The sequence below is a fragment of the Streptomyces poonensis genome (genome assembly GCF_014650915.1).
In the GTDB taxonomy this organism is placed as follows: Bacteria; Actinomycetota; Actinomycetes; order Streptomycetales; family Streptomycetaceae; genus Streptomyces; species Streptomyces poonensis.
The window spans coordinates 520,916-576,834 of record NZ_BMVW01000002.1; the positions used below are offsets into that span (position 1 = coordinate 520,916).

The window sequence follows — 55,919 nt, forward strand, 5'->3', positions numbered from 1 at the left end:
AGGGGGTCGTTGTCCACGTAGACGACGCGCGACTCGGGGGCGGCCTTCTGGGCGACCTCGTGGGTGTTGTCGTACGTCGGCAGGCCGGTGCCGATGTCCAGGAACTGGCGGATGCCGCGGTCGCGGGCCACGAAGGTGACCGTACGGATCAGATAGGCGCGCGAGGCCTTCGCCATCGTCTCGATGTTCGGGGCGATCTCACGGTAGGCGTCGCCCGCGCGCCGGTCGACCTCGTAGTTGTCCTTCCCGCCCATCCAGTAGTTCCAGATGCGGGCCGAGTGCGGAACCGTGGTGTCGATCTTCGACAGGGCTTCCCGGTCGGGGGTGGACGGGCCGTCTGTCATGGGGACTCCCCTGCCTCGCATGGCCTGTTTCCCGTCAAGCTACCGCCGACTCCCGGTCCCGGGCCCGGAGTTGGGACGGCTGTGACGAACGCGCGGGAGGGGGCGGCGCGGTGCCTTCAGGAGACCGGCGCGCCCGAGGGAGCAGCGCCTTCAGTCGGTCAGGAAGTCGGCCCGGCCCGCCTTCACCCCCTCCAGGAACGCGATCATCTCCTCCCTCGAGTAGACGAGCGCGGGTCCGGCCGGGTCGGTGGAATGCCGGAGGGCGACACGGCCGTCCGGCAGCCGTTTGGCCTCGACGCAGGAGCCGCCGTTGGTGCCGCTCCAGGGCTTGTGCCAGCCCTCGGCGCCGAGGGCGGACGCGGCCGGGCCGGGATGGTGGCCGGGGTCGTTCGATGCCATGGGTCACAGCTCCTCACGCAGTGCGGCCAGGATGTCCCTGGTGCGGTCGACCGGCTCCGCCTGCACGGACATCCGGTCCAGTACTTCCAGGTAGGTCACGACGTCGGCGGGCCGCTCGAGGTACTGGGCGCCCGCGAGGCTCTCGGTGTAGACGACGTCGGGAAGTTCGGAGAAACCGAAGCGGAAGAAGTGGAAGGGACCGTACGCGCCCGGATGGGGCCCGGCGGCCAGGCGCATGATCTGGATGCGCACCCTGGGACTGCCGAGGGCCTCGGTCAGCCGGTCGATCTGGGCCCGCATCACGGCGGGGCCGCCGACCGGCCGGCGCAGCACGGTCTCCTCCAGGATCGCCCAGAGGGTGGGTGCCTCCGGCTCGGCCAGCAGCTCTTGGCGCCGCAGCCGCAGGGAGACCCGGCGTGCGAGGTCCTCCTCGCTCGCGTTGGGGAAGCCGACGCGCAGCAGGGCGGCGGCGTAGTCGGGGGTCTGCAGCAGCCCGGGAACGTACTGGGGCTCGTACAGACGGATGACGGCGGCCTCGCTCTCCAGGCTGACGTAGACGCGGAACCAGTCCGGCAGGACGTCGCGGTACGTGTGCCACCAGCCGGGCCGGTTGGCCTCGCGGGCGAGGGCGAGGAAGTCCTCGAGCTCCGTGGCGGGCACCCCATAGGTGCGCAGCAGCTCCCGCACGTACGGGATACGCAGCCCGACCTCGGCCTTCTCCATGCGGCGCACCGTCAGGGCGGTGACCTCGACGGCCCGCGCGGCCTGTTCGTACGACACGCCGGCCCGTTCCCGCAGCTGCCGGAGCCGCCTGCCGAGGACCATGCGCAGGACCGTGGGGGCCGTCGGGGCGCTGCTTCCTGAGCGGGACTCACTCACGTGCTGCCTCCCGGGCGGGAATCACAGCGTGCAGTGTGCCACGCGCTCTGTTGACGCCGACAGGTCCACGCGGTTCGTTCTGCAATTGTCGGAACGCCCGTCACCGGCCTGGTCCATCGGCCACCATGGGTACCGAAAGACCCGCCGCGCACCGCCGGTGGTGTTGCCCCGGCTCCCGTGTCCGGTGCGGGTGTCGGCGCCCGGCTCGGGCGACATGACGCGAGATCTGGACGGCCGCCGTGACGAACGGACAACCGAGAGACCTGGCGCGCGGCGCCGGGGATTCCGGCGGGGCGGCATGAGGGGGCCGTACCAGGGGGTCGTGCCGGACGAGACCCTCGCCGCCGAGCTGATCCGCAGGGTCGAGGAGGAGCGGCGGCTCGCCCGGGAGGCCCGCTCGGTGCCCGGCGCGATCGGCCGGTACCGCATCGGGCGGTGCCGCGACGACAACGCGCGCGCTCTCGAGGCGATGGTCGGCCGCCACGGCTGGCCCACCGCCGACCTGGTCGGCGAGCCGGCGTCGACGGCCGCGCTGATGATCCTGCTGCACGCGCCCGACCTCGGGTTCCAGCTCACCTGCCGGGACCTCATCGCGGAGGCCGCGGCGGACGGCGGGTGCCCGGCGGTCCACCACGCGTACATCGCCGACCACTGCGCGGTCGCGCTGGGCCAGCCGCAGTTCTACGGCACCCGCGTCGACCCCGCCACCCTCGCCCCGTACCCGCTCCGGCACCCCATGACGGTCGACGAGCGCCGCCGCGACGTCGGGCTGGGCCCGCTGGGCGAGCAGCTGCGGGCGCTGCGCGGGGGCCTGGGGGGCGTGGGAGGCGCAGAAAGCTCCAACGGGCTCTAGCGGGCTCCAGACGGCTTCAGGGGACGCTCCGCGACAGGCCGCCGGCCCTCCCTTCACGGTGCGTACAGGCCCGCTGCGCGACGAGTGACGCATGTTTCATGTGCCTGGTCCGGGTACTGGTGAGGTCCGAGCAACACAGGGGATCGGCCGGCGCGCGGGATCGCTTCCCGCGGCCGGGTCCGGGGCCGGTCTGCTCCGTCCCACCGGAAGGGGGCCGGACACATGGTGTGCGAAGGACCGCGTCCGCCTGCCCCATGGCTGTCGATGCTGCGGGGTGCCGCCCTGGAGACGGGCTGGGCCACGGTACGGCTGGCCGGGCTGCCGCTCGATCTCGCCGTGCGCGGTGCGCGGCAGGTCACCGGATGGCTCCGCGGTGAACACGAGGACGAGGACCCCCTGCCGGACTGTACCGACGTCTCGGGCCTGCCGGTGATGTTCGTGCACGGGCTGGCCGACCGCGCCTCGATCTTCTCCCGGCTGCGCGGCGGACTGCGGGACTGCGGCGCCGGGCCGCTCCTGACGGCCTCGTACAACGCCTACCACCCGGACATCCCCGCGGCCGCCCGTGAACTGGGCGAGCAGGTGGCCCAGGTACGGGCCCGGACCGGGGGGCGGCCCGTGTGCGTGGTGGGGCACAGCCTCGGCGGGCTCATCGCGCGCTACTACGTGCAGCGGCTCGGCGGTGACGTCCATGTGCCGCTGGTGATCACGCTGGCCACACCGCACGGCGGTACCGCGATGGCCCAGTGGACCCCCGTGTACCCCCTGCTGCGGCAGCTGTGCCCGGGCAGTCCGCTGCTGGCCGAGCTCGACGAGCCGTGCGTCGGCTGCCGTACGCGGTTCGTGTGCTTCTACAGCGATCTCGACGAGGCCGTCGTCCCGGCGAACAGGGCCCGCCTCGACCACCCGGACCTGCGGGCGCGCAATGTGCTCGTCCACGGGGTCGGGCATCTGATGCTGCCCCTGCACCAGCCGGTGATCGACGAGGTGCGCGCACTGCTGGCGGAGACGGCCGAGCTTCCGCTGGCGGGATGACGGCCGTCTGTCGCCTGGCGGGATGACGGCCGTCTGTCGCCGTGGCGGTGCCGGTGCCGGGTGGGGGCCGGGTCGGGTCGCTGGCGGATCACTGCCAGGTCAGTGCCGGGCCTGCCCCTGCCGCCGCAGTCGCCGCAGCACGACCACCAGGTCCACCGCGGTGACGACGGCCAGTACGGCGCACCCGACGGCGAGGCCGGTCAGGACCGCGGCGTCGGGCCGGTCGCCGGTCTCGTGGTGCGCCGCCCACACCCCGAACAGCACGGCCGCGACGGTGAACACGGGCAGGAAGAACACGGCCAGGATCCGGCGCAGCCGCAGGGCGGTCCGGGCGGTGCGCGGTTCGGTGCCGCTCCCGCCCAGGTAGCGCCCCGAGGGCTCGGGGACCGGCGTCCGGCGCGGCAGGCCGCCGGCGTGCCGGCGGCGTCCTGCGGGCTGGGAAGGATGCGCGCTCATGGCCCACCTCCTGGGGAATCGTCCGATCAGTGGTGCCGAGTACCTGATCCGCGCCTCCGCACTCCTGCGGGAGGCGCCCGGATCACGGAAGCCCCTGGTCGGGCGGGTCGGCGGGACGGGGGGTGCGGCGCCGCGCCGCGTGTGGCGGGACGTCTGCCGGGTACTGGGGCCGGGCCGGCCCCGGACCCGATCCGCCCGATCCGTCCGGGCGTACGAGCCGGACCGTGCGTATCGCTGTCGCGTATCCAGGGAGTCACCCGTGAACGATCAGCAGAACCCCGCCGAGCAGCACCCGCAGCCCGACTTTCCCTCCCAGGAGCAGCCCCATCCCGGCTGGACCGGCCCCATGGACCCGCCCCCGGACCACGGGGAGGAGTCGTACCGGGGCAGTGGCCGGCTGGAGGGCCGCAAGGCCGTGATCACCGGCGGTGACTCGGGCATCGGGCGGGCGGTCGCCATCGCCTTCGCCCGGGAGGGCGCCGATGTGCTGTTCACGCATCTCGACGCGGAGAAGGACGACGCCCAGGAGACCGTGCGCTGGGTCGAGGAGGCCGGACGGCGTGCCGTGCCCGTCTCGTGCGACATCCGTGAGGAGGGCAACTGCCGGTCCCTGGTCGACCGTGCCGTCGACGAGTTCGGCCGCATCGACGTCCTGGTGAACAACGCCGCGTACCAGATGTCGCAGCCGGAGGGCATCGAGTCGATCTCCACCGAGCAGTTCGACCGGGTGATGCGCACGAACCTCTACGGGATGTTCTGGCTGTGCAAGTTCGCGCTGCCGCACATGCGTGAGGGCGGCAGCATCATCAACTCGACCTCGGTGCAGGCGTACAAGCCCAGTCCGCACCTGCTGGACTACGCGACGTCGAAGGGCGGCATCGCGACGTTCACGCAGGGGCTCGCCCAGATGGTCATCGGCCGGGGCATCCGCGTCAACGCGGTGGCGCCGGGGCCGGTGTGGACGCCGCTGATCCCGTCGACGATGCCGGACACGACGGAGTTCGGCAAGCAGGCGCCCATCGGCCGGCCGGCCCAGCCCGCCGAGATGGCCCCCGCGTACGTCTTCCTCGCCTCGCAGGACGCGTCCTACATCATCGGGGAGATCGTCAACGCGACGGGCGGGACGCCCCTTCCGTGACGCCCCCGTCCCCGGCGCCTCGCGGAGTCCGGGGCGGCGGGGCGGCGGGAGACACGGGGGGGGGGACACCGAGGACACTGACCGGAATGTCGCGGAACAGGTGTTTCCGGTGAGGTGCCGCGGGCTACTCGGGTCCCTCCGACCACCGACGCGACGGGAGGGCACCACATGACTCTTGCAGCCCAGCAGCCGCAGTCTCTCGCCCAGCCCGGCCCGCACGCCCTGCGTATCGGCGTGCTCGGCTCCTACGGCGGCTTCAACACCGGTGACGAATCGATCCTGACGTGTGTGCTGGGCTGTCTGCGGGCCCACCGCCCGGACGCCCGGCTGGTCGTCTTCAGCCGCGACGCCGAGCACACCCGGTCCCACCACCGCGACGCCGACGAGGTGGTCGCCTGGGAGAACGTCGCACAGCGGCAGGTCCTGGACGCCCTGTCCGGCCTGGACCTGCTGGTGCTGGGCGGCGGCGGCATCCTGTACGACAGCGAGGCCCGCCGCTATCTGCGTCTGGTGCGGGCGGCACAGAACCGCGGGGTGCGGACCTTCGCGTACGCCGTCGGCGCGGGCCCGCTGCACGAGGCCGACGACCGCGAGGCGGTGCGCACGGTCCTGCAGACCATGGACGACGTCGTGGTCCGCGACGAGGAGTCGCGGCTCGTCCTGGAGGAGGTCGGGCTGGAGCGCGAGATCGCGGTCACCGCCGACCCCGCGCTGCTCCTGTCCCCCGAGCCGTTCACCACGGGGATGCTGCTCGCCGAGGGCATTCCCGGCGGCCACCGGCTGGTCGGGATGTCGGTGCGCGAGCCCGGCCGGGCGGCCGAGAAGCTCGACGAGGGCGACTACCACGCGCTCCTCGCCGACGTGGCGGACTTCCTGGTGCGGCGGCTGGACGCGTATGTGGTCTTCATGCCGATGGAGCGCCACGACGTGCGGCACGCGCACGCCGTGCTGTCCCACATGAGCGCACCGGACCGCGGTCGGATCCTGCACGGCGCGTACAGCCCCGGACAGGTCCTCGGCTTCATGCGCCACCTGGACCTGGCGGTCGGCATGCGCCTGCACTTCCTGATCTTCGCGGCGCTGACGGGTCTGCCGGTGCTGCCGCTGCCGTACGCCGGGAAGGTCTTCGACTTCGCGCGCCGTACGGGTGCGCCGGGCCTGGTGGGCGTGGCCCGGGAGCAGGCCGGGCTGCTCCTGGCGGAGGTGGACCGGCTGTGGGACGAGTACCCGCAGCGGCGCGGTGAGCTGGAGGCCCGGATGCGGGAGCTGCGCGAACTGGCCCGGGAGACCTGTGTGCGCTGCCGCGCCCTGCTCGACGACATCGACGGCGCGCAGGATGCCGCCGCGGCGTCGCACCTGTGCGGGCCGGGCGCCGTCCGGGGCGGGCCGAGAGAGGCCACCCTCAGCTCCTGAGACCCCCTCGGAGCCACAGATGCCTCAAGCCACTCAGAGCTCTCAGAGCCCTCAAGAGAGGGAACCGATGCCCGTCCTGGAGCAGCCCCCCGAGAACCTCACCGTCACCCTGCCGCCGCGGTCCGCCCGGCACGGAGGCCGGACCGACGTGCTGGTGGTCGGCGGCGGCCCGGCCGGGATCGGCGCCGCGCTGGCCGCCGCGGACGCGGGCGCGGACGTCGTCCTCGTGGAGCGGTACGGCTTCCTCGGCGGCAACGCGACCGTGGCGCTCGTCATGCCGCTGATGTCGTTCCACAACGAGCACAAGCACATCGCGGACGCCCGCCCCGACCGGACCGTACGGCTGCTGCCCCCCGACCACGGCGAGGGCGAGCCGGTGGTCGCCGGGGTGCTGTGGCGGCTGCTGGACCGGCTCGCCGAGCGCGGCGGCTGCATACCGCCCTCGCTGGACACCGGCTACACCGTGCCGTTCGACCCGGAGATCCTCAAGCTGGTGCTGCTGGACCTCATGGACGAGGCCGGGGTGCGGATGCTGTTCCACGCGTTCGCCTCCACCGCGCTGCCCCTCGGCGACGGGCACCGGGTCGTCTTCGAGTCCAAGTCGGGACCGGTGGTCATCGACGCCGGCGTGGTCGTGGACTGCACGGGCGACGGCGACGTCGCGGCCGCCTGCGGGGCCCCGTACGAGATCGGCCGCCCGGAGGACGGGCTGGTCCAGCCGATGACCCTGATGTTCCGCGTCGCGGACTTCCTCCAGCCCCGCTTCGCCGCGTACGTACGGGCGCACCCCGACCAGTGGCGCGGCGTGCACGGCCTGTGGGACCTGGTGCGGGAGGCCGCCACGGCCGGCGAACTGGACCTGCCGCGTGAGGACGTGCTGTTCTTCGCCACCCCGCACGCGCGCGAGCTCAGCGTCAACTGCACCCGGGTGACCGGGGCGCTCGGCACGGACGTCTGGGACCTGACCCGCGCCGAGGTCGTGGCCCGCCGCCAGCTGGAGCAGATCGACCGCTTCCTGCGCCGCCGGGTACCGGGTTTCGAGGAGTCGTACGCCGTGCAGAGCGGCACCCACATCGGGGTCCGCGAGACCCGGCGCGTCATGGGCGACTACCGGCTGACCCGGGACGACATCCTGGAGGCCCGGCCGCACCCGGACGTGATCGCGCACGGCGCCTACCCGATCGACATCCACAACCCGCGGGGCACCGGCACCGTCCTCGACCGCGTTCCCCCGGGCCGCTTCTACGACATCCCGCTGCGCTGCCTGCTCCCCCGGGACACGGAGCGGCTGCTGGTGGCCGGGCGCTGCATCTCCGGCTCGCACGTGGCGCACTCCTCGTACCGGGTGATGCCCATCGCGATGGCGACCGGCCAGGCGGCGGGCGTCACGGCGGCGCTGGCCACGCGCCTGCGCCGCACGCCGCGGGAACTGCCGTACGCCCTCGTCCAGCAGGAGCTGCTGCGCCAGGGGGCCCGGCTGAGCATCGGCGGGGACGACGACGAGGGCGTGCGGGAGTGACGTCGCGGGCGCTCGGCGGCGCGCTCAGTGGCCGCTGACGGAACGGGGCGTGTACGGCCGCTCCAGCTCCTCGGCCTCCTCGTCGGTGAGGTCGACGTCGAGGGCGGCGACGGCGTCGTCGAGGTGCTGCGGCTTGGTGGCGCCGACGATGGGCGCGGCGACGGTGTCCTGGCGCAGCACCCAGGCGAGGGCGATCCGCGCGCGTGGGACACCGCGTTCGGCGGCGACGCGTCCGACGGCGTCGACGATCTCGTGGTCGCCCTCCTGGTACAGGGTGCTGCCGAACCTGTCGGTGCGGCTGCGCTCGGTGTCCGTGTCCCAGGCACGGGCCAGCCGGCCGCGGGCGAGCGGGCTCCAGGGCAGCGTGGCGACCCGCTGGTCCGCGCAGAGCGGCAGCATCTCGCGCTCCTCCTCTCGGTAGAGGAGGTTGTAGTGGTTCTGCATGGAGACGAACCGGGTCCAGCCGTTCAGTCTCGCGGTGTACTGCATCTTGGAGAACTGCCACGCGTACATCGAGCTGGCCCCGATGTAGCGGGCCTTGCCCGCCTTGACCACGTCGTGCAGGGCCTCCATCGTCTCCTCGACGGGGGTGGCGGGGTCGAAGCGGTGGATCTGGTAGAGGTCGACGTAGTCGGTGCCCAGCCGGCGGAGGCTGTTGTCGATCTCCGTCATGATCGCCTTGCGGGACAGGCCGTGGCCGTTGGGGCCCTCGTGCATGGCGCCGTGCACCTTGGTCGCCAGGACGATCTCGTCGCGGCGCGCGTACTTCGCCAGGGCCCGGCCGACGATCTCCTCACTGGTGCCGTCGGAGTAGACGTTGGCGGTGTCGAAGAAGTTGATCCCGGCGTCCAGGGCACGGCGGATCAGCGGGAGCGACGCCTCCTCGTCCAGGGTCCAGCTGTGCGGACCGCGACCGGGCTGCCCGAAACTCATGCAGCCCACACAGATGCGGGACACGTCCAGGCCCGTCGGACCGAGTTTCACGTACTGCATGGTCACTCCTCGTCGTCATCGGTGGTGCGCCTGAGGAGCAGCGTACGCAGGGGGCGGGAGAGAAACGGGGAACCGGTCGCACGACCGGTCCCCCGTCGACGGCACCGCGGCTCAGACCCGGTACCGACGCAGCGCCGGCGTCACGGTCGCGAGCAGCAGCGTGGCGGCGACCACGAGCAGTCCGCCGCCCACGACGGCCGCGCGGGGGCCGAACGCCGAACCGGCCGTGCCGTGCAGCACGTCGGCCAGCCGCGGGCCGCCGGCGACCACCACCGTGAAGACACCCTGCATCCGGCCGCGCATCTCGTCCGTCGCGGCCGACAGCAGGATGGCTCCGCGGAAGACCATGGAGACCATGTCGGCGACTCCGGCGACGGCGAGGAACGCGGCCGCGATCCACAGGCTGTCGCTCAGGCCGAAGCCGGTGACCGCCACGCCCCACGCCACCACCGCCGCGATGACCATGAGGCCGTGCCGGCGCGCCCGCGAGAACGTGCCCGAGAACAGCCCGCCGAGCACGGCGCCCACGGGGATCGCCGCGAACAGCAGCCCGAGCGCGAGGCCCTCCCCGTACGGGGCGTAGGTCTCGGCGGCGAGCTGCGGGAAGAGGGCGCGGGGCATGCCGAGGACCATCGCGATGATGTCGGCGAGGAAGGACAGCAGCAGCACCTTGTGCAGCCCGATGTAGCGGAACCCCGCGGCGACCTCCCGCCACCCGGCCCGGCGCTTGACCGTACTGTCCAGGGGCGGGAGTGGCGGGAGCCGGTACACCGCCCAGAGGGTGGCGCACAGGGCCACGGCGTCGATCAGGTACAGCTCCGGCAGGCCCACGACGGGGATGAGGGCCCCGGCGAGCATGGGTCCCACCACCGCGCCGGTCTGCATCACGGTGGAGCCGAGGGCGTTGGCCGCGGTGAGCTCCCCGGCGGGCACCAGACGGGCGATGGAGGCGGTGCGGGCCGGTGAGTTGAGGCCGAAGAACGCCTGCTGGAGGGCGAGCAGCACCATCAGCACCGGCACCGAGTCCAGCCCGGCGACGGCCTGCACCCAGAACAGCAGCGAGGTGACGGCGATCCCGGTGTTGGTGATCAGCAGGAGCCTGCGGCGGTCCATGGTGTCGGCGATCGCGCCGCCCCAGAGCGCGAACACCATCAGCGGCAGCAGGCCCGCCAGGCTGGCGTAGCCGACCCAGGCCGAGGAGCCCGTGATGTCGTAGATCTGCTTGGGCACCGCGACGGCGGTCAGCTGGCTGCCGACCGCCGTGACGATGGTGGAGGTCCACAGCCGGCGGTAGGCGGGGCGGCGCAGCGGGCGGGTGTCCATCGCCCAGCGGCGCCATCCGCGCGCGCGGGGCGGCTCCTGCCGTGCTGTGCCGTCGTCGGCGTCCGGCCGCTCGGCGGTGCTGTTCTCGCTCGTGTCCACTGGCGTCCTGGTTGCTCGATACATCTTTTTCTTCGTGCATCACTATCGCCCAGGCGGCGGACAGTACGGTAATCGGACGCGAGCGGGTGCGCCCCCTACAGGGCCCCGGCGATCAGCGTGCCCCCGAGGACGAACATCGTCGCGGCGACCAGTCCGTCCAGCACCCGCCACGCTCCCGGCCGGGCCAGGTACCGGCCGAGCAGCCGGGCACCGAACCCGAGCGCGGCGAACCAGCACAGGCTGGCGAGGGCGGCGCCGAGACCGAAGGTCCAGCGCAGCGGGCCGCGGTCGGCCGCGATGGAACCGAGCAGGAACACCGTGTCGAGGTAGACGTGCGGGTTGAGCCAGGTCAGCGCCAGGCAGGTGAGGACGGCACGGCGGCGCGACGTCGTCGATCCGGGCTCCGCCCGCAGCGCTCCGGCCGGCCGCAGCACGCGCCGCGCGGCCAGCGCGCCGTACACCAGCAGGAAGGCTCCCCCGACCAGGCCCACCACGGTCAGCGCCGCCGGCCAGGCCACCACGACGGCGCCGACGCCGCCGACGCCGAGCGCGATCAGCACCGCGTCGGACAGGGCGCAGATGCCCACGACGGGCAGCACCGCGTCCCGGTGGATGCCCTGCCGGAGGACGAAGGCGTTCTGGGCGCCGATGGCGACGATGAGGGAGAGGCCGGTGCCGAACCCGGCGGTGACGGCGGATACTGCGCTGTTCACACGTTCGACGCTAGGCGGCCCCGCACGGACAGTACAGCTAAAGATTCTTAGGTGGCATTAGTAATCCTCATGCCACCATGATGGGGGCATGATGCCGGAACTCCCCCTCGACCTGGTCCGCACGCTGCTCGCCGTGGTCGACGAGGGCACGTTCGACGCGGCGGCCCGCGTTCTGCATGTGACGCCCTCCGCGGTGAGCCAGCGCGTCAAGGCACTCGAGCAGCGCACGGGCCGGGTCCTGCTGATCCGGGCGAAACCGGTGCGGCCGACCGAGTCCGGCGAGGTGGTCGTCCGCTTCGCCCGCCAGCTCGCCCGCCTGGAGCACGACACGCGGACCGCGCTCGGCACGAGCGGCTGCCCCGGCGCCACCCGGCTGCCGATCGCCGTGAACTCGGACTCCCTGGCCACCTGGTTCCTGCCCGCCCTCACCCGGGTGCCGGAGGAGGTGCGCCCCAGCTACGAGCTGCACCGCGAGGATCAGGACCACACGGCGCGGCTGCTGCGCGAGGGGATCGTGATGGCCGCGGTCACCTCGTCGCCCGACGCCGTCACCGGGTGCCTCGTCCGCGCGCTGGGCCGGATGCGGTACGTGCCCGTGGCGCAGCCCGCGTTCGCGGAGCGGTGGCTCGGCGCGGGCCGGGACGTACCGCTGCGGGAGGTGATCGCCGACGCGCCGGTGGTGGTCTTCGACCGCAACGACGACCTCCAGGACGCCTTCGTGCGCAGGCTCCGGCGGGGCGGGCGGGCCGGTGACCAGCGGCACTTCATGCCGACCTCGGAGGGGTTCGCGGAGGCCGTGGCCGGCGGAATGGGCTGGGGCATGGTGCCCGCGGTGCAGGCCGGACCGCTGCTGCGCGCCGGCCGCCTGGTGCACCTGGCGCCGGACCTCGACCTCGCGGTCCCGCTGTACTGGCAGCAGTGGAAGCTCGACTCCCCCGCCCTCGTCGCGGTCGCCGAGGCCGTCGCGGCCGCGGCGGCGGAGGCGCTGGATCCGTGAGCACCGACCGGCCGCCGCACCGCGGAGCTCCGGGTCAGCCGGATCCCTCCGCGCCGCCCCCGCCCCTGAACGGCCCCTCCAGCGCCGCCCACTGCAACAGCATGATCGTCTTCGCGTCGGCGATCTCACCGGTGCGGATCATCTCCAGCGCGCGCCGGAAGGGCAGTTCGACGAGCTCGATGTCCTCACCCTCCTCGTCGAGGCCGCCGCCCTCGTGCGTACGGGTCGACGGGCCGTACGGGGCGGCATAGAAGCTCACCCGTTCCGTGACCGAACCCGGGCTCATGTAGACGTCGAAGACGTGCTGGATCTCGCCGATCGTGTGGCCCGTCTCCTCGACGACCTCGCGCCGCACGGCGACCTCGGGGTGCTCGTCCTCCTCGTCGAGCAGTCCGCCGGCCGTCTCGATCAGCATGCCGTCGGGGTGGCCGTTGACGTACACGGGATAGCGGAACTGCCGGGTGAGCAGCACGGTCCCGCGTCCGGTGTCGTACAGCAGCACGGTGGCGCCGTTGCCGCGGTCGTGCGTCTCGCGCTCCTGGGTGCTCCAGGTGCCGTCGGCGTGCTGGAAGTCGAAGGTGGTGGTGCGCTCGACGTACCAGTGGCAGGACAGGAGTCTCACGTCCCGCACCTTGACGCGCGGGTTGCCGGTGAGGTCCCGGCCGGTCCGGTCGAGTCCGGTGCGGCCGCGGCGGTCGGGGAGGTCGATGCCCACGGTCGGCGCGTCGGCGTCACGGAAAGTGGTCATGACCGCTTCTACCATCCCCGTCCGCCGGTGTCAGGACGCGAACGCCCCTCGGTGACCTCGCGCGCGGTCCGTAAGGAGGTTGGCGGAACAGGTTCGTCCGGGACAACATGCCTGCATGAAGGGTGATCTTTTCTCGGGCGAGCATCTCGTGCAGCCGGCGTCCGCGCCGGGCATGAGCGTGCAGAACGCCAAGTCGATCAAGTACGCCGTCAACGGGGAGATGCTCGCACGGCAGGGGGCGATGATCGCCTACCGGGGGAATCTGCAGTTCGAACGCAAGGGCCAGGGCATGGGCGGCATGCTCAAGCGGGCGGTCACCGGCGAGGGGCTGCCACTGATGACGGTCCGCGGGCAGGGCGAGGCCTGGTTCGCGCACGAGGCGCAGAACTGTTTCATCGTCGATGTCGAGCCGGGTGACGTGTTCACGGTCAACGGGCGCAACGTGCTGTGCTTCGACGCCACGCTGGCGTACGAGATCAAGACCGTGAAGGGCGCGGGCATCACCGGCGGCGGCCTGTTCAACAGCGTCTTCACGGGACAGGGCAGGCTCGGGCTGGTCTGCGAGGGCAGCCCGCTCGTCATCCCCGTCTCGCCGCAGCAGCCCGTGTACGTCGACACCGATGCCGTGGTGGGCTGGACGGCACAGCTCCACACCTCGCTGCACCGGTCCCAGTCGTTCGGCTCGATGATCCGCGGCGGCTCCGGGGAGGCCGTGCAGCTGAAGCTGGAGGGCGAGGGATTCGTGGTCGTACGCCCCAGCGAGGCGACGCCGCAGAAGGCCCAGCAGCACTGAGGAACCGAGAAGCGCTGCCGCGGGTCACACACACGCCGCCCGCGTCACGCGCGCGACGCGCGGGCGAGTCGCGGCCCCAGCCAGCGCTTGGCCCTGCGCAGCGCCTCCAGCCGCTCCGCGGCCCGGTCGAGCCGGTAGTAGAGCCGGGGCGGCAGGTACGGGAGCAGCGGGGAGTGCCGCTGGCCGAGGAGGGCGAACATCTCGTCCGGCGGCAGACCGATGTAGCGCGGCAGGTTCTCGTACCACTGGGCGCTGAGGCGGGCCGCGCTCTGCAGCGGGAGGAGGTCGGACCTGCGCTGCCGTTCGTACCGGGCGAGGGCGGTGCGCAGGTCCGGGTGCTCCCGCAGGGCGGTGGCCAGACAGCCGGCGTCCTCCAGGGCGAGGGTGGTGCCCGCGCCGACGGAGTAGTGCGTCGTGTGGGCGGCGTCGCCGATGAGGACGAGGTTGCCGCGGGACCAGGTGCGGTTGGTCAGGGTGCGGAAGGTCAGCCACCGCGCGGTGCCGTCGGCCCGGTCGCGGCCGATCAGCGGGTGGCCGTCGAGGAGGCCGGCGAAGATCTTCCCCAGCAGGGCCAGCCCGTCGGCCGCCCGCGCACGGTCGAGGCCCAGCCCGGTCCAGGTCTCCGGGGAGCACTCGACGACACAGGTGCTGCGCTCCCCGCTGAACGCGTAGGCGTAGGCCCAGATCCAGCCGTGGCCGGTCTCCTGGAAGGAGAAGGTGAACGCGTCGAAGACCTTGGTGGTGCCGAGCCAGATGTACCGGTTGCGGCCGAGCCGGACGTCGGTGCCGAAGTGGCCGGCGTGCGCCTCCCGCAGGGCGCTGTGCACCCCGTCGCCCGCGACGACCAGATCGGCGTCCGGCATGTCGTCCGGCGCGACGTGCCGCTGGTGCTCCACGGTGACGCCCAGGGACCGGGCACGTCCGGCGAGCAGTTCGAGCAGCCGGTGCCTGCCGATGCCGAAGCCCTGGTCGCCGTGGTGGACCGTACGGCTGCCGCGGACGTGGGCGACTCCCTCGCGCCAGCCGACCGAGTGCGCGCGGACGGCGGCCGCCGACTCGGGGTCGTACCTGCGGAGCGCGTCGAGCAGTCCCGACCAGTAGGTCACGCCCCAGCCGTAGGTCGAGCCGGCCGGGTTCCGTTCGTGGACGGTGATGTCGCAGGAGGGGTCCTGACGTTTCATCAGGATCGAGAAGTACAGACTCGCGGGGCCGCCGCCGACGCATGCGATCTTCACGGGCACGGAGCGTAACAGGGGGTTCGCTCCGGGGCGTGCGGGTACCCGGCGCGGCGAACGCGACATGGGCGCGATGTGCGCGACGTGTCCGACCCCAAGGAGGAAGCAGTGTCGCAGGTCGAGGAATCCGTCGAGGTCGGCGTCCCGGTGCGGACGGCCTACAACCAGTGGACGCAGTTCGAGTCGTTCCCCGAGTTCATGAGCGGGGTGGAGCGGATCGAGCAGCGCACCGACACGCTCACGCACTGGGTGACCAATGTGGACGGGGTCCGCAGGGAGTTCGACGCGGAGATCACCGAGCAGATCCCCGACGAGCGGGTCGCGTGGACCACGGTCGGCGGGCAGGCCCGCCAGGCCGGCGTCGTGACCTTCCACCACCTCGACGAGGGGCACACGAAGGTGATGCTGCAGATGGACTTCGACCCTCAGGGCGTCACCGAGACCGTCGGCGACAAGCTCGGCTTCGTGAAGCGGCAGGCCAAGGGTGACCTGGAGCGCTTCAAGACGTTCATCGAGAAGCGGGGCCGGGAGACCGGGGAGTGGCGCGGCACCGTCCAGTGACGGTCCCACCCCGACGGCAGGACGAGGGCCGGTGAGCGCACCACGCGCTCACCGGCCCTTCGGTCTTCCGGAGGGCCGACTTCCGAAAGGCCGTCTCCCGAAAGGCCGACTCCCGAAGGGCCGCGCTACGCGTCCGCGCGTCCCGCCGTACGGCACTCCGGGTGACCCCAGCCCTGGTCGTTCTTGGCGATGGGCTCCCCCGCCGCGTACGAACGGCCGCAGACGCAGCGGCCCGGGAACTTCGCCTTGAGCGTGCGGGAGGAGGAGCGGGACGAGGAGGAGGACGGGCGCCGGGCGGTTCCGCCCGAGCGGGCGGCCGGGACGCGGCGGGCCGTGGCCGCGGGCGCGTCGGGCGCGGGCGGCGGTTCCGGGGAACCCAGGGCGCTGCCCGCGGGCTCCTGCACGGTGGCCGCCTGGCTCGCGGCACGGTCGGCGAAGTCGTTGAGACGGTCGCCGTCGACCTGGTGGGCGGGGACGTAACGGAACTCGACCGAGCGGCCGTCGAGCAGCTCGTCGATGCGGGCGACGAGCTCCTGGTTGGCGACGGGCTTACCGGACGCGGTCCGCCAGCCCTTGCGCTTCCAGCCGGGCAGCCAGGTGGTGACCGCCTTCATCGCGTACTGGGAGTCCATCCGGACCTCCAGCGGGACGTCCGGGTCGACGGCCGTGAGCAGCCGCTCCAGCGCGGTGAGCTCGGCGACGTTGTTCGTGGTCCGGCCCAGCGGGCCGGCCTCCCAGCGGGTGGGCGTCTCCGCACCGTCGGCGACGACCCAGGCCCAGCCGGCGGGTCCGGGGTTTCCCTTCGACGCCCCGTCACAGGCGGCCACAACACGTTCCAGCATGGCACCGATCATGCCATGCGCGGGCCGGTGGACCGCTCACAGGGACCACGGGCAGGCCCGCCCATGGTTGTCGGCTGTCGGCTGTCCCAAGCTCAGGGCGTACGGAGCTCAGAGCACGTCGAGCGTCGTCGGTGCCTCGCCCCGGGTGGTCGCGAGGTCGATCACGGAGAACAGCGCGCCGTACGGGTCGCTGCTCCTCCTGGCCGGGCATCGGCGGCACGACGGCGCGCACCGCCCTGCCGTCGGCGTAGGCCTGGTGGGTGTGTCCGCCGTGGTCGGTGGGCATCTCCCGGAACGTCCAGCCGAACACGTCACCGTAGAAGCCCTTCGCCCCTTCGACGTCGTTGCACATCGCGTCGGCCCAGCAGGGTGTTCCCTCGGGTAGTGCGGCCATGGCTGTGGCTCTCTTCAGCTCGGCGGATGGTTCTGCTGTCCTCTTTCATGCTGGGGCAGGCCCGTGCGGCACCACGCGGGGAACGGCAAACCGCCCCAAACTGGTGTCCGGCACGGGGGGAACGGCGAGGTCAGGGGGCAGCTGATGAGTCGTGCGATGCGTGCGTGGCAGGTGGTGCGGCCGGGGCCGGTCGAGGGCGGGCCGCTGCGGTTCACCGAGAGGCCGGTGCCGGTGCCGGGCGCGGACGAGCTGCTGGTGCACGTCCGCGCGTGCGGCGTGTGCCGGACGGATCTGCACATCACCGAGGGCGATCTGCCGGTGCGCCGGCCCGGGGTGACGCCGGGGCACGAGGTCGTGGGTGTGGTGGCGGCGACGGGCGAGGACGTCCGCGGCCACACCGTCGGCGACCGGGTGGGGGTGGCGTGGCTGCGGCGTACCGACGGCTCGTGCGCGTACTGCGCCCGCGGGGCCGAGAACCTCTGCCCGGCCTCGCGGTACACGGGCTGGGACGCGGACGGCGGGTACGCCGAGTACACGACCGTACCGGCCGCGTTCGCCCACCGGCTGCCGCCCGGGCTCGACGACGTGGCGGCGGCGCCGCTGCTGTGCGCGGGCATCATCGGGTACCGGGCGCTGCGGCGGGCGTCGTTGCCGCCGGGCGGCCGGCTCGGCCTGTACGGGTTCGGCGGGAGCGCCCATCTGTGCGCGCAGCTGGCGCTCGCGCAGGGGGCGGCCGTGCATGTGATGACCCGGGGCGCGGCCGCGCGGCGGCTCGCGCTGGAGCTGGGCTGCGCGTCCGCGAACGGGGCGTACGACGCGCCGCCGGAGCCGCTGGACTCGGCCGTCCTGTTCGCCCCGGTCGGGGATCTGGTGCCGGTGGCGCTGCGGGCACTGGACCGGGGCGGGGTGCTGGCGGTCGCGGGCATCCATCTGACCGACACACCGCCGCTGCACTACGAGAGCGAGCTGTTCTACGAGAAGGAGCTGCGCAGCGTCACCTCCAGCACCCGCGCCGACGCCCGGGAGTTCCTCGCGCTGGCGGCCCGGCACGGCGTACGGGCGACGACGCACACGTATCCGCTGTCCGAGGCACGGCGGGCCCTGGAGGACTTGAAGGCGGGCCGCTTCGACGGGGCGGCCGTGCTGGTCAACGATTCTCCGGCCCGGCACTGATCCGGTTCCGCCTCTGCTTCCTCGACGCCCAGAGGCTGGTCACGGTGGTCACCGCGAGGACGGCCACGATGAAACCCAGCGAGAACGCGATGCCGATCTCGGGCACGTGCACACCGGACTCGTGCAGCGCGTGCAGCACCAGCTTCACCCCGATGAAGCCGAGGATGATCGCCAGGCCGTAGGAGAGGTGGACCAGCCTCTTCAGCAGACCGCCGATGAGGAAGTACAGCTGGCGCAGCCCCATCAGGGCGAAGGCGTTGGCCGTGAACACGATGTACGGCTCCTGGGTCAGCCCGTAGATGGCGGGGATGGAGTCCAGGGCGAACAGCACGTCGGTCGAGCCGATGGCGAGCATCACGACCAGCATCGGCGTCATGACGCGCTTGCCGTTCTGCTCGGTCCACAGCTTGGTGCCGTGGTAGCGGTCGGCCACACCGAAGCGGCGCTCGATCGTCTTGAGCAGCTTGTTCTCCTCGTACTCCTCGTCGTGGCCGCCCTTGCGGGCGTCCTGGACGAGCTTCCACGCGGTCCAGATCAGGAAGGCGCCGAAAATGTAGAACACCCAGGAGAAGGTGGAGATGATCGCGGCGCCCAGCGCGATGAAGACGGCGCGCAGGACGAGCGCCACGAGGACGCCGACCATCAGCACCCGCTGCTGGTACTGGGCGGGCACCGCGAACTTCGCCATGATGAGCACGAAGACGAAGAGGTTGTCGACGCTCAGCGACTTCTCGGTGATGTACCCGGCGAAGAACTCGCCCGCGGGTCCGCTTCCGCCGACGGCCCAGAGGCCGCACCCGAACACGACGGCCAGGGCGACCCAGACGGCCGACCAGATGCCGGCCTCCTTGACCGACACCTCGTGGGGCTTGCGCCCGATGACGAAGTCGACGGCGACGAGCAGGCAGAGCACCACGATGCTCAGCACCCAGCCGGTCAGGGAGACGTGCACGGTTCGTTCCTCCGGGCTTGTGGGGCGGCGGCCGGCTCTGCTGCCTTCCGCTGCCCGGGATCACTTCCACCCGGACCGGGGGAACGACACCTGGTCGCCCGGCAGACGACCTGCCTGGGCGGACGGTCCGCTCACTCCCCCGCGAAGGCCTTCTCCAGGGCGGGGAGGTCGAGCTTGTTCATGGAGTACATGGCACGGGTCACGCGGGCCACCCGCTCGGCATCCGGGTCGTTGACCATCTCCATGAACCGGACCGGGACGACCTGCCAGGACAGCCCGTACCTGTCCTTCAGCCAGCCGCAGGGGCCGGGCTCGCCGCCGCCCTCGGTGAGCCTGCTCCAGTAGTGGTCGACCTCCTCCTGGCTCTCGCAGAGGATCTGGAACGAGACGGCCTCGTTGAACTTGAACTGCGGGCCGCCGTTCAGGGCGACGAACTTCTGCCCGTTGGCCTCGAACTCGACGGTCATCACGGAGCCGACGCGCACGGCCGGGACGCCCTCGGGGCTGTCCACGGTGTGGCGGGTCACCCGCCCGAGCCGGGAGTTCTTGAAGATCGAGACGTAGTGGGCGGCGGCCTCCTCGGCCTGGCCGTCGAACCACAGACAGGTGGTGAATCCGTACGCGGGCATGGTGCCTCCTCGGCGCGAGAGTCGCGGGAGTCGCGAGTGTGTCGTCGCCCGTACAGACCGATGTCCGGCCGTGAACTCATCGGTGGTCCGCACCCGGAGTCGCCCCGGCGCCCCTCTCCCGATGCTCCTCTGCCCGTGGCGAATCTGCTGCGGGCAGAGAAAGCCCATGTCACGCGGCTTGCGCGGCGAGAGTGAAGAGGACGGCACGACCTACGGGAAGGACACAGTCATGACCCCGCTCATCGCCACCGGCCCCGCACCGGGCCTGGCGCCCCGCGCCGAGGAGGGGGACACCCCGCCCTCGCGGTTCGACGACCACCTCGCCGCGCAGCTGCTCGCGCAGCGGATCGTCTTCCTCGGCACCCAGGTCGACGAGGTGTCCGCCAACCGGGTCTGCGCCCAGTTGCTGCTGCTGTCGGCGGAGGACCCGCGCACCGACATCAGCCTGTACATCAACAGCCCGGGCGGGTCCGTGCACGCGGGACTCGCGATCTACGACACGATGAAGCTGATCCCCAACGACGTGTCGACGCTGGCCATGGGCTTCGCCGCGAGCATGGGCCAGTTCCTGCTCAGCGTGGGCACGCACGGCAAGCGGTACGCCCTGCCGAACGCGCGGATCATGATGCACCAGCCGTCGGCGGGCATCGGCGGGACCACCGCGGACATCGAGATCCAGGCGGACAACCTGGAGTTCACCAAGCGGACCATCGAGCGGATCACCGCCGAGCACACCGGCCAGACCCCGGAGACGATCTCCCAGGACGGCGACCGCGACCGCTGGTTCACCGCCGAGCAGGCGAAGGAGTACGGCATGGTCGACCACGTCGTCGCCTCGCTCGACACGGTACGGCCGGCCACGACACGACGCAGGATGGGGCTGTAGGCATGGGCACGTACACGATTCCCAACGTCGTCGAGCGGACCCCGCAGGGCGAGCGGTCGTACGACGTGTTCAGCCGGCTGCTGTCCGAGCGGATCATCTTCCTCGGCACCGAGATCGACGACGGGGTGGCCAACGTCGTCATCGCCCAGCTCCTGCACCTGGAGTCGTCGGCGCCCGAGAACGAGATCGCCATCTACATCAACTCGCCCGGCGGATCGTTCACCTCACTGATGGCGATCTACGACACGATGACGTTCGTCCAGGCGCCGATCTCCACGTTCTGCGTCGGGCAGGCGGCCTCCACGGCGGCCGTGCTGCTCGCGGGCGGCGACCCCGGGCGGCGCTTCGTCCTCGAACACGCCCGTGTGCTGCTCGGGCAGCCCGCGAGCGGCGGCCGCCAGGGCACGGTCTCGGACCTGGCCCTCCAGGCGAAGGAGATGGTCCGCATCCGCTCCCAGGTGGAGGAGGTCCTGGCCCGGCACACGCACCACGACGTCGCGACCCTCCGCGCGGACATGGACCGTGACAAGGTCTTCACCGCCGAGGAGGCCGTGGCGTACGGGCTGGCCGACGAGGTGCTCAGCCGGCGGCTCGTGGGCGTCTGAGCCCGGGCCGCCGGCGGTCGGCAGTCGTTCAGGCCGCCAGGCAGAGGCCGTTGTACGGCGACGTGGAGGTGGCCGTCGGGCGCGTGGCCGTCGTACGCGTCGTCGTCCGTACGGTGCTGGTGACGGCGCGGGGCCGGGCGCGGCGCGCCAGTTCGCCGTGGACGCGGGAGAGCAGATCGCCGAGACCCAGACCGAGGGCCTGGGCGGCGGCCGCGAGGACCTCCGAGGACGCCTCCTTGCGGCCCCGCTCCAGCTCCGAGAGGTACGGCATCGAGATCCGCGCCGCCTCCGCCACGTCCTTCAGGGTCCGCTCCTGCGCCAGCCGCTCCCGCCGCAGGACGTCGCCGACGAGGTCGCGCCAGAGGGGTTCCCTGGCGGTCTGCGGCCGGTCCGCGGGGCGCAGGGGAATGACGCGGGCTTCGTTCGGCGCTGGCTTCCTCTGATCGCTCATCCCCTCAGCCTAGGAGTCTCCTGCACCACGGGAAGTGCTCCGCGTTCCGCCCTCGACGAAATCGCCGCCCGAGGGGCGGGATAGGGTCGGGCCGTCGAGGGGGAGACCGATGAGTGCAGACACGCACGACCGCCACACGTCCGGCACGCCGAGCACGTTCTCCGTCGGCGGTGAACACCACGTGTCCCGGCTCGGGTTCGGCGCCATGCGCCTGCCGACCGGCTCCGGCCCGGGCCCCGACAGGAAGGCCGCCGTCGCGGTGGCCCGGCGCGCCGTCGAACTGGGCGTGACCCTGATCGACACCGCCCACATGTACGGCTGGGGAGCCAACGAGGAACTCCTCGCCGAGGCCCTGCACCCGTACCCGGACGACCTGCTGATCACCACCAAGGTCGGGGTCGTCCGGACGGACGGTCCCGAGGGGTGGGCGTACGACGCACGGCCGGAGAGCCTGCGCGAGCAGGTCGAGCAGGGCCTGCGGCGGCTGCGGACCGAGCGCGTCGGCCTGCTCCAGCTGCACCGGATCGACCCGAAGGTGCCGCTGGCGGAACAGATCGGCGCGCTCCGCGACCTCCAGCAGGAAGGGAAGATCGGGCACATCGGGCTGTCCGAGGTCACCGCCGCGGAGCTCGCCGAGGCGCGCGAGACGGCCGGGATCGCGAGCGTGCAGAACCGCTACAACCTCCTCGACCGGGAGCACGAGCCCGTTCTGGAGGCCTGCGAGGCCGCCGGCATCGCCTTCCTCCCCTGGCGTCCCGTGGCCGCGGCGGCCCCCGGCCCGGCAGCCGCGCTCGACGTCGTCGCCGCCGAACTCGGCGCCACCGCGCCGCAGGTCCTGCTCGCCTGGCTGCTCGCCCGCTCCCCGGTCGTCCTGCCGATCCCGGGCACCGCTTCGCTCGCCCACCTGGAGGAGAACCTCGCCGCGGCGCGCCTCCGGCTGACCCGGACACAGCGGCAGCGGCTCGACCGTACGGCCTCGTCCGCCTAGACCGTACGGCCTTCTCCGCCCGGCGCGACCGGCCCGCCCGGCGCGCGAACGGTCCCGCCCCTGCTTAGCGTGGGCGGGGTGATCCCCGAGAGCCCGTACCCCCACTCCCCCGGCTCCCCCGGCTCGCCCGCCGTTCCGGCGCCCGGTCGGCGAGCGGCCCGGCACGGCTGGACCGAGGCCGTGGCGACCGTTCTCGCCGGGCTGGTGGCGATGGCCGTGGTCGCCGGGCTCGGACTGTGGGCGGCGGGTGCCGCGGACCTTCCGGACAACGCGTTCCCCCGGGTCGTGGCGGCCGCCGTCGTCTCGGCGGTCGGCGGCGCGGTCGAGCTCTCGGGCGACATGGGCTCGCTCGCCGACAGCCGGGGCGGCCTGGTCGTGATGCCGCTGTCGGTGACACTGGTGGGCGCCCTGGTGATCGGCGCCGGCTTTCTGCGGCCGCTGCGGCACCGGGCGGTGGCCGGGGCACCCGAACTCGCGGGCTGGGCCGCCCGGATCGCCGTGCTGTGGCTGCTCGTGCTGATCGGTGCGGCGTCCCTCGCCCGGCAGACCTTCCGGGTCCCGCTCGGCGACGGCCTCCTCGACGACCTGGGCGAGCTGTTCGGGCTCGCTCCCACGGCGGGCTTCACGACCGATGTGCCGCGGACGGTGCTGTTCGGGCTGCTGTGGCTCGCGGGGGTGTTCGTGCTGGCCCTGCTGGTGTCGCCGGGGGCCCCGCTGCCGGCCCGGCTGGTGCGCCTGCACGGGGCGGTGCGTCCGGCCGCGTACGCGATGCTGGCGCTGCTGCTCGCGTACGTCGTCGTGGGGCTGGTGATCGCGCTGGTGGTGGCCGCGACGCGGGAGGACGCCGCCGGGACGTTCGCCGTGATCCTGCTCGGGCTGCCGAACCTGGTGTGGTTCGCCCTCACGATCGGGCTCGGCGCCTCCTGGACGGGCCGGGTGGACGGCCCTTTCGCGCTGCCGCTGCCGCGGCTGCTGGACGAGGCGCTGCGGACGTCCGGCGAGTCCACGCTGAACGTGCGGACCCTCGCCGAGCACGACGGCAGGGTGTGGTGGCTGGTGGTGGTCGCCGCGGTCCTGCTGCTCGCCGCCGCGGGTCTGGCGGTGTCCCGCTCCCCGGCCCGGGTGCGGCCGTGGCAGCACGCCGTGCGCCTGGCGGTCGCGTTGGTGGCGACCGTCCTGATGATCTGTTCGGTCGGCCGGATCTCCGCCCACTACGGGCTGTCGGTGCCGGTGCTGGGTGATCTCGGCACCGGGCTGTCCGGGGAGGTGTCCCTGCGGCCGCTGCTGTGGTCCGCGCTCGGGTTCGCCGCCCTGTGGGGGCTGGTGGCCGGAGCCCTGAGCGGGGTGTCGGCGCGGGGGGTGCGGCGGCGGCCCTGAGCGCTCGCCGGTTCCGCCCGGCACGGAGCGGGGGGTCAGGCGGCCGGCGTGGCCAGCGCGTGGGCCGTGCGCTGCACGCGCTGCATACGGAGCGCGTCGACGGACTCCGCGAGCAGCTCGTACTCGGTGGTGTCGTCGCTGGTCGCGACGCGGACCAGATGGCCGGCGGCCAGTTCCTCGGCCACGTACTCCTGCTCGGCGTCGTCCCCGCTCCAGGCGCGCAGCACGCCGGGGACGTCCGGCACGCCGTCCGCCACCGGGACGATCGCGTTCGGGGGGTAGTGCGCGTTCTCGGGGCGCGGGTCCAGCCGCTCGGCGATCCATAACGCCCGGTCGCGCATCCACCAGAGGGCGAGGGCCAGGGTGGGGGCGCGGTACGTGCCGAGCGGCACGCCCACACGCCGGCCGCCGCATATCCCGTACGCCGTGACATGGCACAGGAACTCGTCGTGCACGTTCGCTCCCCCATCGCAGCCGACAGCCGATCCGGCTCCGTACGTTTGCGCCCAGTTGGCCGTACACGTAGGGCGATGAGTCGAACACGCGCGGTGGCGCGATGGTTCATGCCTCAAGCGCCCTGCATAAGGAGTATTGCCACTCCTGACACTCTGTCACCACACGATTCCGGCCAGTCTGCCGTCGTATACACCGCCCGGAATGGCCGATTCGCCACGCAACCGCTCCGTCCGCCCGGCACCCCGCCCGGGTGCGGGCATGACCTGCCAGGTAATCGACGCCGCAGGCGCGGCCCGGGATCGTGGCGGTACCGGAGTACCACGGCCCCACCGGGGGCCCGGATCCGGTTGCGGACCGACCGACCGACTTCGTACGACCTCGATGGAGGCCTGCCGACCATGTCCACGATCACCCAGCGTCATCAGACCGCTGTGAGCCGGTACTTCGCCGCCTGGAACGCGTCCGGGGAGGAGGAACTGACCGCCGCGGTCGCCGCCGCCTGGGCCGAGGACGGCGGTTACACCGATCCGCTCGCCGACGTCCGCGGGCACGAGCGGATCGCGGCTCTGATCGCGGCGACGCGCGAGCAGTTCCCGGGGTACGTCTTCCGCCCGTCCGGCGCCGTGGACGGGCACCACGACATCGCCCGCTTCGGCTGGGAACTGGTCGGCGAGGCGGACGGCTCGGCGCCGGTCGCCGGGTTCGACGTCATCGCCTTGGACGACGAGGGGCGGATCCGCAGCGTGTACGGGTTCCTGGACCGGGTGCCGGCGCCGGCGCCGGTGCCGTCCGCGGGGGCGTGACGCGCGCGACGGGTCTCGGGCCCCCGCGGGGGGTGTGCGTGCCGGACGCCGTACTCTCCGGCACGCACACGGGTCTCGCACACGGCTCCGTGCCGAGCCGTCAGCCCTCCGCCCTGATCACCGCGTCGATACGGGCCAGCTCCTCGGGCTCGAAGTCCAGGTTGCGGATGGCCGCGACGCTGTCCTCCAGCTGCTGCGGGCTGCTCGCGCCGACCAGGGCGGAGGTGACGCGGCCGCCGCGCAGCACCCAGGCCAGCGCGAGCTGGGCGAGGGACTGGCCGCGGGACTTCGCGATGTCGTCGAGCTCACGCAGCCGCCGTACGAGGTCCTCGGTGACCTTGTCGGCGCTCAGGAACGGGCTGTCGCTCGCGGCGCGCGAGTCCTCCGGGATGCCGTCCAGGTAGCGCGCCGTCAGCAGGCCCTGCTCCAGGGGCGAGAACACGATCGACCCGACGCCCAGCTCGTCCAGGGTGTCCAGGAGCCCCTCGTCCTCGGGACGGCGGTCGAGCATCGAGTAGCGCGGCTGGTGGATCAGCAGCGGGGTGCCCAGCTCGCCGAGGATGCGGGCGGCCTCGCGGGTCTGCTCGGGCGAGTAGTTGGAGACACCGACGTACAGCGCCTTGCCCTGCTGCACCGCCGAGTGCAGGGCGCCCATCGTCTCCTCCAGGGGAGTCTCCGGGTCGGGGCGGTGCGAGTAGAAGATGTCGACGTAGTCCAGGCCCATGCGGGCGAGGCTCCGGTCGAGCGACGACAGCAGGTACTTCCGCGAGCCCCATTCGCCGTACGGGCCCGGCCACATCAGATAGCCGGCCTTGGTGGAGATCACCATCTCGTCGCGGTACGGCGCGAAGTCCGCCTTGAGCGCCTCGCCGAAGGCGGACTCGGCGGCACCGGGCGGCGGGCCGTAGTTGTTCGCCAGGTCGAAGTGCGTGACGCCCAGGTCGAAGGCGCGGCGCAGGATGGCGCGCTGGGTGGCGACGGGCCGGTCGGGCCCGAAGTTGTGCCACAGGCCGAGCGACAGCGCGGGCAGCTTCAGACCGCTGCGTCCGGTGCGCCGGTAGGGCATGTCCGCGTAGCGGTCGGGGTGTGCGGTGTACAACACGTACTCCTGTAGGGACGGAGGAGCAGGCAACAAGTGCCCACTCTGGCGTGTCGCGGCCCAGTGGTCCAACCGGAGAATCCGATGGGATTCAGCGACCGGGTTTCTCAATGGGCTCAGTAGGCTTCTCCGTCATGGAACTGCGTCACCTTCAGCACTTCGTCGCCGTCGCCGAGGACCAGCACTTCACCCGGGCGGCCGAGCGGCTGATGGTCTCGCAGTCGGGCCTGTCCGCCTCCATCCGCGCCCTGGAACGCGAGCTCCGGGCCCCGCTGTTCGTACGCACCACGCGCCGGGTGACGCTCACCGAGGCGGGGCGTGCGCTGCTGGTGGAGGCCGAGCGGATCCTCGCCCAGGTGCGGGCCGCGCACGAGGCGGTGGCCGCGGTGCAGGGCGTGCTGCGCGGCACGCTGTTCCTCGGCACCGAGCAGTGCATCGCGGGCGTGTACGTCGCCGGGCTGCTGGCCGCGTTCCGGCGGCACCACCCGGACGTGGAGGTGCGGCTGCGCCAGGCGGGGGCGGGCGCGCTGGCGGAGGAGGTCGCGGCGGGGCGCCTCGACCTCGCCTTCGCGGTGCGGACGCGGGCGGACGACGACCAGCTGCGCTCCGTGCCGCTGGCCGGCGAACCGATGATCCTGCTCTGCCACCCGACGCACCGCCTCGCGGCCGCCGGGGCCCCCGTGACGCCCCGGGACCTGAGCGGCGAGACCTTCGTCGACTTCCATCCCGACTGGGGCCCGCGCCGCGTCACCGACGCCGCCTTCGCCGCCGCGGGCGTCCGCCGGACCGTGGCACTGGAGGTCAACGACGTGCACGGCCTGCTCGACCTGGTCGACGAGGGCCTGGGGGTCGCGGTGGTGCCCCGGCACTTCCGGCACAAGCGGGAGTCCCTCACCGCCCTGCCGCTGAAGGGCACCGGCGACACGGAGTACGAGACGGTCGCCCTGCTGCCGCCCCCGCAGGCCACCGGCCCGGCGGCGCGGGCACTGATGCGGCTGCTGGACGAGATGGACGCCGGACCGCGGACGTGACCACTAGCGCCCGTCCCGGAGTCCGGCGGGCGCGAGGTGGAAGTCGAAACCGCCGAACCGGTGGGTGGGCCAGTCACGGGCGTACGCGGGCGGCGCCGCTCCCGGCGCGGTGAGCGCCACGACCGGGACCCGCTCGGCGGTGCGCAGGATCTCGCCCCGGGTGGTGTTGGCGTTGTTGCCGCGGGTGTTCCCGGACGCGCAGCGGGCGTAGAACCCGACCGGGATGGCCTGGTGCCCGGTCACCAGGCAGGGCGGCCGCACGCCGAGCCGGTGCAGTTCGGCCGCGGTGCGCGTCCAGTTCTCGCGGCTCGCGGTGGTGCGCTCGACCGTCCGCTCCAGCACCGCGTACTGCGCCACGAGATGCCCGGCCAGCACCAGCGCCACCAGCGTCACGGCGACCGGGCGCCAGGTCCGGCCCGGCGCCGTGACCAGGTGGGCGAGCGCGTCGGCGGCCACGAGGAACAGCAGCGCGTAGGCGGGCAGGAGGAAGCGCGGAGCGGCGTACCCGATCAGGAACAGGTAGGGGACGGCCGCCGTGGCGGCGCAGGCCAGCGGGATCAGCGTGACCTCGGCGCGCCGTGCCCTGACGGCCACCACCAGGCCCAGCACGGCGAGCACCGGCAGGAGGTACCACCAGAAGGTGACCGTCAGGTCGGCCGGACCGCCCGTGCACGGCCGGCACAGGGTGCGTCCGCCCAGGCTGCGCAACTGGTCGTCGACGGCGATGTTCCAGCCCAGCCCGCCCTGGACGCGGGACCCGTCGGACAGCCGCTGCCGCAGACCGCCGTACGCCGTGTACGCCTCGATCACCCAGGGCGCCGCTCCCGCGGTTAGCCCGGCGAGGAGCGCCGCGAGCAGCCGCGGATGCCACCGGCGCCGTACGCACACGAGAACGGCGAGCAACGGCAGGGTCACCCACACGGCGTCCGTGGGGCGCATCACCGCCATCAGCGCGGCGCCGGCGCCGGCGCCCCACAGGGCCGCCCGGTGGCCGCGGTCGGCCACGGCGGCGTGATCGGCCCGTTCGCCGTCCTCGGCTCGTTCGCCCCCGTCGGCCCGGGCGGTGCGATCGGCCCTGGCGCCGCGATGAGCCTGGGCGCGCAGGAAGCAGCCGACGCAGACCAGCGCCCCGATCGCCACCCAGTAGTTGGGCATGGCCTGCGGGCCGTAGAACAGCGTCACCCACAGGGTGGCGAAGAGGGCACCCGCCCCGGCCAGCACACGGGCCGGGAACAGTCCCCGCCAGGCGCGCAGCGCCAGATACAGGGCGAGCCCGGACAGCACGGCCAGGTAGATGCGCAGCAACGGGGTCGACGACGACCAGGAGGCGATCGGCGCCACCAGCCAGGACACGCCCCGCGCGCGTGGGGCGCTGAAGAACGCGGCCGGAGCGTCGGGACTCACCTGGCTGACGTACACCGACTCGTCCCAGCCGAGGCCCGTCCCCGGTCGTACGAGAGCGAGTTGGGCCGCGGTGAAGGCACCGGCCACGCCCCACAGCCACCCCTCGCCGCGCTCCCGCCACGACGTGCCGGTGACGGTGACCGGGCCGGGGCGCCGCGCTTCGGCGACCGTGACGTTCGAGCTGCTGACCATCGTCCACCCTTCACCTCCGGGCCCGGGCCCGGAGGTTCCCTCGCCTCCTCGCTGCGCGGCCGCGCGGGGCACGGCGAGAAAACGGATCCGAAAAAACATGGACAAAATAGTCAAATAGACTGGCATGCGCCGTGCGGGGGCACACGGGAACGGAGCACTTGAGCCAACCGGCCCAACGGACCGGTGGACCGTCGGGATTCGCGGGACCTGCCGGAACCGGCCCGGCTCCCGGGCAGGCCGGCTCACCGGACCGGGGACACCGGGTACGGTCTCGCCCCGCCCGGCGGAGGAACCACGGGACCGTCGAGGTCTCCGGGACTCCCACGGCCGCTCACGTTGCGTTCCGGCAAAGACCGCCTCCTCGCCCGGGGGCGTTCAGTCTGCACGCCGGGTGGCGCTTCGGCCAATCCGGGGAGCGGTCTTTCGCCATGCCGCCGCTTGTCCGGAACGGGCACCGGGCCACGGCCGGACGCCGGGCCCCGCCGTACCGCGGGAGCAGGGCGCAGAGGACAGTCCGCGCAGGCCAGGCGTTCGCGTCCCGTCGGGCGACGCACAGCGGGCGGACGTACGTCCCGACGCTCCCGGACGCGTTCTGCGGGGGCCGTCCGATGGCCGGTTCCGGCGGCGAAGGGCGGGAAGTCACCGGTGGACGGCACAGCGCGGCGGCCGGGGCGGGTACCCCGGCCGCCGCATCCTCGCACGCGTCAGCAGATGTTCTGGCTGCTGTTGACGAGCGTGTTGTTGCGGAAGGTGGTATTGGTGCCGCAGGGGTTCTCGCGGATCGCGGAGTTGGTCACCGTGAGGTTCTGAATGGTGATGTCGGAGTTGTTGGGGAACTCCGAGCGGGCCGCGAGCCGGATCTCGCCGCCGCCGGTGACGCTGCCGCTCTGGGCCGCGATGTTCACGTTGTAGCAGTTCTCGACGAGGATCGCGTTGTTGCCGGTGTTGCTGAGGTTGACCCGGTCGATGACCGCGCCACCGCTCTCGGAGACACAGAAGACCCCACGCCCGCCGCCGCGCGCGACGACCTCGCCCACGCGGATGTTGGTGGGGTAGGAGCTGCCGACCCTGCCGTTGCGGTTGGCCATGCGGAAGGCCGCGTACCCGGTTCCGGTGCCCGCGCCGTCCGCGTCGACCTTCGTCACGGTGGCGTTGATCGTCTGGTTGAGGAGGAGCCCCGACTCGCCCACGTTGCGGGCGGTGACCGTGCCGACGGTGAGGCCGTCGACGCCGTACGTCTCGACCGCGTGGCTGCTCGCGCCGGAGACGTACACGTTGTCGATCCTGACGTTCTTCGTCCACTGGCTGGTGTCGCCGCGGTTGTCGATGCGTACGCCCAGGCCGGCCGAGAGGCGCATGTCGATCTGGCCGAGGACGACGTTCTGGACGTTGCGCAGGAAGATGCCGTACAGCGGGGCACCGGTGACGTTGAGGTGCTGGACCTCGATGTCCCGGGTGCCGCGGGAGTAGACCGGCGCCTGGTCGCCGGACCCGCTGCCGGTGACGTTGATCGTGCCGCACACGTCGAGGACGGTGTAGCTCGGCAGGGAGACCCGCGATCCCGCGCCGATCGAGCCCGAGCCGCGGACGACGACCCGTTCCTTCGACGTCCGGTTCGCGGTCAGGCTGCCGATGGCCGCCTGCATCGCGGCCCGCATGTCGCTGCCGGTGTACACGACGCCACTGCCGCGCCGGGCGGTCCAGGTGCTGCCGCTGAGCACGGCCTCCGCCTGGTACGAGCCCTCACCGCAGGCGGCCGCGGCGGCCTGCCGCGGGGCGGTGACGGCGCGTCCGGCCGACGGCGCACCGGCCGGCGACGCGCTCGGGGCCGCGCTCGGGGCCGCGCTCGCGGGGGCCGTCAGCACGGCCGCCCCGGTGAGCAGGGCGGTGGCACAGGCGGCGGTGACACCGGCACGCCGCCTGCGGCTTCCGCGGGCGAGCACGGTGGCGTCGGCGGTGTCGGTGAGGTGAGGTGCGGCTCTGCGTCCCATCTCGTCTTCTCCTCTGTGGGGGTGGTGCGCCTGCCGATCCGGCCCATGACCGATTGAATCGATTCATTGATGACGCATACATGACAACAGCTGGACAGCAAGCGTTTTCTACGGCGGCGCCGAGTGTGGCAACGCCGCTCCGTGCGGTCAAGGGGTCAGGGGTGCGAGACGTCCGGGATTCTCGGAGGCGCGGCAGCCGCGCATGCGGGAAGGTGGAGGTCATGGACACCAAAGACGTTCTGGCCGAGGCGTTCGGGCGCATCCGGGAAGAGGTCCACTCCGTGGTCGAGGGACTGCCGCCCGACGTCCTCGACAATCCGCCGCAGGGCGGCGCCAACCCCATCTCCTGGCTGGTCTGGCACCTCACCCGCGTCCAGGACGACCACATCGCGGACGTGGCCGGCCGGGAGCAGGTGTGGACGTCGGAGGGCTGGGCGGACCGCTTCGGCCTCGGCCTGCCCGCCGAGGACACGGGGTACGGGCACAAGCCGGACCAGGTCGCCCGGGTACGGGTCGGCTCGGGCGACCTGCTGCTCGGCTACTACGACGCGGTGCACGAGAAGACGCTGGCCTTCCTCGCCGGCCTCACCGACGGGGACCTCGACCGGATCGTGGACGAGAACTGGGACCCGCCCGTCACGCTCGGCGTACGGCTGGCCAGCGTCCTGTCCGACGACCTCCAGCATGTCGGCCAGGCCGCGTACGCACGGGGGCTGCTGCAGCGCGCGGAGTCGTAGCCCTCCCCGCGCGGCACGGACGGCGGACGGAGGACATGGACGGAGGCCATGCTCGGAGACCATGGACGGAGGACGAGGGCGCCGGGTCAGATCACGCGGAAGAGGTCGGCGGCGGCGTGGACGTCGGTGAGGTCCTGGACGGAGCGGAGGTTGTCGCACAGGGCCTCCAGGACCGAGCCGGCCTCGCCCACGCGCGGGGCGCCGACGACCACGCCGAAGACCCGGAAGCCCAGCCGGTGTTTGGCGTCGTTCCAGCCGCGCATCCATTCCTCGGTGACGCCGCAGTCGTCGTCGGTGATCATCACGATGTCGCCGCGCATGCGGGCGGTGTCGTCGAACTCCTCCTCCAGCAGTTCGCCGGCCGCCGACAGCGGTGTCTGGTAGCTGGTGCCGCCGCCGAGGAAGGTCTCCGCGAAGTCGAGGACCCGGTCGATGTCAGTGGGCGGACCGGCCGGGAAGCGGAAGACCCGGATCTTGCCGGCGGCGGAGAACAGGATGCCGACGAAGTCACGCTTCGCGTGGCGGGCCTGGTCCAGCAGTGCCAGGGCGCACGCCTTGGCCCACGCCTCCCGGGTGACGCCGCCGGGCCCCGCCTCGTACATGGAGTGCGAGGTGTCCACGCACGCGATGACGGCGCCCTGGCCGGTGGTCTGCTCCCCCTGGCTGTCGTAGAGCATCAGCTCCCCGGCGACGTAGCGCACGGCGAACACGGCACGCAGCTCGGGCAGGCCGAGGCCCGCCAGTTCGGAGGGGATGACGCGGGAGAGGTCGTCGCCGAGCGTGACGCCGACGAGTTCCCCGGTGGCGTTCTCCACCTTGCGGGCGCGCTCACCGCCTGCCATCTGCCGGAAACGGCCGATCAGTTCGGCCCACTCGGCGAAACGGCCGGTGCGCAGCCGCTCGGCGAGCCGGGCGCGCCGGTCGAACGGCATCCGCTCCAGCTCACCGGGAGCGACACCCCAGGCCCGCATCAGCGCGGCCTCCTTCCGCACGGCCCCGGCGGCCTTCGCCGCCGCGTTCCGCGCGTCGGCCCGGATACCGGGGACCGCCGCCGCGAGGGCCTGCGCGGCGCCCTGGGCGGCCTCCCGAGCGGCGGCCTCGGCGGCCTCGGCGGCCGAGACCGCCCGCTGTACGGCATCGACGGCCGGATCCGGCACGGTGCCGTCCCCGTCGGCCTCGTCGGCGGCCTGCTGGAGCGCCTCGCCCACGGCGGTCGCCGCGCTTTCGGCGTCCCGCCCGGCCCGCTTCGCCCGCTGGGCCTCCTCCTGGACCTGACGCACGCGCTCCAGCATCCCGCGCAGCGCGGCGGCCTGGGCCAGTACGGCCATGGCGGCGGCGTAGGGGTCGCCGGCCGTCTCCCGGCGCAGCTCGGCGAACTCCGGTGACTCCACCAGGGAGGTGATCACCTGGTGGTTGACCAGCCGCGAGGGGTCCATCTCCGCGCGCTCGCGCACCCGCGGGCCGGCCTTGTAGGCGGCCAGGAAGACATCGGTCAGGAGGTCGGTGGTGTGGTGGTCGTAGCGCTCGTCGAACTCCTCGGCCAGCTCGCGCAGTCCGGCCGACTGCTCGTAGGTGTCACGCCATGCGATCCGGTCGGACCGGTCCGCGACCACGGCCGCGGTGTGCCGCTCGGCAGCGGCGGCGGACGAGCCGCCCAGCCACACCCCGGCCCGGCTCGCCAGCTCGTCGAGCGTGATCGGTGTCCTGTCCATGGTTCCGTCCCGGGTTCCGTCCGCCGGTGTTCCAGAGCTGGGCCTGCACCGTGTTCCAGAGCTGGGCCCGCACCGTGTTCTACAGCTGGGCCTGCACCGTGCTCGCGTCCACGCCGAGGGCCTCGGTGAGGACACGGGCGCGGACGGCGCGCTGCCGGCCGGTGACCCGGTCGATGGCGGCGGTGGAGCGGCCGGCGCTCGCCGCCTCCTCGCGCAGCTTCTCCAGCCGCTTCCCCGCCATGGCGAGCTTGTTGTGGGCCTTCTTGATGACCCACTCGCTCAGCGCCTCGCGGGACTGCCCGGCCATGGCGTCGAGCTGCGCCTCCAGTTCCCCGATGACGTCGGCCAGGTCGAGCGCCTCCTTGGCGTCGGGGTTGACCAGGTGCAGCACCTCGCGCTCGACGGTCGGGCGTTCGGCGGGGGAGTTCCACAGCACATGGGTCAGCACCGACAGGTCGGTCTCGGCGACCGCCGGACGGCCGTCGAGGTACGCGGAGGCCTGGAGCAGGCGCACCGCCTGCCGCCAGCGGCGGTCGGAGGCGACGAGTTCCTTGCGGCGCAGGGCGGCCCGCAGCGTGCACACGGCGTCCACGATCGTGTCGGGGACGTCCACGGCCGGGACGGCCTCGGTCACGGCGTGCTGCAGCGCGGCCAGCCCGACCGTGGTCCGTGCCGGTGGCGCCGGGCGGCCGACGGCGGAGCGGACCAGCGCGGCGAAGTTCGAGGGGTCCTCCAGGTACCCGACCTCGATCCGCACCAGCAGCCGGTCGTAGATCGCGGCCGAGTCCTCTCCGCCGGGCAGTTCGTTGCTGGCCGTGATGGCCCCGATCAGAGGGCAGCGGATCGGCTCGCCGCCGTTCTCGGGGTGGTAGATCCGCTCGTTGAGGAAGCCCAGCGTCTCGTTCAGCGCCGCCGTGGAGCACTTGAAGATCTCGTCGATGAACGCGACGTGCGCGGTCGTGGCGCGGCCGTCGTAGACCTGGCGGTACTCGCCCCGCGCCAGCGCCGCCACATCGATGGGGCCGAACATCCTCGTCGGCGCGGTGAACTTGGACAGGAGGATCTCCCAGTAGGACGCGCCCTCGATCCTGCCCGTGAGCTCCCGGGCCATCTCGGACTTCGCCGTCCCGGGCGGACCGAGCACCATCGAGTGCTGCCCGGCCAGCAGCGTCACCACCAGCATCCGCACCACGTCGGCCCGCTCATAGAAACGGTCGGACAGCTCGTCGCCGATCGCGCGCAGCCTGGTGGCGGTGTCCTGCGCATCGTAAGCGTTCTGCGTGCCCTGCGCGTCCTGCGCGCCCATGAGATGAACTCCTTGCCTGCGGCGCCCTGTTGGGCTGACGGGACGGCACTTACGGGACCCAACATACGTCCTCACGTGCCGCCCCCCAGCCCCAGGGGACTCACTGCCCCGGCAGCTCGTACCCCGGCAGGACGACGTCCCGGATGAGGGCGACGCGCTCGTCGTACGGGAGGAAGGCGCTCTTCACGGCGTTCACGGTGACCGTGCGCAGGTCGTCCAGCGTCCAGCCGGCCTGGTCCACCAGCAGGGACATCTCGCGGGTCATGGTGGTGCCCGACACCAGACGGTTGTCCGTGTTGAGGGTGACGCGGAAGCCCAGGTCCTTCAGGGCCGTGATGGGGTGCTCGGCGATCGAGGCCGCCGCGCCGGTCTGGAGGTTGGAGGTCGGGCACATCTCCAGGGTGATGCGGCGGTCGCGCACCCAGGCCGCGAGCCGGCCGAGCTTGCCGGCCGCGAGGTCGGGAATGTCCTCGGTGATGCGGACGCCGTGCCCGATGCGCTGGGCGCCGCACATCTGGAGCGCCTGGTGGATGCTGGGGAGGCCGTGGGCCTCACCGGCGTGGATGGTGAAGGGGACGCTCTCGGCGCGCAGGTACTCGAAGGCGGCCAGGTGATCGGCGGCCGGGAAGCCGTCCTCGGCGCCCGCGATGTCGAAGCCGACGACGCCCGCGTCCCGGAAGGCCACGGCCAGGTCGGCGATCTCCCGGGTGCGGTCGAACATGCGCATCCCGCACAGCAGGGTGCCGACGCGGACCGGGGTGCCCGCGGCCGCCGCCTTCGCCATACCGGCGGCCAGGCCCTCCTGCACGCTCTCGACGACCTCCGGCAGGGTCAGACCGCCCTTGAGCATCAGCTCGGGCGCGTAGCGGACCTCGCCGTAGACGACACCGTCCGCGGCCAGGTCGAGCACGTACTCCTCGGCGGTGCGCAGCAGGCCCTCGCGGGTCTGCAGCACGGCGAGGGTGTGGTCGAAGGTCGCTATGTAGCGGACCAGGTCACCGGAGTTGGCCGCGTCGTAGAACCAGGCGGCGAGGGCGTCCGGGTCGGTCGTGGGCAGGGTGTGGCCGGCCTCCTCCGCGAGCTCCACGAGTGTGGCGGGACGCAGACCGCCGTCGAGGTGGTCGTGCAGGACGGCCTTGGGGAGGCGGCGGAGGGTGTCGGTGTCGATACGGGGGACGGTCATGCGCTCTGTTCCTCGGTGGGTCGTGAGTGGTGGGAGACGTGGCCGGGGCGGGCCCGGATGAGCGTCAGCCGATGGCGGGCTGCAGCAGGTCCCAGCGGTTGCCGTACAGGTCCTGGAAGACGGCGACCGTGCCGTACGGCTCGTGGCGCGGCTCCTCCAGGAAGGTCACGCCCGCGGCACGCATCCGGGCGTGGTCGCGGGCGAAGTCGTCCGTGTGCAGGAAGAAGCCGACGCGCCCGCCGGTCTGGTCGCCGACGCGAGCCCGCTGCTCCTCGCCCTTCGCCCGGGCCAGCAGGAGCGCACTGCCGCCGTGGCCCTCGCCGCCCGGCTCGACGACGACCCACCGGCTCCCGTCGGGTCGCGGCGCGTCCTCGGCGAGCCGGAACCCGAGCGCGTCCGTGTAGAAGCGGATCGCCTCGTCGTAGTCGTCGACGACGAGGGTGACCAGGGCGATGCGTCTCATCGGGGCCTCTCCGGGAGGGCGGGCGTCGTGTGCTGTGTGGTGAGTGGTGAGTGGTGAGTGGTGAGTGGTGTGTGGTGAGTGGTGTTTGACGGGGGACGTTATACGTAACACTGCGCGTACGGCAAACCGCCCGTCATCCCTGCGCGCGGGGCGCTCGGAAGAAATGCCGGACGGAAGCACTCGTACTTCCCGGCGACGCCGGGCTCGAAGGGGAGGCCGGGTGCAGCCGAAGGGACCGGTGCCCAGACGTACGGCGTGCGTGGCCCCCCGCTTCTCCGTACCACGAGCACCACGAGCACCGCACAAGGAGGATGACGTCGCAGTGTGACCACGCGTGCTCATGGTGCGAGCACAGGAGTCGCCCGGTGACCCGGCGGCCCCGGGGGCAGGTGCATGACATCCCTGACACCTATGGACTCCCCGGGCCACCGTCCGACGCCTGCCCGCAGCCGTCAGCAGTACAGATTGCCCCCCGGCGAAACTCCCAGGATCTGTGTGAACCGCTGGTAGTTGTTCACCCGGCTCTGCACCTGCGCCGGGTTCTTGCCGTCGCACTCCAGGGAGCCGTTGATGCTGCGGATGGTCTGGCCGAACCCGGCACCGTTCACCATCGCGTTGTGGCCGGTCATCGTGCCCGGGCCGGTCTGGGTGTTCCAGTACCACAGGGCGGTCTTCCAGGCCACGGCGGAGTCGTTCTGCACCAGCCAGGGGTTGTTCAGCAGGTCGATGCCGAGGGCGTCGCCGGCCGCCTTGTAGTTGAAGTTCCAGCTGAGCTGGATGGGGCCGCGGCCGTAGTAGGCCGCCTGGCCGGCCGGGCAGCCGTAGGGCTGGTTCCAGTCGCAGTAGTGCGGGTAGTTGGCGGTGTTCTGCTCCACTATGTGGACCAGTCCGCCCGTCTCGTGGCTGACGTTGGCGAGGAAGGCCGCCGCCTCCTGCTTCTTCGTGGTGTCGCTGCCCGTGGTGGCGAAGGCGGGGTACGCGCCGAGGGCCGCCTTCAGACCGCTGTACGTGTAGAAGGAGTTCCGGTTCGGGAACATCTGGTTGAACTGGGCCTCGCTCACGACGAAGCCCGAGGGGGTGCCGGGGTTGGTGCCGCCGTCACAGGCGTACGGCTCCCAGTACCAGGTGCTGATGATCGGGTCGTAGCCCGGGTTGGCATGCTCGGCGATGTACGCCTTGCCGTCGGTGTAGCGGACGATGTCGCCCGCGTTGTACGACTTGCCGGCGACCCAGTTCGGGTAGCTCGAACAGGGTGCGGCCGACGCGGACTGGGCCGGCAGCAGCACGGGGGCCGCGGTACCGACGACGAGCGCGGTCAGTACGGCGGAGATACGGCGTCTCGACAAGGGTTCGACTCCTTCGCGGGACACGGCCGCACCCGCTCGAGGGCAGGGTGCAGGGCACAGCGGAGCCTCGTGCGCACGTGCCGGACGGGCCGGCCACGGCGTGGGGGCGGCCGTGGTGGGGGGTGGGCAGCCACACTCAACCGCTTTGGTCTGTACCAGTCAAGGGTGTAGACCAGTCAATCCACGGTGCTGCGGGGAATGCGGGGAACTGCAGGAACTGCGGGGAATGCGGGGAACGCGAGGAAAGAATGTGCCGTATGACCTCCTCACCGCTGCCGCCCCACCCCCTCGTCCTCCGCGCCCGTCGGCTCGCGGACGAGCTGCTCGTCCCGCACGCCGAACAGGTCGACCAGGAGGGCGTGCCCGTCGGTCACATCGAGGCCCTGAAACGGTCGGGGCTGCTCGGCGTGAGCGCGCCCGCCGCGTACGGAGGAGCGGAGGCGCCCGTCACCGTGGCCCGGGAGGTGGCCGAAATCCTGGCCGGGGCGTGCTGCTCGACCTGGTTCGTGCAGACCCAGCACCACACTCCGGTGAGACTGCTGTCCACGGCCGAGGGTCCCGTACGTGAGCGGCTGTTGCGGCCGCTGGCGACGGGTGAGCTGCTGGCCGGGATCGCCTTCGCCCATGTCCGGGCCTTCCCCCGCGTCCCGGTGCGCGTGACGGCCGAGCGGGGCGGCCGGCGCTTCGACGGTGTGGTGCCGTGGTGCACGGGCTGGGGCCTGAACGACGTGGTGCTGCTCGCCGGGGTGAGCGACGCGGACGAGGTGGTGTTCGCCTGCGCGCGGGCCCGCGAGCAGCCGGGGCTGCGCGCGTCGGCCCCGATGCGGCTCGCGGCGCTCACCGCGGCCCGTACGGTCTCCCTGACGCTGGACGGTCTGTGGCTGGACGAGGACGCGGTCGTCCTGCGCACCCCGCGGGAGGAGTTCGCCCGGGCCGACCTGCCGCAGACCGCCAACACCTCCCCCGCCGTCTTCGGGATCGCCCACGCGGCGCTCGCACTGCTGCTGGAGGGGGCCGCGGAGGCGCGGGAGACCGCGGAAGCGCTGCGCGACCGTGTCGACGAGGTGCGGCGGCGGGCGTACGAACTGGCCGACCATCCGGTGCCGCACGAGGTCGTCGAGGAGCGGCTGACCCTCAAGGCCCGGGCCTACGACCTGATGCGCGCGGCGACGACCGCGGCGATCGTGGCCGGGGGCGGGCGGTCCCTGAGCCTCGCGAGCCGCGCCCAGCGGCTGGCCCGCGAGGGGATGTTCCTGCTGGTGCAGGGCCAGACGGCCGAGGTGCGCCGGACCCATCTCGCGGCCCTGGCCGCCCCGGCCGGAAGCTGAGGTTCCGGCCGGGCGGCCGGCGGCCGCGCCACGGAGGAGCCCGGCGGCCCGGTGAAGCACTCCCCCGGTCTAGCTCGCGAACGGCACCCGTGCCGCCGCCGGTGCGTCCTGCCGCCCGTCCGGGTGCCGCCACAGCCCCCGCGCGGCCAGCCGCGGCAGGACGCCCTCACCGAACCAGTACGCCTCCTCCAGGTGCGGATAGCCGGAGAGGACGAACTCGTCGATGCCGAGGGCGTGGTACTCCGCGATGCGGTCGGCCACCTCGTCGTGGCTGCCGACGAGGGCGGTGCCCGCGCCGCCCCGGACCAGGCCGATGCCCGCCCACAGGTTGGGGTGGATCTCCAGGTCGGCGGAGGTGAGCCGGCCGCCGTCGTGGAGGGCCAGCATGCGCCGCTGGCCCTCCGACTCACTGCGGGCGAGACCGGCCTGGACGGCCCGTACGGTGTCCGGGTCGAACCCCGCGAGCAGGCGGTCCGCCTCGGCCCACGCCTGCTCGGAGGTGTCCCGGGTGATCACGTGCAGGCGGATGCCGAAGCGGAGGGTGCGGCCCTCCTTCGCCGCCAGGTCCCTGATCCAGGCGATCTTCTCGGCGACCTGGGCGGGCGGCTCGCCCCAGGTGAGGTAGACATCCACGTGCCGGGCGGCGACCTCGCCGGCCACGGGTGAGGAGCCGCCGAAGTACACCTCGGGGACCGGGTCGGGGACGCGGGCGAGCCGGGCGTCCTCGACCCGGAGGTGCTCCCCCGCCAGGTCGACGGTCCTGCCCTCCCACAGCCCCCTCACCACCTCCAGGAACTCTCCGGTACGGCGGTAGCGCGCGTCCTTGTCGAGGAAGTCGCCGTAGGCCCGCTGCTCGTGGCTCTCGCCGCCGGTGACGACGTTCAGCAGGAGGCGCCCGCCGGTCTGCCGCTGGAAGGTGGAGGCCATCTGGGCGGCGAGCGTGGGCGAGAGGAAGCCGGGCCGGAACGCGATCAGGAACTTCAGCCGTTCCGTGTTCTGGCTGACCATCGCCGTCGTCAGCCAGGCGTCCTCGCACCAGGCGCCGGTCGGGGTGAGCGCGCCGACGAAGCCGAGGTTCTCGGCGGCGCGGGCGATCTGGCTGAGGTAGGCGACCGTGGGCGGCCGGTCCCGGCCGGTCGTGGTGGCCGGGGTGCCGTGGCCGCCGCCGATGACGTCACGGCTGTCGCCGTTGGTGGGCAGGAACCAGTGGAACGTGAGGGACACGGGGGATCTCCGATCGGGTCTGTCCGGCATCCGCCAGAGGAGGCCGTGGCGGGGTGGCCGGGTGCCGTTCAGCACATGGCGGCCGATGTGCTGGACCTTCCAGCGGGCCGGGTCGCGCCATCGAGGAGGGCGGCGCGGAGCGCCTCGTTGAGGGGCGGTGGCCGGGTCGCGCCATCGAGAAGGGCGGCGCGGAGCGCCTCGTTGAGGGGCGGTGGCCGGGTCGCGCCATCGAGAAGGGCGGCGCGGAGCGCCTCGTTGAGGGGCGGTGGTCGGGTGACGCATCGAGAAGGGCGGCGCGGAGCGCCTCGTTGAGGGGCGGTGGTCGGGTGACGCATCGAGAAGGGCGGCGCGGAGCGCCTCGTTGAGGGGCGGTGGTCGGGTGACGGGTGGGCGTACGGGCGTCGCGCCAGTGGCGGTGGAGGTTGAGGGAGGCGCGGGCGGCGTCGACCTGCCGGGCGGCGGCGCCGAGCAGTGCCTCCGACGCCCGCACCTGGACGGCCGGTTCGCCGAAGCGCTGGACGAGCAGCGGGTCAGCCCGCCGCGGCCAGGAACGGGGTGCGGCCGAGCGCCGCCGAGAACTGGTCGACGACCTGCGCCAGGGCCTCGGCCGCGGCCGGGGCGACGGTGACGGAGCCGTCGTCGTGGGCGGTGACGTCCTTGTCGAGGGTGAACCAGCCCTGCACGATGTGCGCCGCTCCCATGGAGTTGAGCACGGGGCGGAGCGCGTAGTCGATCGCGAGGACGTGGGCGGTGGTGCCGCCGGTGGCGAGCGGCAGGACGGTCTTCCCGGCGAGGGCGTACTGCGGCAGCAGGTCGAGCAGCGCCTTGAGGACGCCGGAGTAGGCGGCCTTGTAGACGGGGGTGGCGATGACGACGCCGTCGGCCTGCTCGAACAGCTCCGTGGCCTCGACGATCGCCGGGTGCCGGAAGTCCGCGCCGAGCAGGGCCTCGGCCGGGACGGTGCGGATGTCGAGCGGGATCACCTCGTGGCCCTGTGCGGTGAGGCGGGCGTCGAGGTGGCGCAGCAGGCGGGCGGTGCGGGAGGAGGCGGAGGGGCTGCCGGAGACGGACAGGACGGTGGTCATGGGTCCTCTTTTCGGGCGGGGAGCCGGGGTGCCCGCTTGTGACGGGCACCCCGGTGGGAGCGGGAGCGGAACGGGAGCGGTCAGGGGTACGAGGTGGGTTCGGGCAGTTCGCCTTCGAGGACCCAGCGGCCGAGGCCCCAGCGGCCGACCTCGCGGCGCTCGTAGGCGACCGGGTCGTGGAGGGTGTGGGTGCGGACGTCGCGTCAGAACCGGTTGGGGCCCTCGGCGGTGGCGGTGGAGCGGGCGCCGGTCACCTCGAAGATGCGGTTGCTGATCTCCAGGGCGACGTCGGTGGCGCGGGCCTTGACCGCGCCACCCGCACCTCGAACTCGCCCCGCGTCCGCTCGGTCACGGCGTCGGGGTCGTCGTGCAGCCTCTGTCCCTCGGCGGCGACGGCGTCGGCGAGGGCCTCGGCCGCCCAGAGCTTGGCGGTGAGGTCGCCGTAGACGTCGACGAGCAACGGACCTGGGTGAGCGCGTAGTCGAAGCCGTTGTTCTCGGCGAGGACGGCGAGTTCGCGGTTGTAGTCGTAGCTCCGGTCGGTGCGCTGCTCGATCTTGCTGGTGCCCAGGCCGCCACTGACATGGGGAACCCAGCAGGCGAATTCCAGGGGTTGTACGGAAAGGGGTGCTGCGGGCATGGCGGACTCCTGTCGCGGTATCGCGGGCGCGCCGAATTCAAAAAGGGCGCGACGAATCGGTGGGACACGTCACCGCGGAATTCAGGCGTACGAGGCGTACGGAGGGTGAGGGCGATCCGCGGCCGGGAACGGACACGGCCGGCGGCCGGTGCGGGCGTGGAAGCGGGGCGCGGAACTCGCGGACCGTGCGGGACTCGGCGAACGAGGGGCGGCGGACCGGGAGGTTCAGGCCGCGGCGCAACAGGAGGCGCTGGCGACGCGGGCGAGGTCGACATGGCGTCGCCGCGTGAGATCCAGTCGCATCTTCATGGCGACGATCGTGGCAGCCGCCGGACCGTACGGTCAAGGAAAACCCGACCGGTCTCGTCATCCGGACCACCGAATCTCACGAAGGCGTGACAGGGAAACCCTTGAACGGTCCTGGTGACGGCGCATTCTGCGGGGGTGCGAATAGAGCAGCTGGAATACATCGCGGCGGTCACCGGGTCTCGGTTCGCTGCGCCGCGCCGCGCCGCCGAGGAACTCCACATGTCGCAGCCCGCGTTGAGCGGGACCGTGCGGAATCCGGAGCGGGAACTCGGCGTCGATCTGCTGGAGCGTAAACGCAGCGGCGCCAGGATGAGCGCCGAGGGCCGTGAACTGCTGCCGCACGTCGTCGGCGTGCTGGACGCGGTCGACCGGCTGCGGGGCGCGGCGGGCGAACAGCACCGCATCAGCCGCATGGTGCGCGACCCAGGCGCTCCTCATGCTCCGGCGCCGCCGGGCCGACTCGGTGCCGCGCGCGATGGAGGGCCTGCATTCGGCGTTCGTACGCCGTACGCCGAGCCCGGGCCTTCGCGCGGAACTGACCGCCCGGCGGCGGGACCGGGTCAGTCGTCGTCGCGCGCGGGGACCACCACGAGGAAGGCGTCGGACTCCAGGTCCATCACCACGGTCGCCGGTTCGCCCTTGGCGCGGCGCTCGGCCGCGTACTCCTCCGCCGGCCACGATCCGCGCGGAGCCCCCGCGGAGAACCGCTCCAACACCTTCGCACGCATAACGGCGAACACCTCCCGTGCCGACCCGCGACTCGCTCGAAGCGACTGCCCTCGTTCCCTCCGCTTGCCCCGGAATCGGGCGGACATGTCAACCGATACCCGGAATCCACCCTCTCGGCGGCTACGCCCCCTTGTCCCCCTTGGCTCTCTTGGCTCTCTTGGCTCTCTTGACCCCCTTGCCGCCCTCGACCCTTATGGTCATGTCCATTGCTACACATAAGCCATCAATAAGAGCAAAATGGATAGACGAGGCATTTATCATCTATCAGGCCATAAGCGGACAGGTCTGCAGAGAGAGCCAAGGAGACGAGTCATGGCCAGAGTCTCGTACAGGAGCGACATCTCCAGTCACCCCGACGTCTCTGAGATGCGGGACAGATACGACCGCATGATGGGCGGACGGGATGTCGCACTCGTGGACGCGCCGGTGTTCCTGCTCGGTCTGTACTTCGCCGTGTCCCCGTGGATCATCCACTTCTCGTCCGTCCAGACGTCCCTGTCGACGCACAACCTGATCATCGGCATCGCGATATCCCTGCTGGCCATCGGGTTCACCGCCGCACCGCAGAGGATGTACGGCCTGAGCTGGGCGATGGGCGTCATGGGCATCTGGATGATCATCTCGCCGTGGGTCGTCGGCAGGAACTCGGACGGCGGAGTCATCGCCAACAACGTCGTCGTCGGCGCCCTGACCCTGATCATGGGGCTGGTGTGCGCGGTGACGGCGCGGGGCGCACGGAACAAGACGTAGCGGGTGCGCCGGAAAGGCCCGCGAGACCCGCGAGACCCGCGAGGGGAATGACGGCCGGTCCGCCCTGACGGACCGGCCGTCGCCTTTCCGTGCTCCGCCCGACGGTCCTGACGCGTCCCGATACGACCTGACACGTCCTGATCGGCCCGCGCCGGCTCAACGGTCGGCCGGCACGCTCCAGGGCTCCTGCGGCAGCGGGCTGCCCGTCTCCAGCAGTGACTTCAGGTTCGACAGCACGGCCGCCCAGCCCGCGGCCGCCTCAGCCCGCTCGTTCTCGTCGGGCAGGTTCTCGTGGGTGACCGTGAGCCGGACGATGTCGGCGTGCGGACGGATGTCGAAGGTGACCCGCGACCACCGGTCCGGGCGGTCCTCGTCGCCGGGGTCGGCCCAGTCGGTGACGAGGCGGGTGGGCCGCTCGCTCTCCACGACGGTGCCGACCACGTCGGCGATGCCGGACCCGTCCGTCCGCACGTGCTCCCAGCGGGACCCCGGCCGCCAGTCGGAGACATTGGAGTGGCCCCAGTAGGCGGCGGTCAGGTCCGCGTCGGTGAGCGCGTCCCAGACCCGCTCGGGCGTGCTGAGGATGTAGGTGACGTACACGGTGCAGGGCTTGTCGGACTCGGTGGGCGTGGTGGACGTGTCGGTCATGGCTGCCTCGGCTGGTCGCTCGCTGATCGCGCACTCCACGGTAGGCAGGCGAACACCTGCACGCCAATGCGCGCGTCCGCCCGCGGGTCAGCCCCGCCCCCGCGGCCACCACCGCGACGGCCGCCCGGAACGACACCGCCGGCCTCCGTCGGGGCGCGCTCTTGGCCGCTCACCGCGCCGCACGACAGGATCGGCGCATGGACCCGCACCAGCATGTGACCTTCCCCGCGCCCATCCGGCTGGAGGGCTTCGGCGTACTCCTGCGCGAGTGGCGCGACGACGACGCGGCGGCCCTGGTTCCCGTGTACGACGACCCGGAGATCCACCGGTGGACGCCGGTGGCCGCGCCGTTCGACACCGTCGCGGCCCGCGTGTACATCGCCGCCGCGCGCGGAAAGCGGGCCTCCGGGCGGGGCGTGCAGCTGGCCATCACGACGGACGGCACGGTGCCTCTCGGCGAGGTGCTGATGTTCCGCAGCACGACCGACGCGCGGGACGTCGAGCTGGCGTACGGCGTCGGGCCCGCCCATCGCGGCCGGGGCCTGGCCTCCGCGTCCGTCCGCCTCGCCACCGGGTACGTCGCACGGCACATCGGGCCGCGCCGCGTGGTCCTGCGCATCGAGGCGGAGAACGCGGCGAGCGAGGCGGTCGCCGCGGCGACCGGTTTCGCCCTGACCGACGACGCGCCGGTCGTACGCCGGCACAAGGAGCGCAAGGCCGTGCTGCGGACGTGGTGCCACGAGGGCGCGGCGGGGGCGGGCGACAGCGGGTGAACGGCCTGCGGGACGCTGGATGCGGAAGCGCGGGGGCGGGGGCGCGTCACGGCGCCCGCATGCACGAGGCGGGGCGCACGGCAGCATCGACGGGGCCGGCGGCAAGCGGAACGGACTGCCCCCGCATCCAGCGGGCACACGCACAAGTAGGGGGCTACCTCGGCAACGGGGCTCCACGAGTGCGGGGCTCCCGCACCCGGGCGCCCACGGGGGCGGGGAAGGGGCTCCTCAGGCACGGGTCCCGACGGAAAAGGGGTGGAGATGGAGATCTCCGGCATCATCAGTGCCATCGTCATCGGCATCGTGATCGGTGTGCTCGGCCGGCTCGTCGTCCCGGGCCGCCAGCGCATCGGCATCCTGCTGACGATCGTGGTCGGCATCGTGGCCGCCCTCATCGGTTCCGCGGTCGCCGCCGCCCTCGGCGTGGCCGACACCAGGGGCGTCGACTGGATCGAGTGGCTCATCCAGATCGGGCTGGCGGCGCTGGGCGTCGCGGCACTCGACCGGACGCTCGCGACACGGCGCTGACCTCCTCGGTCACGGACCGTCCGCCCGGCCGGTGCCCGGTGTGCCCGGTGTGCCCCGCGTGTCCGGCGGCGACAGGTACGGCGTCGTCGTGGTCAGCGGGACGAAGCCGAGGCGCTCCAGGACGGGACGGCTCATGTCGCCGGCGTCCACCTGGACGTAGCGGTAACCGAGCTCGGCGGCGAGGCGGGCCCGATACGAGACCAGGGCGCGGTAGATGCCACGGCCGCGCCAGTCCTCCACCGTGCCGCCGCCCCACAGTCCGGCGAAGCGTGTCCCGGGCACCAGTTCCATGCGTGCCGCGCTGACCGGCCGGTCCCCGGCGAGCGCCAGGACGGCGGCGACCGTGTCCGGGTCCGCGGCGATACGGGCGAGCAGGTCGCGGTGCATGGACGCGCTGTCCCGGCCGAAGGCCCGGGCGTGCACCTCGGCCATCATGTCCACGCCCGCCGCGTCGGTGACCCGGAGGAGCGGCGGTTCGGCGTCCAGGGCGACCCGGCTCAGGTCCGCGATCATCAGCGTCTCCTCCGGCTCGGGCGTGAACCCGGCCGCGCGCAGCCGCTTCCCGAGGTCGGCCGGCCGGTCGTGGCCGTACAGCTTCCACTCGAAGGCGCGGCCGAGCCCGGCGAAGTACCGCAGCTGCGCGGCGACGGCCTCGTCGGCGGTCGCCTCGTCCAGATCCGACCAGAGCACGCTGTCCCCGCCGTGCCCTTCGCCGGTGACCAGCCGCACCACCCCGTCCACGCGGTCGATCCGCGCGTCGGGAGTGTCGGGACGCGCCCCTTGCCGTACGTCCCGGTCGAACTCGGCCAGCACTCCGGCCCGATCCACGTGATCCATGGGGTGATCCATGGGCGCACCTCACCATCCGTGGGCACCGCCGGGCAACAGAATTTGAAGGAGGGCACGGCCTCGCGCGGCCGCCAGGGCTAGCCGGAGAACCGCCAGCGGTGGTCGTCGGAGTCACTGCAGTGGAACAGCGTGAGCCGGGAGTCCGCGCGGACGCCGCCCTCCGCGCTGACGTCCAGGCACAGGCCGTTGCTGGAGAAGTTGCGGACCCAGCTGCTGCCGTCGGGGCGGCGGTCGAGCCACCACAGCTGGTTGTCGGCGGTCGTCCCGTTGCACGGGAACTCGCTGACCTTGGTGGTGGCCGACACCGGGCCGTAGTTGGGCAGGTCCAGGCAGAGGCCGTCCTTGACGTTGCGGATTTGGTACAGGTCGGTGCCCTTGGGGCTCACGTCCCGGTACCGCATCTCCAGGCTCCACATCTGGTTGTCGTCGCCGCCCGCGTTGCAGGGGTACTGGTTGACGGCGCCGTCGGCCTTGCCGTTGCCGTAGCCGGGGACATCGACACACATACCGGTCTTGACGTTCTTGATCAGTACGTTGCGGATGCTGGAGTCGGCCGTGCGCGTCGTGGTCTCGGTCCCGGAACGCTTCTCGGAGCCGGTTTCCTTCTTGGTCCCGGTCCTGGCCCCGCTCTTGGACGGGGAGGGGGCGGAGCCCGCGGCCTCCGGCTGCTTTCCCGTGTCCGTCGCGTCCGGCGACTTCTTCTTCGCCGGGGAGGGCGAGGGGGACGAGGACGGGCTCGGGGACCCGGAGACGAACGTGCCGGGCGGGACGTCCTTGCCGACGGGATCCTGAAGGACGGAGTCGGCCTTGTCCCCGGCCAGGCCGGTCCGGTCGCCGTCGCGGTCGTCGTCGCCGCCTCCCATGAGAAGGATCGGCACGCCGACGAGGACGACACCCACCAGGGCGGCGGCGGCCAGCAGCGGCTTGCTCGGACCGTTGCGGCCGTGCCCCTCGGCCGTCCGCCCCCCAGCGGTGCCACCGGACGCGGCGGCGACGGTGGTGCCGGCGGTTCCGGTCGTCGCCGCCGCCGATGTCTCGGTCCGGGCCTCTCCGGAGGTGTCGACGGCGCGGCGCGCCCCGGGGGTGGCCGGCTCCTCGGGAGCCGTCGGCTCCTCGGCGGCCGGGGCCGCGGAGCGCGCCGGGACGGCGGCCGGATCGGCGGTGCCTGAGGAGGACTCATGGCTTTCGGAGGGCTCGGAGGACTCGGAGGACCCGGTGTCAGCCTGAGCGGACGGTGCCGGCTCCTGCCGGGGCTCCGGCGCCGCGCCCGCCGGCGGCTCCGCAGCCGCCTCGGCGGCGCCACGACCGGCCCATGCCGCCCCGGGCCCCTCGACCGTGCCGCCCAGGACGACGGCCCGGCGGACGTCCTGCCGGGCCGGTCCGCCCGAGCGGGTCGCACGCCCGGAGCGCCGCGCGTTGTCGTCCGTACCGTACTGATCTGCCATCAGGTGGACTCTTTCGAAGGGGTCGGTCCGAGCGGACTGGGCCGGCGCGCTCGCGTTCCAGAACTGCGAAGGGCTGTCCGCCGTGACACCAGTGGGGCCATTGAGCCGTGAGAAGCGGTCCCCGGAGTGAACGCCGGCCGAACACTGTTCGATCACTCGTCGCCGCTCCGGCGTCCGCGCACGCCGGGGACCGGAACCACCAACTCGCAGGCGGGACCACTTGGTTCAAGCCTGCGGAACGTCCTCCGGAAGCAGCGCGCGCAGATCGTCCAGGCCGGGTGCCGCCACCGCGCCCAGCCGCCGGGCCTGACGCGTCATCATCACGTCGAGGATGCCGCGCGCCGTGCGGGCGTTGCCGAAGGAGCGGTCCCGGGGCAGCGCGGCGACATGGGCGGTGAGCGCCTCCCGTGTCCTCGGCGCGCAGTCGTAGCCGGCCTCGGCCGCCTGCCGGGCGATGATCTCGACCAGTTCGTCCGTGGTGTAGTCCTCGAAGTGCACGGTGCGTGTGAACCGGGAGGTCAGGCCCGGGTTCGAGGCGAGGAACCCCGCCATTTCCTCCGTGTAGCCCGCGGCGATGACCACCACCTCGTCACGGTGGTCCTCCATCAGCTTCAGCAGGGTCTCGACCGCCTCCCGCCCGAAGTCGGCGGTCGCGCCGCGCGGGGTGAGCGTGTACGCCTCGTCGATGAACAGCACGCCGCCCAGGGCGCTCTCGAAGACCTCCTTGGTGAGCTGTGCGGTGTGGCCCACGTACCGGCCCACCAGGTCCGCGCGGGCGACCTCCACCAGCTGCCCCTTGGGGAGGACACCGAGGGCGTGCAGCAGCCCGGCGTACAGGCGGGCCACCGTGGTCTTGCCGGTGCCGGGCGGGCCGGCGAAGACGAGGTGGTTGCTGAGGCGCGGGGTGGGCAGCCCGGCGGCGCGGCGCTGCCGGGCCGCGGCGAGCAGCGAGACGAGGTCGCCCACCTCGCGCTTGACGGCGGCCAGGCCGGTCATCGCGTCGAGCCGGGCGAGCAGTTCCTCGGCACCGCCCTCGGTGCCGGCCGCCGCCGTGCCCTCGACGCCGACATCCTCGGGCAGCAGCAGGGTGAGGTCGCGCTCGGTCGGGTTCCGCAGGGTGGCGAGGCGGCTCGCCTGGCGGTCGACCATCTCCTCGAAGACACGGCGCGCCTCGCGGCCGTTGCCGAAGGTGGCGTCGCGGGTCATGCCCCGGTAGTGGGCGGCGAGCGCGGCCAGGGTGGTGGGGTCGAGCGCGTAGCGGTGGGCCTCGCACATCGACTCGGTGATGGTGACCAGTTCGTCGACGGAGTAGTTGGCGAACTCGATGGTGCGGGTGAAGCGGGAGGCGAGGCCGGGGTTGGAGGCGAGGAAGGCGCCCATCTCCTCGGTGTAGCCCGCGGCGATGACGACCACGTCCTCGCGGTGGTCCTCCATCAGCTTCAGCAGGGTGTCGACGGCCTCGCGGCCGAAGTCGGCGCCGGATCCCTTGCCGTCGGACAGCAGGGTGTACGCCTCGTCGATGAAGAGCACGCCGCCGAGGGCCTCGTTGAAGGCCTCGGTGGTCTTGATGGCGGTACCGCCGATGACCTGGGCGACGAGGTCGGCGCGCGAGACCTCCACGAGGTGGCCGGACCGGAGCACGCCGAGGCCGGCGAGGATGCCGCCGTACAGCCGGGCCACGGTGGTCTTGCCGGTGCCGGGCGGGCCCGAGAAGACCAGGTGGCGGCTCATGGGCGGGGCCGGCATGCCGAGCCGGGCGCGGCGCTGGGCGAGCTCGTTGAGGTTGACGAGGGTGCGGACCTGGTGCTTGACGTCGGTGAGGCCGATGAGGGCCTCCAGTTCCTCCAGCGGGCCGCGCGGTGGGGCGGGTGCGGGCCTGCGGTCTCCGGTCGCCGCCTCGCCTGAGGAGCCGGTGCCCGCGAGGGCGCCCCACGCGTCGGGCTCCTCGTTGCCCGCGCTGATGAGGTCCTCGACGGTCAGCCGGTCCCCGGGACGGGTCTGGCGCAGTCCCGCGCCCCGGTTGTCCCGTACGGTGCAGCCGGTCGCGGTGACCGGCTCGTCGGTGTCGACGCGGATGCCGTCGCCGAGGCTGCCGGTGATGCGGCAGGCGTCGAGCGCGGCCCGCGATCCGGCGGCCAGCAGTACGCCGTGGGCGGCGGACTCGGTGATGTGGGTGCGTTCCGCGGTCAGTTTTCCGCCGTGGTCCACCGCGACACCGGAGGCGGCGGCCGCGTGGAGGCGGCAGTCCCGCAGTGTGGCGTGCCCGTCCTGGCCGACGCGGAGGCCCGCGTCGGCGGCCGACTCGACGGCCGTGTCGCGGAGTTCGGGCCTGCCGCCGGCGGTGACGCGGACGCCGTCGCCGCCGGGGCGGTCGATCAGGCAGTCCTCCAGCCGGCCGCGTCCTTCCTCGGTGATCTCGGCGCCGTGAGCGCGCGGGGCGACGATCCGGGCGCCGCGCAGGAGCGGGTTCGCGCCGGTGCGGATCAGCAGGGCGGTGCCCGCGGCGTCGAGGATCTCCAGCCGCTCGAACTCGGCGACCGAGTCGTCCTCCAGGGTCACCGCGCCGGTGGTGTCGCGGCAGTCGCGCACGACCGTGCCGGTCAGTACGGGCGTGCTCGACCCGGTGACCCGTACGGCGGGCGCGGTGGCGGTGTCGAACTCGCACTCCTCGAAGGTGCCGCGGGAGCGCTCGGTGACGGCGAGGCCGTTGCCGCGGGTACAGGTGGTGCGGCAGCGCAGCAGCTCGGCGTCGGCTCCGGAGGCGAGCACGATGCCCGGCCCGGTGGTGTCGGCGACGGTGACGTCCTCGAGCGTGGGCCGGGCGTCGCTGGTGAGGTACACGCCGACGGCGGTGTCGTGGGCGGTGGTGCGGACGACGTGGGTGCTGCAACTGCCCTCGAGCGCCAGGGCGGGCTTCTCGGCGCCGCTCAGGTCGCAGTCCTCGATCGTGCCGCGCGCCTCGCCGTTGACGAGGATGCCGTTGCCGCGGGCGTCGCGCACGTGGCAGCCGCGGACCGTCGTACGGGCCTGTTCGCCGAGGACGATGCCGGAGGTGCCGAGGTTCTCCACGACGCAGTCGGCGATGACGCTGCCGGTGGGTGCGGTGTCGACGACGCCGGCGCCCGTGGGGTTGCTGATCCGGCAGTCACGCATGGCGACGGCGCCGTTCTCCCGGGCGAGGACGGCCGTCCAGCCGGAACCGACGACGGTGCAGCCGTCCATGGCCACCTGGCCGCGCGGCGCGTCCACGACGGGGAGGTCCTCGGCGCCGCCGCGCAGGGTGAGGCCGGTGAGGGCGACCGCGTCCGCGAGGAGGACGAGCGCGGTGCCGCGGCGCGGCCGGATCTCGACGCTGCCCGGCGCCCCGTCGGCGGCGATGGTGACGCGGTTGCGCACGGTCAGGTTCTCGGTGTAGCGGCCGGGCCTGACCCGGATCACCGCCCCCGTGCGCGCCTTCTCCAGGGCCTCACCGATCGTCCGGAAACAGTCCGGTTGTTCCGGGCACACCGTGAGCAACTGCCGTGACACGCGCGGGCCTCCCTTTCTCTTCCTACCCGCGCCGATCTTTCCTGCCGAAGGGTGGACCTCAGTGGTGGGACGGTGTGCTCCAGGTGAAGTCTGGGCGAACCGGGGGGTGTTGCGGCGGTGCGGTGCGCAGGACGGGCGTACCTCGGGCGTCACCATGCCGTCATCTCGGCGGCCTAGCTTGCGCGCCATGCGACGTCCCGCCGGCCCCTCCGCCTCCACCGGTCCCACGCGCGCACCGCGCCACTCCGCCGTACGGACCTCGGGGGTGCTGACGGCGGTGCTGCTGCTGACCGCGGCGCCGGTGTTCGCCGCGGCCCCGGCCCGTGCCGCGGGCCAGATCGAACTGCCGGTGCTCCGCACGGAGTTGACCGGCGGCGAATCCTGCACCGGTGCCTCGAAGCACACGGCGGAGGCCGAGCCGTGGACGGTGGACGCGCTGGGGCTGTCCCGGGCCTGGACCCTGTCGCGGGGTGAGGGCGTGCGGATCGCCGTGGTGGACACCGGGGTCGGTGCGGACGTGCCGGCGCTCGCGGGCCGCGTGACGGCGGTGGGCGACGGCGACGGCGACGGCGACGTGGACTGCGTGGGGCACGGGACGTTCGCCGCCGCGCTGGCCGCGGGGGCGCCGCTGGACGGCGTGGGACCCGTCGGGGTGGCGCCCGCGGCGGGCGTCCTCGCCGTGCGCGGCACGGCGGAGCGCGGCGCGGTCACCGTCTCCCTGCTGGCCGGGGCGATCCGCGAGGCGGCGGACGCGGGCGCCGGGGTCATCTACGTCGGGCCGGCCCTGGAGGGCGGCAAGGATGAGCTGACCAGGGCGGTCGCGTACGCGCAGGGCAAGGACGCCCTCGTGGTGGCCCCGGCCGCGCCGGACGCGCTCCCCGAGGACGAGGACGAGAGCGGTGAGACGGCGGCCGCGCAGCCGTGGTACTGGCCCGGGTCCGCGCCCGGGGTGCTGTCGGTGCAGGACTACGGCCCCGAGGGCACCCGCCCGGAGGGCGCCCCGCAGGTGTCCGGCGTGGACCTCGCGGCCCCCGGCGACGCGGTGGCCGGCGCGGGGCCGCGCGGCCGCGGCCACTACATCGGCTCCGGTTCCTCGCTGGCGGCCGCGCATGTCGCGGGCGCGGCGGCGTTGGTGCGGGCCCGCTTCCCCGAGCTGTCGGCCACGGAGGCCGCCCGGCAGCTGACCGCGACGGCGTACCCGGCCGACGTGCCGCGGCTCGACCCGTACGCGGCCCTGGCGACACTGCCCGAGTCACGGCCCGGCTCCGCCCCGGACCCGGTGCCCGCCCGGCGCCACGAACCCGCCTCGACGGCTCCCCGCGACCGTGCCCTCGCCGTCGCCGGGGTGGGTGCGGGCGTCGTCCTGCTGACGTTGGCCGCGGCCGTCACCGTTCCCCGGGGGCGCGCCCGGGGCTGGCGCGCGGCGGACGGAAGCTGACGGGGAGTTCCGGCCGGAACCGCCTGCCGTTTCACTCCCCCGGCCCCTCCACCAGGGCCGTCTGCACCCGCACCGTCTTGCGGCGGGCGATCCGCGTGGCGCGGCCCGGAGGCAGGATGCGGCCCTTGACGTTGCCGAAGACGTACCCCTCGGACGGCGGGCAGGACAGCAGCAGGCCGGGGGTGTTGACCTCCAGGAGGCGCCGCATCAGATGGTCGCCGAGGCCGCGTCCGGCGCCGGAGGCGGAGCGGGTGACGACGATGTGGAGGCCCACCTCGTACCCGAGGGCGAGCTGGTCGAGGAGGGGGTCGAAGGGGGCGTTCATCGGGCCGGTGCCGAGCATGTCGTAGTCGTCGACGAGGATGAACAGCCGGGGGCCGTTCCACCAGTCGCACAGCTTCATCCGGGCCGGGCTGATGTCGGGGCCGGGCACGCGGGTCTTCACCGCGCGGGCGGCGCCCTGGATCAGGTCCTTCAGCCCGTCGATGGACACGGCGTGCCCGAGCCGGTACTCGTCGGGGACCGCCTCCACCAGTTGCCGCCGGTAGTCGACGACCATGATGCGGGCCTCGGCCGGTGTGTAGCGGTCCATGACGGCCTTCGCGACCAGCCGCAGCAGGTTGGTCTTGCCGCTCTCCGTGTCGCCGACGGCGATCATGTGCGGGTTCTCGGCGAAGTCGTGCCGGACGACGGAGAGTTCGTCCTCCTCCAGACCGAGGGGGACCCGCAGGCCGCCTCCCGCGGGCAGGACTTCGGGCGCGGGCAGTCCGGCGGCCGGGAGGACCGCCGGGAGCATCCGTACCGGCGGGGCCGACGGGCCGGCCCAGCTCTCCTGCACGGCCGCGACCAGCGCCGCGACGCCGTCGGCGAGGTCGTCCGCGTCCTCCACGCCGTCGATGCGGGGCAGTGCGGTGAGGTAGTGCAGCTTGCCCTCGCGGGTCAGGCCGCGTCCGGGGGCGCGGGGCACGGTGGCGGCGCGGCGCATGTCGATCTCGGAGTCCATCGGGTCGCCCATGCGCAGTTCCAGGTGGGTGGCCGCCTGGTCGCGCACGGCGGCGGACAGTTCCACCCAGCGCGCGGTGGTGACGATGAGGTGGATGCCGTAGTTGAGGCCGCGCGCGGCGATGGCGTTGAAGGTGGAGATGTGCCGGTCGTAGTCCTGCCGTACGGTCGACCAGCCGTCGATGACCAGGAACACGTCGCCGTGCGGCTCGCCCGGGAACTCCCCGGCGGCGCGGCGGCGCCGGTAGGTGGCCATGGAGTCGATGCCGTGGTCGAGGAAGAACCGTTCCCGCTGTGTCAGCAGGGTATTGACCTCGGCGATGGTGCGGCCGACGCGCTCGGTGTCCAGGCGGGCCGCGACACCGCTCATGTGCGGCAGTCCGGCGAGCCCGGCCAGGGTGCCGCCGCCAAAGTCCAGGCAGTAGAACTGCACTTCGCGCGGGGTGTGGGTGAGGGCGAGCGCGGCCAGGACCGTACGGACCATGGTGGACTTGCCGCTCTGCGGGCCGCCCGCGATGGCGACGTGCCCGCCGGCACCGGACAGATCGACGGTGAGCAGGTCGCGCAGCTGGTCGAAGGGCCGGTCGACGATGCCGACGGGGATGCGGAGGCGGCCGCGTTCGGGCCGGCCCGCCGTGGTCAGCCCGAAGTCGGGGTCGGGGGTGAGCGGCGGCAGTACCTGGTCGAGGGTGGCGGGACGGTCCAGCGGGGGCAGCCACACCTGGTGGGCGGGCGGCCCGGCGCCGAGGAGCCGCTCCACTGCGACGGAGAGCAGGGTGTCGCCGGTCTCCTCCTCCGGCTCCGGGCCGGGGTCGGGTGCGGCGGGCTGGTGCCGGGGCACGACGTAGCCGCTGCTCCAGGGCACGGTCTGGCTGGCGACGCGGGCCTGGTCGGCGCTGCCGCGCCGGGTGCGGTACGGGCCGGAGACGTAGGCGGCGCGGAACCGGGTGAGCGCCTCGACGCCGGACTTGAGGTAGCCGCTGCCGGGCTGGGGCGGCAGCTCGTAGGCGTCGGGGACGCCGAGGACGCCGCGGCTCTCCATGGCGGAGAAGGTGCGCAGGCCGATCCGGTAGGAGAGGTGGCTCTCCAGCTGGTGCATACGGCCCTCGTCCAGGCGCTGCGAGGCGAGCAGCAGATGGACGCCGAGGCTGCGGCCCAGCCGGCCGATCATCACGAACAGCTCCATGAACTCGCGGTGCGCGGCGAGGAGTTCGCTGAACTCGTCGACGACCACGAAGAGGCTGGGCAGCGGTTCGAGGGGCGTTCCGGCGGCGCGGGCCTTCTCGTACTCCAGTACGGAGGTGTAGTTGCCCGCGCTGCGCAGCAGCTCCTGACGGCGCATCAGCTCGCCGTGCAGGGCGTCCTGCATACGGGAGACGAGGGCGGCCTCCCCGGCGAGGTTGGTGATGACGGCGGAGGTGTGCGGCAGGGTGTCCAGGCCCAGGAAGGTGGCGCCGCCCTTGAAGTCGACGAGGACGAAGTTGAGGGTCTCGGAGGAGTTGGTGAGGGCGAGGGCGAGGACGAGGGTGCGCAGCAGTTCGCTCTTGCCGGAGCCGGTGGCGCCGATGAGCATGCCGTGCGGGCCGGTGCCGCCCTGCGCGGACTCCTTGATGTCGAGTTCGACGGGGGTGCCGTCGGCGCCGACGGCGATCGGGACACGCAGCCGGGCCGGGCCGGTGGCACGCGCCCAGAGCTCTGCCGGGACGTGCTTGGCCAGGTCGGGGATGCCGAGGAGGGTGGTGAGCTCGACGTTGGTCGCGAGGGGTTCGGCCGCGTCACCGCCGATGCCCATGCGGTACGGGGCGAGCCGCTTGGCCAGCGCGGTGGCGCCCGCGGTGCCGAAGGTGTCGGGGCGGCCGAGCCGGGTGGTCTGTTCCTTGCGGTCGCGGTCGGTGCGGACGAGGTCGAAGGCGCCCTCGGTGACGTCGAAGCGGAGGGTGCTGCGGCCGGGGCGCCAGGTCAGGGCGCCGGACAGGTCGAGGACGACGGTGTTGCGCAGGCCCGGGCCGTCGAGGCGGTGGCCGGCGGGGACGGTGCCGCCGTCGATGACGATGACCGTGAAGGGCTCCTCGCGGCCGGGCACCGCGTCCGGGTCGAAGGGCGGGCGCTCGCAGAACTCGGCGCCG

The 55,919-nt window shown here is 72.9% G+C and carries 51 protein-coding genes and 5 pseudogenes (2 of these 56 running past the window's edge); 22 read left to right on the plus strand and 34 right to left on the minus strand.

The features are described 5' to 3' along the window. The 3 genes from IE242_RS09230 to IE242_RS09240 all read right to left on the minus strand — a co-directional run. Positions 1-344 carry the start of an SAM-dependent methyltransferase gene (locus tag IE242_RS09230; protein ID WP_189857207.1) on the minus strand. It extends 466 nt beyond the left edge of the window, so only the first 344 of its 810 coding nucleotides appear in the window; the start codon lies at positions 342-344; its stop codon lies off the left edge, out of view. Positions 345-494: 150 nt separating this feature from the next. Continuing rightward, entirely contained in the window at positions 495-743 is a 249-nt protein-coding gene (locus IE242_RS09235; RefSeq protein WP_189857209.1) for a DUF397 domain-containing protein, read from the minus strand. Between the two features lie 3 nt (positions 744-746). Then, a complete protein-coding gene (locus tag IE242_RS09240) occupies positions 747-1,622 on the minus strand; it encodes a Sco1979 family transcriptional regulator (RefSeq protein ID WP_229858558.1) in 876 nt (291 codons plus the stop codon). Positions 1,623-1,920: 298 nt separating this feature from the next. Here IE242_RS09240 and IE242_RS09245 point away from each other — a divergent pair, with 298 nt between their 5' ends. Together IE242_RS09245 and IE242_RS09250 are read left to right on the plus strand one after the other, a co-directional pair. Then, positions 1,921-2,475, plus strand: coding sequence for a DUF6624 domain-containing protein (locus IE242_RS09245; protein WP_189857211.1), 555 nt, complete (start codon positions 1,921-1,923; stop codon positions 2,473-2,475). Between the two features lie 264 nt (positions 2,476-2,739). After that, entirely contained in the window at positions 2,740-3,510 is a 771-nt protein-coding gene (locus IE242_RS09250) for an esterase/lipase family protein (protein ID WP_189857213.1), read from the plus strand. Positions 3,511-3,609: 99 nt separating this feature from the next. Here the strand turns inward: IE242_RS09250 and IE242_RS09255 are convergent, their stop codons facing one another. Next, complete coding sequence (locus IE242_RS09255; protein ID WP_229858564.1) at positions 3,610-3,966, minus strand: DUF6343 family protein; 357 nt, start codon at positions 3,964-3,966, stop codon at positions 3,610-3,612. Between the two features lie 259 nt (positions 3,967-4,225). Between IE242_RS09255 and IE242_RS09260 the strand changes: the two genes are divergently transcribed. From IE242_RS09260 to IE242_RS09270, 3 genes are all read left to right on the plus strand, one after another. After that, positions 4,226-5,104 (plus strand): SDR family oxidoreductase, encoded by an 879-nt coding sequence (locus tag IE242_RS09260; protein ID WP_189857215.1) that lies wholly within the window; start codon positions 4,226-4,228, stop codon positions 5,102-5,104. Between the two features lie 168 nt (positions 5,105-5,272). Continuing rightward, positions 5,273-6,517, plus strand: a complete 1,245-nt coding sequence (locus tag IE242_RS09265) for a polysaccharide pyruvyl transferase family protein (RefSeq protein ID WP_189857216.1) — start codon at positions 5,273-5,275, stop codon at positions 6,515-6,517. Positions 6,518-6,584: 67 nt separating this feature from the next. Further along, positions 6,585-8,036, plus strand: coding sequence for an FAD-dependent oxidoreductase (locus IE242_RS09270; protein WP_189857218.1), 1,452 nt, complete (start codon positions 6,585-6,587; stop codon positions 8,034-8,036). Between the two features lie 24 nt (positions 8,037-8,060). Here the strand turns inward: IE242_RS09270 and IE242_RS09275 are convergent, their stop codons facing one another. The 3 genes from IE242_RS09275 to IE242_RS09285 all read right to left on the minus strand — a co-directional run bounded on the left by IE242_RS09275 (position 8,061) and on the right by IE242_RS09285 (position 11,164). Further along, positions 8,061-9,029 (minus strand): aldo/keto reductase, encoded by a 969-nt coding sequence (locus IE242_RS09275; protein ID WP_189857220.1) that lies wholly within the window; start codon positions 9,027-9,029, stop codon positions 8,061-8,063. A gap of 111 nt (positions 9,030-9,140) precedes the next feature. Next, positions 9,141-10,475 carry an MFS transporter gene (locus tag IE242_RS09280; protein WP_189857222.1) on the minus strand — a complete coding sequence of 445 codons (1,335 nt, stop codon included), beginning with the start codon at positions 10,473-10,475 and terminating at the stop codon, positions 9,141-9,143. Between the two features lie 71 nt (positions 10,476-10,546). Continuing rightward, positions 10,547-11,164 (minus strand): LysE/ArgO family amino acid transporter, encoded by a 618-nt coding sequence (locus IE242_RS09285; RefSeq protein ID WP_189857224.1) that lies wholly within the window; start codon positions 11,162-11,164, stop codon positions 10,547-10,549. A gap of 88 nt (positions 11,165-11,252) precedes the next feature. On the opposite strand from IE242_RS09285, the gene IE242_RS09290 reads away from it, so the two are divergent. Beyond that, entirely contained in the window at positions 11,253-12,161 is a 909-nt protein-coding gene (locus IE242_RS09290; protein ID WP_189857226.1) for a LysR family transcriptional regulator ArgP, read from the plus strand. Positions 12,162-12,195: 34 nt separating this feature from the next. Here the strand turns inward: IE242_RS09290 and IE242_RS09295 are convergent, their stop codons facing one another. Next, positions 12,196-12,909: an NUDIX domain-containing protein gene (locus IE242_RS09295; RefSeq protein ID WP_189857228.1), complete on the minus strand. Its 714-nt coding sequence runs from the start codon at positions 12,907-12,909 to the stop codon at positions 12,196-12,198. Positions 12,910-13,024: 115 nt separating this feature from the next. Here IE242_RS09295 and IE242_RS09300 point away from each other — a divergent pair, with 115 nt between their 5' ends. Further along, positions 13,025-13,702: an AIM24 family protein gene (locus IE242_RS09300; RefSeq protein ID WP_189857230.1), complete on the plus strand. Its 678-nt coding sequence runs from the start codon at positions 13,025-13,027 to the stop codon at positions 13,700-13,702. A gap of 44 nt (positions 13,703-13,746) precedes the next feature. On the opposite strand, the gene IE242_RS09305 is transcribed toward IE242_RS09300, so the two are convergent. After that, positions 13,747-14,937 (minus strand): FAD-dependent monooxygenase, encoded by a 1,191-nt coding sequence (locus IE242_RS09305; protein ID WP_189857232.1) that lies wholly within the window; start codon positions 14,935-14,937, stop codon positions 13,747-13,749. 108 nt (positions 14,938-15,045) lie between these two features. Here IE242_RS09305 and IE242_RS09310 point away from each other — a divergent pair, with 108 nt between their 5' ends. Then, entirely contained in the window at positions 15,046-15,498 is a 453-nt protein-coding gene (locus IE242_RS09310; protein ID WP_189857235.1) for an SRPBCC family protein, read from the plus strand. A 125-nt stretch (positions 15,499-15,623) separates the two neighbouring features. On the opposite strand, the gene IE242_RS09315 is transcribed toward IE242_RS09310, so the two are convergent. After that, positions 15,624-16,352, minus strand: coding sequence for a ribonuclease H family protein (locus IE242_RS09315; RefSeq protein ID WP_189857237.1), 729 nt, complete (start codon positions 16,350-16,352; stop codon positions 15,624-15,626). Between the two features lie 178 nt (positions 16,353-16,530). Then, positions 16,531-16,734, minus strand: a pseudogene (locus tag IE242_RS37505) (VOC family protein); the annotation flags it as partial. 156 nt (positions 16,735-16,890) lie between these two features. Here IE242_RS37505 and IE242_RS09320 point away from each other — a divergent pair. Continuing rightward, positions 16,891-17,907, plus strand: a complete 1,017-nt coding sequence (locus IE242_RS09320; RefSeq protein ID WP_189857239.1) for a zinc-binding alcohol dehydrogenase family protein — start codon at positions 16,891-16,893, stop codon at positions 17,905-17,907. On the opposite strand, the gene IE242_RS09325 is transcribed toward IE242_RS09320, so the two are convergent. Both IE242_RS09325 and IE242_RS09330 read right to left on the minus strand, forming a co-directional pair. Next, entirely contained in the window at positions 17,882-18,859 is a 978-nt protein-coding gene (locus tag IE242_RS09325) for a TerC family protein (RefSeq protein ID WP_189857241.1), read from the minus strand. The two genes, IE242_RS09320 and IE242_RS09325, sit on opposite strands and share 26 nt — an antisense overlap. Positions 18,860-18,990: 131 nt before the next feature. Beyond that, positions 18,991-19,488, minus strand: coding sequence for a VOC family protein (locus IE242_RS09330; protein ID WP_189857243.1), 498 nt, complete (start codon positions 19,486-19,488; stop codon positions 18,991-18,993). Between the two features lie 229 nt (positions 19,489-19,717). Here IE242_RS09330 and IE242_RS09335 point away from each other — a divergent pair, with 229 nt between their 5' ends. Further along, positions 19,718-20,374 (plus strand): ATP-dependent Clp protease proteolytic subunit, encoded by a 657-nt coding sequence (locus IE242_RS09335; protein ID WP_189857245.1) that lies wholly within the window; start codon positions 19,718-19,720, stop codon positions 20,372-20,374. Between the two features lie 2 nt (positions 20,375-20,376). Further along, the gene (locus IE242_RS09340) at positions 20,377-20,979 is read left to right on the plus strand and encodes a ClpP family protease (protein ID WP_189857247.1); all 603 of its coding nucleotides are present in this window, start codon (positions 20,377-20,379) and stop codon (positions 20,977-20,979) included. Between the two features lie 28 nt (positions 20,980-21,007). On the opposite strand, the gene IE242_RS09345 is transcribed toward IE242_RS09340, so the two are convergent. Next, positions 21,008-21,430, minus strand: a complete 423-nt coding sequence (locus IE242_RS09345) for a helix-turn-helix domain-containing protein (RefSeq protein WP_229858567.1) — start codon at positions 21,428-21,430, stop codon at positions 21,008-21,010. 109 nt (positions 21,431-21,539) lie between these two features. On the opposite strand from IE242_RS09345, the gene IE242_RS09350 reads away from it, so the two are divergent. Together IE242_RS09350 and IE242_RS09355 are read left to right on the plus strand one after the other, a co-directional pair. After that, entirely contained in the window at positions 21,540-22,418 is an 879-nt protein-coding gene (locus IE242_RS09350) for an aldo/keto reductase (RefSeq protein ID WP_189857249.1), read from the plus strand. Between the two features lie 180 nt (positions 22,419-22,598). Next, on the plus strand, positions 22,599-23,795 hold the full coding sequence (locus IE242_RS09355) for a streptophobe family protein (protein ID WP_189857607.1): 1,197 nt from the start codon (positions 22,599-22,601) through the stop codon (positions 23,793-23,795). Positions 23,796-23,830: 35 nt separating this feature from the next. Here the strand turns inward: IE242_RS09355 and IE242_RS09360 are convergent, their stop codons facing one another. Further along, on the minus strand, positions 23,831-24,250 hold the full coding sequence (locus IE242_RS09360; protein WP_189857251.1) for a hypothetical protein: 420 nt from the start codon (positions 24,248-24,250) through the stop codon (positions 23,831-23,833). A 399-nt stretch (positions 24,251-24,649) separates the two neighbouring features. Between IE242_RS09360 and IE242_RS09365 the strand changes: the two genes are divergently transcribed. After that, positions 24,650-25,054: a nuclear transport factor 2 family protein gene (locus tag IE242_RS09365; protein WP_189857253.1), complete on the plus strand. Its 405-nt coding sequence runs from the start codon at positions 24,650-24,652 to the stop codon at positions 25,052-25,054. Between the two features lie 100 nt (positions 25,055-25,154). On the opposite strand, the gene mgrA is transcribed toward IE242_RS09365, so the two are convergent. Continuing rightward, positions 25,155-26,153 carry an L-glyceraldehyde 3-phosphate reductase gene (gene mgrA / locus IE242_RS09370; RefSeq protein WP_271208728.1) on the minus strand — a complete coding sequence of 333 codons (999 nt, stop codon included), beginning with the start codon at positions 26,151-26,153 and terminating at the stop codon, positions 25,155-25,157. A gap of 134 nt (positions 26,154-26,287) precedes the next feature. Between mgrA and IE242_RS09375 the strand changes: the two genes are divergently transcribed. Further along, entirely contained in the window at positions 26,288-27,184 is an 897-nt protein-coding gene (locus IE242_RS09375; protein ID WP_189857257.1) for a LysR family transcriptional regulator, read from the plus strand. Positions 27,185-27,187: 3 nt separating this feature from the next. Here IE242_RS09375 and IE242_RS09380 read toward each other — a convergent pair whose 3' ends face one another. After that, positions 27,188-28,780 carry a hypothetical protein gene (locus IE242_RS09380; RefSeq protein ID WP_189857259.1) on the minus strand — a complete coding sequence of 531 codons (1,593 nt, stop codon included), beginning with the start codon at positions 28,778-28,780 and terminating at the stop codon, positions 27,188-27,190. A 704-nt stretch (positions 28,781-29,484) separates the two neighbouring features. After that, positions 29,485-30,771 carry a hypothetical protein gene (locus IE242_RS09385; protein ID WP_189857261.1) on the minus strand — a complete coding sequence of 429 codons (1,287 nt, stop codon included), beginning with the start codon at positions 30,769-30,771 and terminating at the stop codon, positions 29,485-29,487. Between the two features lie 221 nt (positions 30,772-30,992). On the opposite strand from IE242_RS09385, the gene IE242_RS09390 reads away from it, so the two are divergent. Then, positions 30,993-31,508, plus strand: a complete 516-nt coding sequence (locus tag IE242_RS09390; RefSeq protein WP_189857263.1) for a mycothiol transferase — start codon at positions 30,993-30,995, stop codon at positions 31,506-31,508. 86 nt (positions 31,509-31,594) lie between these two features. On the opposite strand, the gene IE242_RS09395 is transcribed toward IE242_RS09390, so the two are convergent. The 5 genes from IE242_RS09395 to IE242_RS09415 form a co-directional block, all read right to left on the minus strand. Then, positions 31,595-33,220 (minus strand): VWA domain-containing protein, encoded by a 1,626-nt coding sequence (locus tag IE242_RS09395; RefSeq protein ID WP_189857265.1) that lies wholly within the window; start codon positions 33,218-33,220, stop codon positions 31,595-31,597. Positions 33,221-33,299: 79 nt separating this feature from the next. After that, positions 33,300-34,526 (minus strand): AAA family ATPase, encoded by a 1,227-nt coding sequence (locus IE242_RS09400; protein WP_189857267.1) that lies wholly within the window; start codon positions 34,524-34,526, stop codon positions 33,300-33,302. A gap of 100 nt (positions 34,527-34,626) precedes the next feature. Beyond that, positions 34,627-35,709: an adenosine deaminase gene (locus IE242_RS09405; RefSeq protein ID WP_189857269.1), complete on the minus strand. Its 1,083-nt coding sequence runs from the start codon at positions 35,707-35,709 to the stop codon at positions 34,627-34,629. Between the two features lie 64 nt (positions 35,710-35,773). Then, entirely contained in the window at positions 35,774-36,172 is a 399-nt protein-coding gene (locus IE242_RS09410) for a VOC family protein (protein WP_189857271.1), read from the minus strand. A gap of 452 nt (positions 36,173-36,624) precedes the next feature. Continuing rightward, positions 36,625-37,518 (minus strand): glycoside hydrolase family 19 protein, encoded by an 894-nt coding sequence (locus IE242_RS09415; RefSeq protein WP_189857273.1) that lies wholly within the window; start codon positions 37,516-37,518, stop codon positions 36,625-36,627. A gap of 257 nt (positions 37,519-37,775) precedes the next feature. Here IE242_RS09415 and IE242_RS09420 point away from each other — a divergent pair, with 257 nt between their 5' ends. Then, positions 37,776-38,846 (plus strand): acyl-CoA dehydrogenase family protein, encoded by a 1,071-nt coding sequence (locus IE242_RS09420; RefSeq protein ID WP_189857275.1) that lies wholly within the window; start codon positions 37,776-37,778, stop codon positions 38,844-38,846. Positions 38,847-38,915: 69 nt separating this feature from the next. Here IE242_RS09420 and IE242_RS09425 read toward each other — a convergent pair whose 3' ends face one another. The 5 genes and pseudogenes from IE242_RS09425 to IE242_RS39120 all read right to left on the minus strand — a co-directional run bounded on the left by IE242_RS09425 (position 38,916) and on the right by IE242_RS39120 (position 42,103). Continuing rightward, positions 38,916-40,070: an LLM class flavin-dependent oxidoreductase gene (locus tag IE242_RS09425; protein ID WP_189857277.1), complete on the minus strand. Its 1,155-nt coding sequence runs from the start codon at positions 40,068-40,070 to the stop codon at positions 38,916-38,918. Between the two features lie 530 nt (positions 40,071-40,600). Next, positions 40,601-41,155 (minus strand): NADPH-dependent FMN reductase, encoded by a 555-nt coding sequence (gene ssuE, locus IE242_RS09430; protein ID WP_189857279.1) that lies wholly within the window; start codon positions 41,153-41,155, stop codon positions 40,601-40,603. A gap of 80 nt (positions 41,156-41,235) precedes the next feature. Then, positions 41,236-41,609: pseudogene (locus IE242_RS37510) on the minus strand (acyl-CoA dehydrogenase family protein); the annotation flags it as partial. A 5-nt stretch (positions 41,610-41,614) separates the two neighbouring features. Beyond that, positions 41,615-41,794: pseudogene (locus IE242_RS09435) on the minus strand (dimethylsulfone monooxygenase SfnG); the annotation flags it as partial. 225 nt (positions 41,795-42,019) lie between these two features. Next, on the minus strand, positions 42,020-42,103 hold the full coding sequence (locus IE242_RS39120; protein WP_373299497.1) for a putative leader peptide: 84 nt from the start codon (positions 42,101-42,103) through the stop codon (positions 42,020-42,022). 135 nt (positions 42,104-42,238) lie between these two features. Here IE242_RS39120 and IE242_RS09440 point away from each other — a divergent pair. Continuing rightward, a pseudogene (locus tag IE242_RS09440) lies at positions 42,239-42,523 on the plus strand (LysR family transcriptional regulator); the annotation flags it as partial. A 140-nt stretch (positions 42,524-42,663) separates the two neighbouring features. Here the strand turns inward: IE242_RS09440 and IE242_RS09445 are convergent. Continuing rightward, a complete protein-coding gene (locus IE242_RS09445; protein ID WP_189857281.1) occupies positions 42,664-42,831 on the minus strand; it encodes a DUF8839 family protein in 168 nt (55 codons plus the stop codon). 313 nt (positions 42,832-43,144) lie between these two features. On the opposite strand from IE242_RS09445, the gene IE242_RS09450 reads away from it, so the two are divergent. Further along, a complete protein-coding gene (locus IE242_RS09450) occupies positions 43,145-43,582 on the plus strand; it encodes an SPW repeat protein (RefSeq protein ID WP_189857283.1) in 438 nt (145 codons plus the stop codon). A gap of 156 nt (positions 43,583-43,738) precedes the next feature. Here IE242_RS09450 and IE242_RS09455 read toward each other — a convergent pair. Then, positions 43,739-44,251, minus strand: a pseudogene (locus tag IE242_RS09455) (SRPBCC family protein); the annotation flags it as partial. Positions 44,252-44,427: 176 nt separating this feature from the next. Between IE242_RS09455 and IE242_RS09460 the strand changes: the two are divergent. Beyond that, positions 44,428-45,003, plus strand: a complete 576-nt coding sequence (locus IE242_RS09460; protein WP_189857285.1) for a GNAT family N-acetyltransferase — start codon at positions 44,428-44,430, stop codon at positions 45,001-45,003. Between the two features lie 261 nt (positions 45,004-45,264). Then, positions 45,265-45,531: a GlsB/YeaQ/YmgE family stress response membrane protein gene (locus IE242_RS09465; RefSeq protein WP_189857286.1), complete on the plus strand. Its 267-nt coding sequence runs from the start codon at positions 45,265-45,267 to the stop codon at positions 45,529-45,531. A 9-nt stretch (positions 45,532-45,540) separates the two neighbouring features. Here IE242_RS09465 and IE242_RS09470 read toward each other — a convergent pair whose 3' ends face one another. The 3 genes from IE242_RS09470 to IE242_RS09480 form a co-directional block, all read right to left on the minus strand. Next, the gene (locus IE242_RS09470; RefSeq protein WP_189857609.1) at positions 45,541-46,359 is read right to left on the minus strand and encodes a GNAT family N-acetyltransferase; all 819 of its coding nucleotides are present in this window, start codon (positions 46,357-46,359) and stop codon (positions 45,541-45,543) included. A gap of 98 nt (positions 46,360-46,457) precedes the next feature. Next, positions 46,458-47,825: an RICIN domain-containing protein gene (locus IE242_RS09475; RefSeq protein WP_189857288.1), complete on the minus strand. Its 1,368-nt coding sequence runs from the start codon at positions 47,823-47,825 to the stop codon at positions 46,458-46,460. A 225-nt stretch (positions 47,826-48,050) separates the two neighbouring features. After that, positions 48,051-51,353: a right-handed parallel beta-helix repeat-containing protein gene (locus IE242_RS09480; protein ID WP_189857290.1), complete on the minus strand. Its 3,303-nt coding sequence runs from the start codon at positions 51,351-51,353 to the stop codon at positions 48,051-48,053. A gap of 187 nt (positions 51,354-51,540) precedes the next feature. Here IE242_RS09480 and IE242_RS09485 point away from each other — a divergent pair, with 187 nt between their 5' ends. Further along, on the plus strand, positions 51,541-52,791 hold the full coding sequence (locus tag IE242_RS09485) for a S8 family serine peptidase (RefSeq protein ID WP_189857292.1): 1,251 nt from the start codon (positions 51,541-51,543) through the stop codon (positions 52,789-52,791). 31 nt (positions 52,792-52,822) lie between these two features. On the opposite strand, the gene eccCa is transcribed toward IE242_RS09485, so the two are convergent. Beyond that, on the minus strand, positions 52,823-55,919 hold the 3' portion of the coding sequence (gene eccCa, locus IE242_RS09490) for a type VII secretion protein EccCa (RefSeq protein WP_189857611.1). The gene runs 884 nt beyond the window's last position; the window shows 3,097 of its 3,981 coding nt (coding positions 885-3,981); its start codon lies off the right edge, out of view — the gene reads right to left on this strand; it ends in the stop codon at positions 52,823-52,825.

Excerpts from the sequence above, each read along its gene's own strand:
- IE242_RS09350 (WP_189857249.1), top strand. The coding sequence starts at position 21,540 with ATGAGTGCAGACACGCACGACCGCCACACGTCCGGCACGCCGAGCACG.
- IE242_RS09475 (WP_189857288.1), bottom strand. The coding sequence starts at position 47,825 with ATGGCAGATCAGTACGGTACGGACGACAACGCGCGGCGCTCCGGGCGT.
- IE242_RS09300 (WP_189857230.1), top strand. The coding sequence starts at position 13,025 with ATGAAGGGTGATCTTTTCTCGGGCGAGCATCTCGTGCAGCCGGCGTCC.
- IE242_RS09405 (WP_189857269.1), bottom strand. The coding sequence starts at position 35,709 with ATGACCGTCCCCCGTATCGACACCGACACCCTCCGCCGCCTCCCCAAG.
- IE242_RS09245 (WP_189857211.1), top strand. The coding sequence starts at position 1,921 with ATGAGGGGGCCGTACCAGGGGGTCGTGCCGGACGAGACCCTCGCCGCC.
- IE242_RS09345 (WP_229858567.1), bottom strand. The coding sequence starts at position 21,430 with ATGAGCGATCAGAGGAAGCCAGCGCCGAACGAAGCCCGCGTCATTCCC.
- IE242_RS09445 (WP_189857281.1), bottom strand. The coding sequence starts at position 42,831 with ATGCGTGCGAAGGTGTTGGAGCGGTTCTCCGCGGGGGCTCCGCGCGGA.
- IE242_RS09450 (WP_189857283.1), top strand. The coding sequence starts at position 43,145 with ATGGCCAGAGTCTCGTACAGGAGCGACATCTCCAGTCACCCCGACGTC.
- IE242_RS09340 (WP_189857247.1), top strand. The coding sequence starts at position 20,377 with ATGGGCACGTACACGATTCCCAACGTCGTCGAGCGGACCCCGCAGGGC.
- IE242_RS09265 (WP_189857216.1), top strand. The coding sequence starts at position 5,273 with ATGACTCTTGCAGCCCAGCAGCCGCAGTCTCTCGCCCAGCCCGGCCCG.
- IE242_RS09290 (WP_189857226.1), top strand. The coding sequence starts at position 11,253 with ATGATGCCGGAACTCCCCCTCGACCTGGTCCGCACGCTGCTCGCCGTG.
- IE242_RS09280 (WP_189857222.1), bottom strand. The coding sequence starts at position 10,475 with ATGTATCGAGCAACCAGGACGCCAGTGGACACGAGCGAGAACAGCACC.
- IE242_RS09295 (WP_189857228.1), bottom strand. The coding sequence starts at position 12,909 with ATGACCACTTTCCGTGACGCCGACGCGCCGACCGTGGGCATCGACCTC.
- IE242_RS09460 (WP_189857285.1), top strand. The coding sequence starts at position 44,428 with ATGGACCCGCACCAGCATGTGACCTTCCCCGCGCCCATCCGGCTGGAG.
- IE242_RS09335 (WP_189857245.1), top strand. The coding sequence starts at position 19,718 with ATGACCCCGCTCATCGCCACCGGCCCCGCACCGGGCCTGGCGCCCCGC.
- IE242_RS09385 (WP_189857261.1), bottom strand. The coding sequence starts at position 30,771 with ATGGGACGCAGAGCCGCACCTCACCTCACCGACACCGCCGACGCCACC.
- IE242_RS39120 (WP_373299497.1), bottom strand. The coding sequence starts at position 42,103 with ATGAAGATGCGACTGGATCTCACGCGGCGACGCCATGTCGACCTCGCC.
- IE242_RS09330 (WP_189857243.1), bottom strand. The coding sequence starts at position 19,488 with ATGCCCGCGTACGGATTCACCACCTGTCTGTGGTTCGACGGCCAGGCC.
- IE242_RS09235 (WP_189857209.1), bottom strand. The coding sequence starts at position 743 with ATGGCATCGAACGACCCCGGCCACCATCCCGGCCCGGCCGCGTCCGCC.
- IE242_RS09255 (WP_229858564.1), bottom strand. The coding sequence starts at position 3,966 with ATGAGCGCGCATCCTTCCCAGCCCGCAGGACGCCGCCGGCACGCCGGC.
- ssuE (WP_189857279.1), bottom strand. The coding sequence starts at position 41,155 with ATGACCACCGTCCTGTCCGTCTCCGGCAGCCCCTCCGCCTCCTCCCGC.
- IE242_RS09420 (WP_189857275.1), top strand. The coding sequence starts at position 37,776 with ATGACCTCCTCACCGCTGCCGCCCCACCCCCTCGTCCTCCGCGCCCGT.
- IE242_RS09410 (WP_189857271.1), bottom strand. The coding sequence starts at position 36,172 with ATGAGACGCATCGCCCTGGTCACCCTCGTCGTCGACGACTACGACGAG.
- IE242_RS09465 (WP_189857286.1), top strand. The coding sequence starts at position 45,265 with ATGGAGATCTCCGGCATCATCAGTGCCATCGTCATCGGCATCGTGATC.
- IE242_RS09320 (WP_189857239.1), top strand. The coding sequence starts at position 16,891 with ATGCGTGCGTGGCAGGTGGTGCGGCCGGGGCCGGTCGAGGGCGGGCCG.
- IE242_RS09400 (WP_189857267.1), bottom strand. The coding sequence starts at position 34,526 with ATGGGCGCGCAGGACGCGCAGGGCACGCAGAACGCTTACGATGCGCAG.
- IE242_RS09380 (WP_189857259.1), bottom strand. The coding sequence starts at position 28,780 with ATGGTCAGCAGCTCGAACGTCACGGTCGCCGAAGCGCGGCGCCCCGGC.
- IE242_RS09365 (WP_189857253.1), top strand. The coding sequence starts at position 24,650 with ATGTCCACGATCACCCAGCGTCATCAGACCGCTGTGAGCCGGTACTTC.
- IE242_RS09375 (WP_189857257.1), top strand. The coding sequence starts at position 26,288 with ATGGAACTGCGTCACCTTCAGCACTTCGTCGCCGTCGCCGAGGACCAG.
- IE242_RS09485 (WP_189857292.1), top strand. The coding sequence starts at position 51,541 with ATGCGACGTCCCGCCGGCCCCTCCGCCTCCACCGGTCCCACGCGCGCA.
- IE242_RS09395 (WP_189857265.1), bottom strand. The coding sequence starts at position 33,220 with ATGGACAGGACACCGATCACGCTCGACGAGCTGGCGAGCCGGGCCGGG.
- IE242_RS09270 (WP_189857218.1), top strand. The coding sequence starts at position 6,585 with ATGCCCGTCCTGGAGCAGCCCCCCGAGAACCTCACCGTCACCCTGCCG.
- IE242_RS09315 (WP_189857237.1), bottom strand. The coding sequence starts at position 16,352 with ATGATCGGTGCCATGCTGGAACGTGTTGTGGCCGCCTGTGACGGGGCG.
- IE242_RS09250 (WP_189857213.1), top strand. The coding sequence starts at position 2,740 with ATGCTGCGGGGTGCCGCCCTGGAGACGGGCTGGGCCACGGTACGGCTG.
- IE242_RS09275 (WP_189857220.1), bottom strand. The coding sequence starts at position 9,029 with ATGCAGTACGTGAAACTCGGTCCGACGGGCCTGGACGTGTCCCGCATC.
- IE242_RS09390 (WP_189857263.1), top strand. The coding sequence starts at position 30,993 with ATGGACACCAAAGACGTTCTGGCCGAGGCGTTCGGGCGCATCCGGGAA.